This window comes from Streptomyces spiralis (assembly GCF_014654675.1).
Lineage (GTDB): Bacteria > Actinomycetota > Actinomycetes > Streptomycetales > Streptomycetaceae > Streptomyces > Streptomyces spiralis.
Genome location: NZ_BNBC01000052.1, coordinates 1 through 57,671, shown reverse-complemented (window position 1 = coordinate 57,671; position 57,671 = coordinate 1). Strand labels below are relative to the sequence as shown.

Genomic DNA, 57,671 nt, shown 5'->3' with positions numbered 1-57,671 from the left:
CCCAGAACGGGGCCGCAGCGCTCTTCCGGCGCCGCCGCAGGGCCCTGCCCGCGGGCGAGCAGTCTCCGGGGCAGCAGGACCAGCAGACGCCGGAGCAGCCGGCGGGGGCGGCCGGGACCGTCGGCGCCGACGGGCGGGCGGAGGCGGCGCCGCACGGGCGCCGGGACGTCCGGTTCGGCGGCGAGAAGGTGCTGATCGTCGACGACGACATCCGCAACGTCTTCGCGCTGACCAGCGTCCTGGAGCAGCACGGCCTGTCCGTGCTCTACGCCGAGAACGGCCGCGAGGGCATCGAGGTGCTGGAGCAGCACGACGATGTGGCCGTCGTCCTGATGGACATCATGATGCCCGAGATGGACGGATACGCGACCACCACGGCGATCCGGCGCATGCCGCAGTTCGCCGGGCTGCCGATCATCGCGCTGACCGCGAAGGCGATGAAGGGCGACCGGGAGAAGGCCATCGAGTCGGGCGCCTCCGACTACGTGACCAAGCCGGTCGACCCCGATCACCTGCTGGGCGTGATGGAGCAGTGGATGCGGGAGGAATGAGTCGGAACCACGGGGAAAGCACGTGGACCCGGTGACGGGTGCCTTCGGGGTGCGCGCGAAGCTGTTGACTGAGGGTGCTCGAAGCCGTGTGGAAGTGCGGGATTCCGGGAACCTTCTGCTCTCCCGACGCGTTTCTGCTACGTGCACAGTGACATCGCGGTGACAGGGTGTGGCGACAGGCGGGGTGCGGCTACGATGACCGGCACAAGGACGGGCGGCGCAAGGGAGTCGTCCCCTGGGGCGGCACCCGCCGGTGCCTCCCCGGTTCCTGCGGACAGGGGCGGCCCCAAGCCGGGGCGAGGAGGGCGGGCCATGGTGCAGAAGGCCAAGATCCTCCTGGTCGATGACCGGCCGGAGAATCTGCTGGCGCTGGAGGCCATCCTCTCTGCGCTCGATCAGACGCTGGTACGGGCATCGTCAGGGGAGGAAGCGCTCAAAGCACTGCTCACGGACGACTTCGCGGTCATTCTGCTGGACGTCCAGATGCCGGGCATGGACGGTTTCGAGACGGCGGCGCACATCAAGCGGCGGGAGAGGACCCGGGACATCCCGATCATCTTCCTCACCGCGATCAACCACGGCCCGCACCACACCTTCCGTGGCTACGCGGCGGGTGCGGTGGACTACATCTCCAAGCCGTTCGACCCGTGGGTGCTGCGCGCGAAGGTCTCGGTCTTCGTCGACCTGTACATGAAGAACTGCCAGCTGAAGGAGCAGGCGGCGCTTCTCCGTCTCCAGCTGGAGGGCGGCGCCAAGGGCGGGGCCGGCGAGGGCAAGGAGTCGGCCGGCCTCCTCGCGGAGCTGTCCGCGCGCCTGGCGGCCGTGGAGGAACAGGCGGAGGCCCTCTCCAAGCAGCTGGACGACGAGTCCGCCGACGCGGCGGCCGTCGCCACGGCGGCCCACCTGGAGCGCAAGCTCACGGGCCTGCGGCGCGCGCTGGACGCGCTGGAGCCGGGGGCGGGGAACCCGTCGTCGGTCACGTCGCAGGGGTGAGGTTCCCCTTCGAGGGCGGGCGGCTTTCCGAGCTTTGAGCCGGGCCGCGGTTCGGGCCGGGCCGGGCGGCGCGGGCTTGGGCGCAGGTTGAGCGCGAGCCGCAGGCCGGGACCGGGTGCGGGGGGCACGCCCGGGCGGGCCTTGAGTGTGGGCTGGAGCCCGGAGTGCTCGGGGTGCGGCCGGAGCGTGCGCAGGCCGCAACCGGGCGCGAGTCCGCAGGCCCGGCGCCGGGCGGGCCTGGGTTTGCGGCCGAGGCCCCGGGCCAGGGTTCGGTGCCTGGGTTTGCGGCCGAGGCCCCGGGCCAGGGTTCGGTGCCTGGGTTTGCGGCCGAGGCCGCGGGCCCGGGTGCGGTGCCGGGGTTGCCGGTCGGCCTCAGGGGAGTGGGCGCATCCTGGGTGGGGCCTTTGCGTGCAGGGTTTGCGCCGCGATGTGCGGCGTGTTGGGGCGGTGCGCGGCACAAATCCTCCCGTCACCGGCTTCGGTGACGGGGCGTCAGGCCGTCGAGTCCGTGGGGACGACACGAACGGGTGAAGCAGTGGGCACACGTGTCCGCTGTCGTCTCCGACGGTAACCTCACACCTATGGCCTCACGTCCCTCCGCAGCCAAGAAGCAGCCCGCCAAGAAGGCGGCCGCTCCCGCAAAGGCTCCGGCGAAGAAGGCCGCTGCGAAAAAGGCACCCGCCAAGAAGGCCCCGGCCAAGGCACCCGCCAAAAAGGCGGCGGCCAAGAAGGCCGTGCCCAAGCCCGCGCCGAACCCCACCGGGGGCGTGTACCGGCTCGTGCGCGCCCTCTGGCTCGGGCTGGCGCACGCCGTCGGCGCCGTGCTCCGGGGTGTGGGGCGGGGCGCCAAGAACCTCGATCCCGCGCACCGCAAGGACGGCACCGCGCTGCTGCTGCTCGCCGCCGCACTGATCGTCGCCGCCGGTACCTGGGCCGATCTGCGCGGACCCGTCGGTGACCTGGTCGAGATCCTGGTCACCGGTGCCTTCGGCCGGCTCGACCTTCTCGTGCCGATCCTGCTCGGGATCATCGCCGTACGCTTCATCCGGCACCCGGAGAAGCCCGACGCCAACGGCCGTATCGTCATCGGGCTGTCCGCGCTCGTCCTCGGCGTGCTCGGCCAGGTCCACATCGCCTGCGGCTCGCCCGCCCGCAGCGACGGCATGCAGGCCATAAGAGACGCCGGCGGTCTCATCGGCTGGGGCGCGGCGACGCCCCTGACGTACTCGATGGGCGAGGTGCTCGCCGTACCGCTGCTGGTGCTGCTCACGGTGTTCGGGCTGCTCGTCGTCACCGCCACCCCGGTCAACGCCATCCCGCAGCGGCTGCGGCTGCTCGGCGTCAAGCTCGGCCTCCTGCCCGACCCGGAGGACGACGAACCAGGCGAGTACACCGAGGACGACGTCCGCTACGACGAGCAGTGGCGCGAAGCGCTGCCCGCGCGCCCCCGTCGGCGCCAGAGCGCCCCCCAGGCCTACGACCCCGAGGCCGCCGAGCAGGAGGCACTCTCCAAGCGCCGCGGCCGGCCCCGGCGCTCCGCCGTGCCGCAGCCCGACATGGAACGGCAGATGGACGCCGTGGACGTCGCCGCCGCTGCCGCCGCCGCGCTCGACGGCGCCGTACTGCACGGCATGCCGCCGTCACCGCTCGTCGCGGACCTGACCCAGGGCGTCACCGTCGGTGACCGGGCCGAGACGCCGACCCCGACCCCGGTGCCGGCGGCCCGTCCGGAACCGGACGCTGGTCCGGCCACCGGGCCCGAGGAGGACTCGCCGGCCGCGCGTCCCGAGGCGGACACACCGGCCGGCCGGCCCGCGCGGGCGGAACAGGAGAAGCAGGAGAAGCCGGGCGCGGGTGTCCCCGATCTCACCAAGACGCCGCCCGCCGAGACCCGTGAGCTGCCGCCGCGCGCCGAACAGCTCCAGCTGTCCGGTGACATCACCTACTCCCTGCCCGCCCTGGACCTGCTGGAGCGGGGCGGCCCGGGCAAGGCGCGCAGCGCCGCCAACGACGCCATCGTCGCCTCGCTCACCAACGTCTTCACCGAGTTCAAGGTCGACGCCCGCGTCACCGGCTTCACGCGCGGACCGACGGTCACCCGCTACGAGGTCGAGCTCGGTCCCGCCGTGAAGGTCGAGCGGATCACCGCGCTGACCAAGAACATCGCGTACGCCGTCGCCAGCCCGGACGTGCGGATCATCAGCCCGATCCCCGGCAAGTCCGCGGTCGGCATCGAGATCCCGAACACCGACCGGGAGATGGTCAACCTCGGTGACGTGCTCCGTCTGGCGGAGGCGGCCGAGGACGACCATCCGATGCTGGTCGCGCTCGGCAAGGACGTCGAGGGCGGCTATGTGATGGCCAACATCGCGAAGATGCCGCACGTGCTGGTCGCCGGCGCCACCGGTTCCGGCAAGTCGTCCTGCATCAACTGCCTGATCACCTCGATCATGATGCGGGCGACTCCGGAGGACGTGCGGATGGTCCTCGTCGACCCCAAGCGCGTCGAGCTGACCGCGTACGAGGGCATCCCGCACCTGATCACGCCGATCATCACCAACCCCAAGCGGGCCGCCGAGGCGCTGCAGTGGGTCGTGCGGGAGATGGACCTGCGCTACGACGACCTGGCGGCCTACGGGTTCCGGCACATCGACGACTTCAACGCGGCCGTGCGCAACGGCAAGGTGCGGTCGCCCGAGGGCAGCGAGCGCGAGCTGCAGCCGTACCCGTATCTGCTGGTGATCGTCGACGAGCTCGCCGACCTGATGATGGTCGCCCCGCGTGACGTCGAGGACGCGATCGTGCGCATCACGCAGCTGGCGCGCGCGGCCGGCATCCACCTGGTGCTCGCCACCCAGCGGCCCTCCGTCGACGTCGTCACCGGTCTGATCAAGGCGAACGTGCCCTCCCGGCTCGCGTTCGCCACCTCCTCGCTCGCCGACAGCCGCGTCATCCTCGACCAGCCGGGCGCCGAGAAGCTGATCGGCAAGGGCGACGGACTGTTCCTGCCGATGGGCGCGAGCAAGCCGACCCGTATGCAGGGCGCCTTCGTCACCGAGGACGAGGTCGCGGCCGTCGTCCGGCACTGCAAGGACCAGATGACGCCGGTCTTCCGGGACGACGTCACCGTCGGCACCAAGCAGAAGAGGGAGATCGACGAGGACATCGGCGACGACCTCGACCTGCTGTGCCAGGCGGCCGAACTGGTCGTCTCCACGCAGTTCGGGTCGACGTCCATGCTCCAGCGCAAGCTGCGCGTCGGCTTCGCCAAGGCCGGGCGGCTGATGGATCTCATGGAGTCCCGGAACATCGTCGGTCCCAGCGAGGGCTCCAAGGCGCGTGACGTACTCGTGAAGCCCGACGACCTGGACGGTGTGCTGGCCGTGATTCGGGGCGAGACCGAGGGGTAACAGCACAGGGACGTCCGTCCGGTGGAGACGGCCTCCGGCCGAGGGGCGGGTGGAAGGGCGGCCGCACCGTGATCCACCCGTTAGACAGCGGTGAGCAACCGTTTCCCTTGGACGTACGTCAAGTTGAGCGAGAGGACCGGTGCGGGTCCCACCATGGGTTCCGCACCTGTCCCACCATCGGATTGTCCGGCCATTCCGATGGCGTACAAAGTCCTACCGCCGGGTCGCTCCACCCTTTGGCACCCCCCTAGACTGAACGTCCAGCACAGGCGGCTACACGCTCGAAAGGCGCCCCCGTGTCCATCGGCAACTCCCCTGAAGACGAGCGTCCGTTCGAAGACGTTTCCGAGGAAGCCCGCCCCTCCATCGGCCGTGTCCTGAAGGACGCGCGGCTCGCCGCCGGGCTGACCGTCGACGAGGTCAGCGCCGCCACCCGCGTCCGCATCGCGATCCTGCACGCCATCGAGGCCGACGACTTCGCCCCCTGCGGCGGCGACGTCTACGCCCGTGGGCACATCCGGACCCTGGCCCGTGCCGTCCACCTCGATCCGGCCCCGCTGCTCGCGCAGTACGACGCCGAGCACGGCGGTCGCCCCGCCCCGACCCCGGCCGCTCCGCTGTTCGAGGCGGAACGTATCCGCCCAGAGCGGCGCGGCCCCAACTGGACCGCGGCCATGGTCGCCGCCATCGTTGTCGTCGTCGGTTTCGTCGGCTTCACCGCCTTCAAGGGCGGTGGCGGCGACAGCAGCGCCAAGTCGCAGGTCGCCGAGGGATCCACCCCCAGCACCAGCAAGCCCGCCTCGCCGAAGCCGAAGAGCAGCAAGCCGACCGACCAGAAGCCGGCCCCGTCCGACAGCGCCATCGCGGCCGCGCCCCAGGACAAGGTGACCGTCCAGGTCAGCGCGCCGAACGGGCGCAGCTGGATCTCCGCCAAGGACCACAACGGCCGCATGCTCTTCGACGGGCTCCTCAACAAGGGCGAGTCCAAGACCTTCCAGGACAGCACCAAGATCAACCTCATCCTGGGCGACGCCGGCGCCATCCAGCTCTATGTGAACGGCAAGAAGATCGAGGACCAGTTCCAGCCGGGCGCCGTGGAACGCCTCACGTACACCAAGGGCGACCCGCAGGTCGGATAGCCCCCTCACCTGGGAGGGAAGCGGACGCACGGCGAAGGGGTTGGCCAAGATCGGCCAACCCCTTCGACGTGGGCTGTCGGTGGGACGAAGTAGTCTTGAGCCCATGCCTGAACGCCGTACCGTCGCACTCGTCACTCTCGGCTGCGCCCGTAACGAGGTGGACTCGGAGGAGCTCGCAGGCCGTTTGGAGGCGGACGGCTGGCAGCTCGTGGAGGACGCCGCGGATGCGGACGTCGCCGTGGTCAACACCTGTGGCTTCGTGGAAGCCGCCAAGAAGGACTCCGTCGATGCCCTCCTGGAGGCCAACGACCTCAAGGACCACGGCAGAACGCAGGCCGTCGTAGCGGTCGGCTGCATGGCCGAGCGGTACGGCAAGGAGCTCGCCGAGGCCCTCCCCGAGGCCGACGGCGTGCTCGGCTTCGACGACTACGTGAACATCTCCGACCGCCTGCAGACGATCCTGAACGGCGGCATCCACGCCTCGCACACCCCGCGCGACCGCCGCAAGCTGCTGCCGATCAGCCCGGCGGAGCGGCAGGAGGCGGGGGTCGCGGTCGCGCTGCCGGGGCACGCTCCCGCGGATCTTCCCGAGGGCCTCGCGCCCGCCTCCGGCCCGCGCGCGCCCCTGCGCCGCCGTCTGGACGGCTCCCCGGTCGCCTCGGTCAAGCTCGCCTCCGGCTGCGACCGGCGCTGCTCCTTCTGCGCCATCCCGTCCTTCCGCGGCTCCTTCATCTCCCGCCGCCCGAGCGACGTGCTGAACGAGACGCGGTGGCTGGCCGAGCAGGGCGTCAAGGAGATCATGCTGGTCTCCGAGAACAACACCTCCTACGGCAAGGACCTTGGCGACATCCGCCTGCTGGAGTCCCTGCTGCCCGAGCTGGCCGAGGTCGACGGCATCGAGCGGGTGCGGGTCAGCTACCTCCAGCCGGCCGAGATGCGCCCCGGGCTCATCGACGTCCTGACCTCCACCCCGAAGGTCGCCCCCTACTTCGACCTGTCCTTCCAGCACTCCGCGCCCGGCGTGCTGCGCGCCATGCGCCGATTCGGCGACACCGACCGCTTCCTGGAGCTGCTCGACACCATCCGCTCCAAGGCGCCCGAGGCCGGTGTGCGCTCCAACTTCATCGTCGGCTTCCCCGGCGAGTCCGAGTCCGATCTGGCCGAGCTGGAGCGGTTCCTCAACGGTGCGAGGCTGGACGCCATCGGCGTCTTCGGCTACTCCGACGAGGAGGGCACGGAGGCGGCGACCTACGACGACAAGCTGGACGAGGAGATCGTCGCCGAGCGACTGGCACGTGTCTCCCGGCTGGCGGAGGAGCTCGTCTCGCAGCGGGCCGAGGAGCGCATCGGCGAGACGGTGCGGGTACTCGTGGAGTCCGTGGACCCCGAGGAGGGGGTGTACGGACGTGCGGCGCACCAGGCACCGGAGACGGACGGGCAGGTGCTGCTCACCAGCGGCGAGGGCCTGAGCGCCGGCAGTGTGGTCGAGGCCAAGGTGGTCGGCACCGAGGGTGTCGACCTGGTGGCCGAGCCGCTGGCGGGCGCGTTCACGTGCGATGAGGAGGCGGGCAGATGACGGGAGTCCCGGCATCCGCGGCGGGCGGCTCCTCCGGCGCGCGAGGGGCGGCGTCGGGCCGTACCGGTGCGGACGGGGCCCCCGGCGCTGCCGGCACCTCCGGTCACGGGCCCGGCGCGGCCGACCGCGAGGCCCAGGAGCCGGCCGGTGGCAAACCCCCGCGTGGCGGGAAGATCGCGGCGGCCGCCGTGAACCAGGCAAGCGTGTGGAACGTCGCCAACCTGCTGACCATGCTGCGGCTGCTGCTGGTGCCGGCCTTCGTGTTCCTGATGCTGGCGAACGGCGGGTACGACCCGGCATGGCGCTCCTTCGCCTGGGCGGCCTTCGCCATCGCCATGATCACCGACCTGTTCGACGGGCACCTGGCGCGGACGTACAACCTGGTCACCGACTTCGGGAAGATCGCCGACCCCATCGCCGACAAGGCGATCATGGGGGCGGCGCTGATCTGTCTCTCCGCGCTCGGCGACCTGCCCTGGTGGGTGACCGCCGTGATCCTCGGCCGGGAAATCGGGATCACCCTGCTGCGTTTCCTCGTCATCCGCTACGGCGTCATCCCCGCGAGCCGCGGCGGCAAGCTGAAGACGCTCACGCAGGGCGTGGCCGTCGGGATGTACGTGCTGGCGCTGACGGGCTGGCTGGCCACCCTGAGGTTCTGGGTGATGGCCGTGGCCGTCGTGCTGACCGTGGTGACCGGACTGGACTATGTGAGACAGGCCATTGTGCTGCGCAGGCGGGGAATCGCCGAGCGCCGGGCCGCGTTGGAGGAGTCGGAAGCGTGAGTTCGCCGGCCGCCGAAGTCGTGGGACTACTCACGGTGAGGGGCGAGACGATCGCCGTCGCCGAGTCGCTGACCGGCGGCCTGGTCGCGGCGGAGATCACGTCGGTCCCGGGGGCCTCCAAGGTCTTCCGGGGTTCGGTCACCGCGTACGCCACGGAGCTCAAGCACGAGCTGCTGGGCGTCGACGCCACTCTGCTGGCGCAACGAGGCGCGGTGGATCCGCAGGTCGCGGCCCAGATGGCGGCCGGTGTCCGCAAGGCCCTGGGAGCCGACTGGGGCATCGCGACCACCGGGGTCGCCGGCCCCGACCCCCAGGACGGACAGCCCGTCGGAACGGTCTTCGTGGCCGTGGACGGGCCAGGCGAAACGGAGAACGGTACCGCCCCGGGCGAGAAAACGGCCGCGCTGCGGTTGAACGGCGGCCGGGCGGAAATTCGTATGGAGAGTGTACGGAGCGTACTCGCACTGCTTCTGAAGCGGATTGCCGGCGAACAGACCGGGAATGAGCGGGCACAGGATACGGAACGGAACGGGGGGTTCTGATGTTTGCAGCCCTGAGTGAACACGACATCGCTCCCCGCACGGCCGCGGCGCGAGGCGGTACGGTGGGGCGTGAAGGATGCGGCTACGCGGTCCGAGGAGGGAGCCACCGATGATTCTGCTCCGTCGCCTGCTGGGTGACGTGCTGCGTCGGCAGCGCCAACGCCAGGGCCGTACTCTGCGCGAAGTCTCCTCGTCCGCCCGAGTCTCGCTCGGCTATCTCTCCGAGGTGGAGCGGGGGCAGAAGGAGGCTTCCTCCGAGCTGCTCTCCGCCATCTGCGACGCGCTGGACGTACGGATGTCCGAGCTCATGCGGGAAGTGAGCGACGAGCTCGCCCTCGCCGAGCTGGCCCAGTCTGCTGCGGCCACCGAGCCGGTGCCCACGCCGGTTCGCCCGATGCTGGGTTCCGTGTCGGTGACCGGTGTGCCACCGGAACGGGTGACCATCAAGGCGCCCGCGGAAGCGGTGGACGTGGTCGCCGCGTGATCGTTCACGCGTGCCCGAGCTGACTGACACACGAGCTGACACACACGTCGCGAGGCCCCGGCCGGGGCTGCTCCGGGGAATCCGGGGAGCCCAGGCCGGGGCCTTCGTGCGTGCTGCCGTTCGTTTGTGCCTTGCCCTGTGCGGGGCGATGGTTGAGGCCGGGTGGTGCTCGGCTCGACCGGCGCCGGAACGTGACGGGACCGCCGTCGAGCTGTCCTCCCGGACGCCGGATGGAGGTGGGTGCGTGGGTGCGATGGCGGGGCCGGCAGTGCGCTGGGCGGGGGCTCTGGTCGCTCTGGGGCTCGGCGCCGTGTGGTGGTGGGCGGTGCTGCGGCTGGTCCTGTCGGGCGACGCGGGGGTGCTGGAGGGCGCGGTCGCGGCAGGTGGGTGGGGGCTGAGCCTGCTGCCCGTGCACTGTGTCCCCAAGGACTCCGTCTCCAAGGGCCCCGTCCTCAAGACCTTGGTCGCCGAGGACTCTGTCCCCGACGACGAGGCGAGGGACCACTGACCCCGGGTGTCACCTGGCCGTGCGGCGGTAACGCTCGCGCCATCTCTGCGGGGAACCCGGCGCCGGAGCGGGACCGCCCTGGCAGCGCGGACACCAGTACGTGGGGCGCTCCTGGGAGCCGTCGCCCTGGTCGGCCACGCGCACGGAGGTGCCGCAGCGCAGGCAAGGGCGGGGCGCCCGGCCGTACACGAAAAGGTCCTGACCCCGCAGGCCCGTGGTCCGGCGGACCGGGCGGTCGCGGTTGGCCTCCAGGAGGCTCTTCGCGAGCGGGAGCAGCTTCGCGGCGAGCTCCGTGGGCAGGGCGCCCACGGGCAGCCATGGGGTCACGCCGAGCAGGAAACAGAGCTCGCTCTTGTAGACGTTGCCGATGCCGGCGAGATTGCGCTGGTCGAGCAGGGCCTCGCCGAGCGGGCGTGCGGGGTCGGCCAGGAGGTTGGCCAGCGCCAGGTCGCCGTCCCAGTCGGGGCCGAGGAGATCCGGGCCGAGGTGGCCGACGGTGCGGTCCTCCTCGGCGGTGCGCATCAGGTCGAGGACCTGGAGGCGGTAGCCGACGGCGGTGCGGTCGATGGTGGCGAGTACGGCGCGGATCTGGTGGCCGGGGCCGCCCTTCCACCGTTCGCCGTCGCCGTAGACCTTCCAGGCGCCCTCCATCAGCAGGTGCGAGTGCAGCGTCAGGCCGCCCTCGACGCGGGTGAGCAGGTGCTTGCCGCGCGAGACCGTGTCGAGGACCGCCCGGCCGGAAAGGTCGACCGCCGCGTACTTCGGCACCCGGAAGTCGCTTCGGGTCAGCACCTTGCCCGCGAGGGCGTCGTGCAGTCGCCTCGCGGTCTGCCAGACCGTGTCACCTTCGGGCATGGGTCCAGCCTGACATGTTCCCGCGCACGACCGCTTCGGTCATGTTCTCGTGCACGTCGGCTTCGGCCATGGTCGGCTGCCCATCCGCTCCGGTCATGCGCGCAGGCGCAGCCCACGCGGGGTCGCGATGAAGCCCGCTCCCTCCAGGAGGCTGCCGATGGGCGCGGTCAGGGCCGAGGTGCCGTTGACGCGCTCCACCGTGACCGTGCCCAGGGAGCCCGCGCGGGCGGCCGCGGCCAGCGCCTCGGCGGCCGCGCCCAGGCGCGGGTCGTCGCCGGCCGCGGCCTCCGGGTCGGCGGGCCAGGCCAGCAGGGTCTTGCCGCCGCGCTCCATGTACAGGGCCAGCTCGCCGTCCACGAGCACCACCAGGGAGCCGGCCTTGCGCCCCGGCTTGTGCCCGGCGCCGGTCGGCGGCTCCGGCCAGGGCAGGGCGGCGCCGTAGGCGTTCGCGGGGTCGGCGGCGGCCAGGACGACCGCCCGGGAGTCCGCGGAGCCGCCACGGCCACGCCGGGCGCCGAGACCGGAGCCGCCGTACGGGAGGGCCTGGCCGCCGCCCCGTGGCCCGCCGTAGCCCGGTGACGGGAGGTCCCTGGGGGAGACGTACTCGTCCGGAGAGGAGCGGCCGGTGGCCCGCCAGTCGACGTCACCGCCGAAGCCGGCGGCGCCGGGACCGGTGGCGTCGAAGCCGCCGGACGGTTCGAAGGGGTGGACCGAGTCGAGGCCGCCGGGCGGTCCGAAGGCGCTCGGCGGCTGGAAGCCGTCAGGGGAGCCGAAGCCGTCCGGGCCCGCGCCGCCCGCGAAAGCCGGACCGGGCAGGCCCTCGCCCCGCTCCCGTGCGTTGGCCACCGCGCGGAGCCGGTCGACCGCGCCGTCCATGGCGAACTGCGCCGCGCCCAGGCCCTCCACCACATAGCCCCGCCGGGCCTGGCCGCTCTCCTCGAAGACGGACAGGACCCGGTACACGGCCGAGAAGCCGCCCTCGACGCCCTCCGCGGACACCGCTCCCCGGGTGACCACACCGTGCCGGTCGAGGAGGGTGCGGGCGAGCGCGTGGGCGCGCACGGTGGTGTCGGTGTCGCGGGCGGACAACAGGGACCAGCGTCCGGCGACGGTCGGCGGGCCGCCGCGCGAGGCGGGACGGGCGGCGGCCGTCAACGAGCCGTAGCGCCCGCGCGGGACGGCGCGCTTGGCACGGTGGGCCGTGGAGCCCGCGGTGCGGCCCGAGCCCAGCAGGGAACGCATCGGCGCCAGCGTGTCGTTGGTGAGCCGACCCGACCAGGCCAGGTCCCAGAGAGCGTCGGCCAGTTGGGGATCCGTGGCCTCCGGATGGGTGGTCGCGCGGACCTGGTCGGCGATCTGACGGAAGAACAGGCCGTAGCCGCCGGAGAGGGCGTCCAGGACCGACTGGTGCAGGGCCGTCAGCTCCAGCGGGTGCGGGGGCGGCAGAAGGAGCGGGGCCGCGTCCGCGAGATACAGCGAGACCCAGCCGTCCTTGCCGGGCAGCGCTCCCGCGCCCGCCCACACCACCTCGCCGGCCGCGGTGAGTTCGTCGAGCATCGAGGGGGTGTAGTTCGCCACCCGTGAGGACAGGACCAGCTTCTCCAGCGCCGAGGCCGGCACGGAGGCGCCCTGCAACTGCTCGACGGCGCGCACCAGTCCGTCGATGCCTCGCAGACCGTGCCCCCTGCCGATGTGCTGCCACTGGGGCAGGAACTGGGCGAGCGCGGCCGGCGGCACCGGCTCCAGCTCGTGCCGCAGCGCGGCCAGCGAACGGCGGCGCAGCCGGCGCAGCACCGCCGCGTCGCACCACTCCTGGCCGATGCCCGCCGGGTGGAACTCGCCCTGGACGACGCGGCCGCTCGCGGCCAGCCGTTGCAGCGCGCCCTCCGTGACCGCCACGCCCAGGCCGAAACGGGCCGCCGCCGTGGCCGAGGTGAACGGGCCGTGGGTGCGGGCGTAACGCGCGAGGAGGTCGCCCAGCGGGTCCTTGACCGGCTCGGTGAACGCCTCCGGCACCCCCACCGGCAGCGCGGTGCCGAGCGCGTCGCGCAGCCGGCCCGCGTCCTCGACCGCGGCCCAGTGGTCGGCGCCGGCGATCCGGACCCGGATGGCCCGGCGGGCACCGGCCAGCTCCTGCGCCCAGCCCGGCTCCGCGCCCCGCTCGGCCAGCTCCTCGTCGGTGAGCGGGCCGAGCAGCCGCAGGACGTCCGCGACGCCCTCGACGTCCTTGACCCGGCGGTCCTCGGCCAGCCACTGCAGCTCCCGCTCCAGCTCGACCAGCACCTCGGCGTCCAGCAGTTCGCGCAGCTCCGCCTGGCCCAGCAGCTCGGCCAGCAGCCGCGAGTCCAGGGACAGGGCGGCGGCGCGGCGCTCGGCGAGCGGCGAGTCGCCCTCGTACAGGAACTGGGCGACGTACCCGAAGAGCAGCGAGCGGGCGAACGGGGAGGGTTCGGGCGTGGTGACCTCGACCAGGCGGACCTTGCGGGACTCGACGTCCCCCATCAGCTCCACCAGGCCCGGGACGTCGAAGACGTCCTGGAGGCACTCGCGGACCGCTTCCAGGACGATCGGGAACGAACCGAACTCGCTCGCCACCTGGAGCAGTTGGGCGGCGCGCTGGCGCTGCTGCCACAGCGGGGTGCGCCTGCCGGGGTTGCGGCGCGGCAGCAGCAGCGCGCGGGCGGCGCACTCGCGGAAGCGGGAGGCGAACAGGGCCGAGCCGCCGACCTGGTCGGTGACGATCTGGTCGACCTCGCCCTTGTCGAAGGCGACGTCCGCCGCGCCCACGGGCGCCTGCTCGGCGTCGTACTCCAGGCCGGCCTTCATGGGCTCCTGGTCGAGGAGGTCCAAGCCCATCAGGTCGGCGTCGGGCAGGCGCAGCACGATGCCGTCGTCGGCGTGCATGACCTGTGCGTCCATGCCGTAGCGCTCGGACAGGCGGGCGCCGAGGGCCAGCGCCCACGGGGCGTGCACCTGGGCGCCGAACGGCGAGTGCACCACCACCCGCCAGTCGCCCAGCTCGTCACGGAAGCGCTCCACGACGATCGTGCGGTCGTCGGGGACATGACCGCACGCCTCGCGCTGCTCCTTCAAGTACGCGAGGACGTTGTCGGCGGCCCAGGCGTCGAGGCCGGCCGCGAGCAGCCTGAGCCGGGCGTCCTCGTCCGGCAGGGAGCCGACCTCGCGCAGGAACGCGCCCACCGCGCGGCCCAGTTCCAGCGGGCGCCCCAGCTGGTCGCCCTTCCAGAACGGCAGCCGGCCGGGCACGCCCGGCGCGGGGGAGACCAGGACCCGGTCGCGGGTGATGTCCTCGATACGCCACGAGCTGGTGCCGAGCGTGAAGACGTCGCCGACGCGGGACTCGTAGACCATCTCCTCGTCCAGCTCGCCCACCCGGCCGCCGCCCTTCTTGGGGTCGGAGCCGGCGAGGAACACCCCGAACAGTCCTCGGTCGGGGATCGTGCCCCCGGAGGTGACGGCGAGGCGCTGCGCGCCGGGACGGCCGGTGACCGTGCCCGCCACCCGGTCCCACACCACGCGCGGGCGCAGCTCCGCGAACGCGTCGGACGGATAGCGGCCGGCGAGCATGTCGAGGACGGCGGTGAACGCCGACTCCGGCAGCGAGGCGAACGGCGCGGCCCGGCGGACCAGGGCCAGCAGGTCGTCGACCTGCCAGCTGTCCAGCGCCGTCATGGCGACGAGCTGCTGGGCGAGGACGTCCAGTGGGTTGGCGGGCACCCGGAGGGACTCGATGGCACCGGAGCGCATTCGTTCGGTGACCACCGCGGCCTGGACCAGGTCGCCGCGGTACTTCGGGAAGACCACGCCGGTGGAGACCGCACCGACCTGGTGTCCCGCGCGGCCGACGCGCTGCAGACCGGAGGCCACGGACGGCGGGGACTCCACCTGAACGACGAGGTCCACGGCGCCCATGTCGATGCCCAGCTCCAGGCTGGAGGTGGCCACCACGGCGGGGAGACGGCCCGCCTTGAGGTCCTCCTCGACGAGCGCGCGCTGCTCCTTGGAGACCGAGCCGTGGTGGGCGCGGGCGATGACCGCGGGTGCGCCGTGCGCCGCGCCGGAGCCGCCCATCAGCTCGGCCGGGGAGTGATGCTCGTCCAGGGACTGGCCGGTCGTGCGCTCGTAGGCGATCTCGTTGAGCCGGTTGCACAGGCGTTCGGCGAGCCGGCGGGAGTTGGCGAACACGATCGTCGAACGGTGCGCCTGGACCAGGTCCGCGATCCGCTCCTCGACATGCGGCCAGATCGAGGGCCGCTCCGCGCCGTCGCCTCCGTCGGCGGCCGGGGAGCCGCCGAGCTCACCCATGTCCTCGATCGGGACGACGACCGACAGGTCGAACTCCTTGCCGGACTCCGGCTGGACGATCTCCACCTTGCGGCGCGGGGACAGATAGCGGGCGATCTCGTCGACCGGGCGGACGGTCGCGGACAGCCCGATGCGGCGGGCCGGCTTCGGCAGCAGCTCGTCGAGCCGCTCCAGGGACAGCGCGAGGTGGGCGCCGCGCTTGGTGCCGGCGACCGCGTGCACCTCGTCCAGGATCACCGTCTCGACACCGGTCAGCGCGTCGCGCGTGGCCGAGGTCAGCATCAGGAACAGCGACTCGGGCGTGGTGATCAGGATGTCCGGCGGGCGGGTGGACAGCGCGCGGCGCTCGGCGGCCGGGGTGTCGCCGGAGCGGATGCCGACCTTCACCTCCGGCTCGGGCAGGCCCAGGCGGACGGACTCCTGCCGGATGCCGGTGAGCGGGCTGCGCAGGTTGCGCTCCACGTCGACGGCGAGGGCCTTCAGCGGGGACACGTACAGCACCCGGCAGCGCTTCTTCGGGTCGGCCGGAGGCGGGGTGGAGGCCAGCTGGTCCAGGGCGGCGAGGAAGGCGGCCAGGGTCTTGCCGGAGCCGGTCGGGGCGACCACCAGCACGTCCGAGCCCGCGCCGATGGCCTGCCACGCGCCCGCCTGGGCCGCGGTGGGCGCGGAGAAAGCCCCCGTGAACCAGCCGCGGGTCGCGGGGGAGAAGCCGTCGAGGGCCCGGTGTGCATCGCTGACCATGCGTCCATCGTGCACCCAGCGACTGACAATACGCGCTGACCTGGGCCTTTACCTTCGGCGGGGGCGGGCCGTCCCGCGTGCCCGGCCGGCGGGCCGGGCCTCCGGCACCGGCGTCCGTGCAAGATCCACCCCGGGTCTCGCGGAGAATGGGCGTATGGCGGCGGGATCGGGCGAGGAGCGGGCACGGCACTGGCAGTACGAGGAGCTGCCCGGTGTCGATCTGCTGCGGGCCCGGTATGTCCGCAAGGAGTTCGTGCGGCACACCCACGAGCACTTCGTGATCGCCGCCATCGCCGAGGGCGTGGAGGTCTTCCACCACCGCGGTGCCGACCAGTACGCGGGGCCCGGGGCCCTCGCCCTGGTCAATCCCGACACCCCGCACACGGGACGGGCGGGGGTTCCCGAAGGGTGGCGGTACGGGGCGGTGTACCCGGCACCCGAACTGGTGGCCGAGATCGCCGCGGACACCACGGGGATCCGTGGGACACCGGGGTTCGTGAGCCCGGTACTCGAGGACCCGTACGCCGTCGGACTCGTCCACCAGGTGCTGCGCGCCGCCGACGAGGGCAACGCGCTGGCCGCCGACACCCTGCTGCGGGTCGCCGTGACACGGCTGCTGCGGCTGAACGGCGGGATGCTCCCGCAGCGGCAGGTGCGCACGGCGGGCGCCCGGATCGCGGCACGCGCGCGTGCCGTGCTGGAGGAGCGCATGGCCGAGCCGCCGACCCTGGAAAGGCTCGCGGCCGACCTCGGGACGAGCCCGTTCGCCCTGCTGCGGGCCTTCCGGCAGGTCTACGGGATGCCGCCGCACACCTGGCTGACCGACGCCCGGGTGCGGCGGGCCAGGCGGCTGCTGGACGCGGGCACCGCACCGGCTCAGGCCGCCGCGGACGTGGGGTTCACCGACCAGTCGCACCTCAGCCGCCACTTCTCCCGGATCGTGGGCGTGCCCCCGGGCGCCTACCAGCGCGAGCGCAAGAACGTACAAGACGCGCGGCCCCGGCTGCTCCTACCGTCCGGGACGTGGCAGAAGAGACAGCTCTCGCAGACATACGCGCCGGCGGCGCGGGAGAGGACGACGGCGGAAAACCGGACGCCGACGTCGTCCGGGACGCCCTCGGGGTCGGAGTCGCCGTAGGACTGTCCGGGTTCGCCTTCGGGGTGACCTCGGCGGGCAGCGGACTGACGCTGCTCCAGACCTGCGCGCTCAGCCTGCTGGTGTTCACCGGCGCCTCGCAGTTCGCCCTCGTCGGGGCCCTCGCGGCCGGGGGCAACCCCTTCACGGCGGCCGCCGGCGCCTTCTTCCTGGGAGTGCGCAACGCGTTCTACGGACTGCGCCTGTCCCAGCTGCTGGCCCTCCCGCGCGGGCTGCGGCCGCTGGCCGCGCAGTGGGTCATCGACGAGACCACCGCGGTGACCCTCGCCCAGCCCACGCGCCGCAGCGCGCGCATCGGCTTCACCGTCACCGGGGCCACCCTGTACGTCCTGTGGAACCTCACCACGCTGCTCGGCGCGCTGGGCGCCAAGGCCATCGGGGACACCGACGCCTGGGGCCTGGACGCGGCCGGTCCCGCCGTGTTCCTCGCGCTGCTCGCCCCCATGCTGAAGACCGCCACCGAGCGGGCCGTCGCCGGTCTCGCCGTGCTCCTCGGACTCGGTCTGCTTCCCGTGCTCCCCGCCGGGGTGCCGGTCCTGGCGGCCGCGCTCGCCGCGCCGGCCGTGCTGTACCTGGAGGGCCGCCGCAGGGGCGGTGCCCGTGCCGACGCACGAGAGGACGACGAGCGTTGAACACCTGGATCGCGGTCGCCGCGACCGCCGTCGGCTGCTACGCCGTCAAGCTGGCCGGGCTGCTCGTTCCGGCGGGCGCCCTGGAACGGCCGCTGGTGAAGCGGCTCGCCGCGCTGCTTCCCGTCGCGCTGCTCGCCGCCCTCACCGCCCAGCAGACGTTCGCCGACGGGCGCGCGCTCGTCCTGGACGCGCGGGCCGCCGGGCTCGCGGCCGCCGCCGTGGCACTGGTCCTGCGAGCACCCTTCCTGCTCGTCGTCGCGGCGGCCGTGCTGGTGACGGCCGGGGTGCGGGCCATGGGCGGGTGAGAGGCGGGCCCACTGCCGGGCGTGCCGTCCCCGGCGTGCCCGCCGTCAGCCGATGGGGCGGCTGTACGCCTGAGCGCGCGCAGCGCCTGGCCGGCTCGGGGTCACTCCCAGGGGCGGGATACTGGGGGGCATGCGGTTGACGGTCTTCTGGGAGCGGATGGCGGAGCACTTCGGTGCCGGATACGCCGACACCTTCGCGCGTGACCACGTGATGTCGGAGCTCGGCGGGCGCACGGTGCACGAGGCGCTGGCGGCCGGCTGGGAGGCCAAGGACGTATGGCGCGTGGTCTGTCAGGTCATGAACGTTCCGCGGGAGCGGCACTGACCGCGTCCCTCGGTCGCGGGAGTGTGCCGGACTGTCGGTGGCGTGCGGGAGACTTGCACCGTGGCACCCACTGACGAGTCCGGGCAGACGGCCCAGCACGCACCCCCGACCGGTACGACGCCGCCTTCCCGGCCCCAGGCCGGTGGCGCCGCCGGGCCGGGCGCCCGCATGCCGCGCTGGCTGCCGCGCGCGATGGTGCTCGCGCTGGCGCTGATCGCCGCGTTCCAGCTCGGCAGCTGGGCCTTCCACCAGGTCACAGGCCTGCTGATCAACATCCTCATCGCGTTCTTCCTGGCCCTGGCCATCGAGCCCGCGGTGAGCCGCATGGCCTCCCGCGGCATGCGCCGGGGCCTCGCGACCTTCCTGGTCTTCCTCGGCCTGGCGATCGCCACGGCGGGCTTCGTCACCCTGCTCGGCTCGATGCTCGCCGGGCAGATCATCAAGATGGTCGAGGGCTTCCCGGACTATCTCGACTCCGTCATCAACTGGGTCAACGCCACGTTCCACACCGACCTCAGACGGGTGGACATCCAGGAGGGCCTGCTCCACTCCGACTGGCTGCGCAAGTACGCGCAGAACAGCGCGGCGGGCGTGCTCGACGTGTCCGCGCAGGTGCTCGGCGGCCTGTTCCGGCTGCTGACGGTCGCGCTGTTCTCGTTCTACTTCGCCGCCGACGGGCCACGGCTGCGCCGCGCCATATGCTCCGTGCTGCCGCCCGCCCGCCAGGCCGAGGTGCTGCGCGCCTGGGAGATCGCCGTCGACAAGACCGGTGGCTATCTGTACTCGCGCGGTCTGATGGCGCTCATCTCCGGCATCGCCCACTACATCCTGCTGGAGGCCCTGGGCGTGCCGTACGCGCCCGTGCTCGGCGTGTGGGTGGGGCTGGTCTCGCAGTTCATCCCCACCATCGGCACCTATCTCGCGGGCGCCCTGCCGATGCTGATCGCCTTCACGGTCAACCCGTGGTACGCGGTGTGGGTGCTGGGTTTCGTGGTGATCTACCAGCAGTTCGAGAACTACGTGCTGCAGCCCAAGCTGACCTCGAAGACCGTCGACATCCACCCCGCGGTCGCCTTCGGTTCGGTGATCGCGGGCACCGCGCTGCTCGGCGCCGTCGGCGCGCTGATCGCGATTCCCGCGGTCGCCACGCTGCAGGCGTTCCTGGGGGCGTACGTGAAGCGGTACGCCGTCACGGACGACCCCCGGGTCCACGGCCACCGCGGCCGGGTCACGGCACCGGGCCTGCTCACGCGCGCGAGACGGCTGTGGAGCCGGCCGGCGGAGGCGGGGGAAGCCGGGACGGCGGACTCCGCAGCTCCGGACGTGTCCGGGACGGCGGACGCGTCGCGGGGGCCGGTGGTGGCCGGGGAGAGCCCCGCCGGGGAGTGACCGGGGCCGGTGGACTTGGTGTCGGGGGGGCTTCATGTGGTTCGCGAGTTCGGTGGAGTTCAGTAGGTGAGGGCTGCCCAGATCCCGGCGCCGACGACGGCGGCGGCGTAGGCGGCGACCGCGGCGGTGACGATCCGCCGGCGGGCCGGCTCGCCGAAGGACGTACGGGACAGCAGCCAGGCCAGTGCGGGCAGGACCAGCACCGCGTGCAGGCTCACCCCGTGCAGCGGCTTGAGCGGGGCCGTCGAGTGGTACGCCGCCTGCTGGTGACCGGTCCGGGTCAGCACCACACCCCGAGCGATCATGGCTGCGCCCGAGGCGAGGGCGATCAGGAGGATCGCGAACCCCGAGCGCAGCGCGAGCGGCATCCCGGCGGGACCCGTCGGCCGATGCCGGAAGGACACGACCGCGAACGTGGTCAGAAGCACCACGAGGACCCCGCCGCCCACCGCGAGCGCCATCGACACCGCCGTGTCGAAGGGCGTCTCCATGTTCAGGTGCGAGGGCACCCGGCGCCATGCCTGGAGCGTGATGCCCCCCACTTCGACGACGCAGTCGGCGGCGAAGACGACGAGCAGTGCCGTGCGCAGCCGCTCCCCGACACGCAGATACGACGTGACCCAGGTGAGCGCGATCAGCGTCAGGCCGAAGGACAGCCCGAACGTGACGGGCTTGCGCCAGGAGACGGGCCCGTCCCAGGGGCCGCCGTCGACCGCGAACACCATCAGGTGCGCCAGGCCGGACAGAACGAGGAGCAGACCGGTGGCGTGGCACAGCCGCTCGGCGGGGCGCAGCGCGCGGGCGTGTGCGGACAGGGCGGACGGGCGCGGTGGGAACGTGGAGACTGCCATGGCGCAAGCCTCGCGAAGGCGCCGTGGACCGTCGTCGTCCGGTCGAAGGCATCCGGTCTACCGCGCCCGGAGTAGGCGGGGCGAGCGGCGGGCGGCCGGGGCGCGCCGAGGGTGCGGGCGAGCTTGACACGAAAATCGAACATCCATTCTTATGGATACTCCGGCGCAGCTCGACGGAGGGGATTTCGCCCCGTTATGGGGTAGAAGGTTCCCTGGTTATCCACAGGCCGGACGTGCGTCGAGGCGCATTGTCAGTGGCAGGCGTTAGCGTCTTTGACGTGAAGCGATCGACTCAAGCAAACCGGGTGGAACCCATGGCAGGAACCGACCGCGAGAAGGCTCTCGATGCCGCGCTCGCACAGATTGAACGGCAATTCGGCAAGGGCGCGGTCATGCGCATGGGCGAGCGGTCGAAGGAGCCCATCGAGGTCATCCCGACCGGGTCGACCGCGCTCGACGTGGCCCTCGGCGTCGGCGGCCTGCCGCGCGGCCGTGTCGTGGAGATCTACGGCCCGGAGTCCTCCGGCAAGACGACCCTGACCCTGCACGCCGTGGCGAACGCGCAGAAGGCCGGCGGTCAGGTGGCCTTCGTGGACGCCGAGCACGCCCTCGACCCCGAGTACGCGCGCAAGCTCGGTGTCGACATCGACAACCTGATCCTCTCCCAGCCGGACAACGGCGAGCAGGCGCTGGAGATCGTGGACATGCTGGTCCGCTCCGGTGCCCTGGACCTCATCGTCATCGACTCGGTGGCCGCGCTCGTCCCGCGCGCGGAGATCGAGGGCGAGATGGGCGACTCGCACGTGGGTCTGCAGGCCCGCCTGATGAGCCAGGCCCTGCGTAAGATCACCAGCGCGCTCAACCAGTCGAAGACCACCGCGATCTTCATCAACCAGCTGCGCGAGAAGATCGGTGTGATGTTCGGCTCCCCGGAGACCACGACCGGTGGCCGGGCGCTGAAGTTCTACGCCTCCGTGCGCATCGACATCCGCCGTATCGAGACCCTGAAGGACGGCACCGAGGCGGTCGGCAACCGCACCCGCTGCAAGGTCGTCAAGAACAAGGTCGCTCCGCCCTTCAAGCAGGCCGAGTTCGACATCCTCTACGGCCAGGGCATCAGCCGCGAGGGCGGCCTGATCGACATGGGCGTGGAGCACGGCTTCGTCCGCAAGGCCGGTGCCTGGTACACCTACGAGGGCGACCAGCTCGGCCAGGGCAAGGAGAACGCGCGCAACTTCCTCAAGGACAACCCCGACCTGGCCAACGAGATCGAGAAGAAGATCAAGGAGAAGCTGGGCGTCGGAGTGCGGCCGGAGGAACCGACCGCCGAGCCGGGCGCGGACGCGGCGGTCTCCGCCGCCCCTGGCGACGCGGCCAAGACGGTGCCCGCCCCCGCGGCCGCCAAGGCCACCAAGGCCAAGGCCGCCGCGGCCAAGAGCTGACCCGTGACACGACGAACCGACTGGGCCGAGTACGAGTACGGACACACCGCTTCCGGTGCCCCACGGGGGAGGGGCACCGGGAACCGGCCCGGTACGGGCGCCGACGGTTTCGGTGCGGACGGGGACGACGACGCGTACCGGCCGCACGGCGCCACGACGGGCTCTCGTGCGGGTGGTGGCTCACGCCAGGACGGCTCGCGTGACGGCGGGCCGCGCGGCGGGCGCGGACGTCGCCGGCGGGGCTTCGGCGAGGCGACGGCCGTGGCGGACGGGGACACCTCTTCCTTGTCGAGGGCCGAGGAGCAGGGGGAGTCTCCGGGGGACCCGGTGGAGCGGGCGCGAGCGATCTGTCTGCGCCTGCTCACCGGGACCCCGCGCACCCGTAAGCAGCTCGCGGACGCCCTGCGCAAGCGGGAGATCCCGGACGAGGCGGCGGAGCAGGTGCTGTCCCGGTTCGAGGAGGTCGGGCTGATCGACGACAGCGCGTTCGCGGACGCGTGGGTGGAGTCCCGGCACCACGGGCGCGGACTGGCCCGCCGGGCGCTCGCCCAGGAACTGCGCACCAAGGGCGTCGACGCCACGCTGATCGACGAGGCCGTCGGCCGGCTCGACAGCGAGCAGGAGGAGGCCACCGCCCGCGAGCTCGTCGCCCGCAAGCTGCGCTCCACCCGGGGTCTGGACCGCGACAAGCGGCTGCGCCGCCTGGCCGGCATGCTCGCCCGCAAGGGCTACTCCCAGGGACTGGCCCTGCGGGTGGTCCGAGAGGCGCTGGAGGACGAGGGCGAGGACACGGAGTTCCTCGCCGACGAGGAGTACTGAGACAGCGGCTACGGCTCCCACGCCGTCACCGGCAGCCCGGCCGCCCGCCAGGACTGGAAACCGCCGACCAGGTCGGTCGCCCGGCGCAGGCCCAGCTGGTGCAGGGACGCGGCCGCCAGACTCGATGCGTAGCCCTCGTTGCAGACGACCACGAAGCGCAGATGGTGGCCGGTGGCCTCGGGGAGGCGGTGGCTGCCCTGGGGATCGAGCCGCCACTCGAGTTCGTTGCGCTCGACGACGAGGGCGCCCGGGATCAGTCCGTCCCGCTCGCGCAGCGCGGCGTAGCGGATGTCCACCAGCAGGGCCTCGCCGGCCCGGGCCGCCGCATACGCCTCCCGCGGTTCGACGCGCTCATAGCCCCGGCGCACCCGCTCGAGCAACTCGTCGATCCCGACCGGCCGTTCACCCGCGCCGCTCACTGCCGCTCCTCCGGTTCCGCTCACTGCCAGTCCTCCGGGCGTTCGATCTGCTCCAGGCGCAGCGTCTGGCCGGAGCGGCTGTAGCGGCGGATCCGCGGCAGCGGTGGGTAGTAGGCGTGCACGGAGATCGCGTGCCGTTCGGTGGACCCGTTGAGCACCTCGTGGACGTGGTGGCGGCCGAAGGAGCGGCCCCTGCCTGCCGGGAGCCGTCGCTCGCGGTCCACGTCGTCGGTGAGTTCCAGGGTCTTCCAGCCGTCGGTGGGCAGCCGGGCGGCGAGGGAGTTCTCCGTCAGCTCACCGGCGGCGGTGACGAACGCACCGACCGAGTCGGCGTGGTCGTGCCAGCCGGTGCCGGTGCCGGGCGGCCAGCCGATCAGCCAGGCCTCGCTGCCCGCCGGCCCCTCCAGCCGCACCCAGGTGCGGCCCTCGGGGTCGAGCGGCAGGGAGGCGATCAGCTCGGCGTCGGCGGCCACTCGCCGCGCGAAGTCGAGGAGCTCCGCCTGGGTGGGCTGCCGAGAAGCGGAAGCAGCCGAAGCAGTCGTGGACGTCGTGGCGGTGGCGGCGGAAGCGGGTGCGGATGTGGATGCGGAGGAGAAGACAGACACGTACACCGTCCTGAAGAGCGTTCGCGGAAGGCGCGCGACGGCACGGAGGCTCACAGGAGCGCGGAAGGCACATGAGCGGCGCGCGCGGGAAGGGGGATGCGAGTTCAGCAGAACGGGTGACAGACGCAGCCCGCATAGCGGACGAGGTCCATATGGACCCTCCGCCACAGGCGCACATCGGTGTCGGTCACGATCCGGAGTACACCACGGCACACCGAAACCGGTCAACTCACCGTAATCCATGTGGACAGCACGGTGACGGTGAGTACGGTCAGCGTGCGCCCCAACGCCGGCGGGGCACCTGGGCGTCAGCGTGCGCCGGAACGTCAGCGCGCGCCCGCCTCCGCCCGCGTCTCCGTGTGTGCCGGTCCGCCGAGCGCGGCTTCCGCCGCCGTGTACAGATCGGCGGGGCGCACTCCGCCGAGCGCGGTGACCAGGTGCCCGTCGGGGCGCACCAGGAGCACGGTGTGGGGGGCCGCGCCCGGGTAGCTCTCGGCGACCAGCAGCTCGGCGCGATGCGGCAGGGCCGTCACCGCCGCCGCGAGCCGGGGCATGATCCCGGCGCCCACCCAGTGCCGGCGCTCCCACACCCCCGTGCCCGGCGCCACCAGCACCACCAGCAGCGCCCCGCGGCCCAGCCGCTCACGCAGCTGTACGAACGAGCCGTCCTCCGCCGTCACCACCACATCGGCGACCGACGCACCGACCGGCGTGTCCACCGGCACCTCGGCCTCGCAGCCCGGGGGCGCCAGTGGCGAGTCGGCGTACGCCCCCGGCGCACCCAGTGCCCCGCGCCCGAGGTGGCCGTCCATCAGCAGCGCGTCGTGCCCGCGCGCGGCCCCGGGGACGTACGAGCGCAGTCCGCCGCCCCCGCGCAGCACCGGGAGCACCTGGTCCGCTGCGCGCAGCCGGGCGGCGACGACCGCCCGCCGCTCCGCCTGGTAGCTGTCCAGCAGTGTCTCGTGGGGGCCGTGGTGCCAGGCGGTGGCCAGCTTCCAGGCCAGGTTGTCGGCGTCCCGCAGCCCCTCGTCCAGCCCGTGGGTGCCGAACGCGCCCAGCAGGTGCGCCGCGTCCCCGGCGACGAAGACGCGGCCGACGCGCCAGCGACGGGCCAGCCGGTGGTGGACCGTGTGGACTCCGGTGTCCAGGAGTTCGTACGACGGCGCGGACTCGCCGGTCCAGCCGGTCAGGGTCTCCCGGATCCGGGAGACCAGCAGTTCGGGCGTGACCAGGTCCTTGCCGGGCGGCAGCAGCCAGTCCAGCCGCCACACGCCGTCCCGGAGCGGGCGGGCGGTGATCTCCCCGGCGAAGGGGCCGGTCGTCCGCCACGGCGGCATCCGGTGGAGGAACGCTTCCTCGGGCCGGGGGAGTTCCGTGCGCAGCGCGGCGACGGCGTGCCGCTCGACGGCCGTACGGCCGGGGAAGCGGATGTCCTGGAGTTTGCGGACGGTCGAGCGCGGCCCGTCGCAGCCGACCAGGTAACTCCCGCGCCACCAGGTGCCGGCCGGGCCACGGGTGTGCGCGGTGACGCCCGCCGCTTCCTGCTCTATGGTGTCGAGCCGGCTGTCGGTCGCCAGTTCGACCAGCGGCTCGCGGGCGACGGCGGCGCGCAGAGCGCCGGTCAGGACGTGCTGGGCGATGTGCAGCGGTGCCGGCAGCCCCACGCCGTCCGCACTCGCCGCACCAGCGGAACCCGCCCCATCGGCCGTCCCGATGTCGCCGAAGGCGACCTCGCCCGTCACCTGCTTGCGCCGCAGCAGCCGCCATCCGGCCCAGCGCAGCCCGGCCGGGCCGAGCGGCACACCGGCCAGCCGCTCCACCAGCGCGGCGGTGTCCTCGCGCAGCACGACGGTGCGCGCGGCGCGCGGCGCGTCCCTGCCCGGTGTCTCGTCGAGAACGACGGACGGCACCTCCTGGCGCGCCAGCGCCAGGGCGAGCGTGAGCCCGACGGGCCCCGCGCCGACGACGATCACCGGGTCCACGGCGCGGCGCCCCCTGCCCGCAGCGGTGTCCTGACGGACAGACGTGAACAAACAGTAGGAGCAGGGTGCACGATCACAGAACGTATGCAACCCATTGCCGCTGCTTGCGTCAAGTGACGGGGGCAGTGGTGATCACTCCACTGCCCCCCTTGTCACAGCTGCCCGGTGACCGTCCGTCAGGCGGCGGTTCCCGCCGACTCGGTGCCCCCCACCGCCGCCGGCGCGAGCACCGCCCCGGTCGACTTCTTCGCCCGCCGCAGCCGCCGCTCCAGCCAGCTCGCGAAGCTGGTGAGGCTGAAGTTGAGCGCCACGTAGATCACCGCCACGATCGTGAAGCTCGCGATGGTGTTCGCACCGTAGTACGAACTCATCGGGGAGACCGCGGCCAGCAGCTCCGGGAAGGTGAGGATCGCGCCGCCGAGCGCGGTGTCCTTCACGATCACCACCAGCTGGCTGACGATCGCCGGCAGCATCGCGGTCACCGCCTGCGGCAGCAGGATCGACGTCATGGTCTGGGTCTTGCGCAGGCCGATGGCCTGGGCGGCCTCCGACTGGCCCTTGGGAAGGGCCAGGATGCCGGCCCGGACGATCTCCGCCAGCACCGAGGCGTTGTAGAGCACCAGGCCGGTGACCACGGCGTACAGCGGGCGGTCGTCGGAGTTGACGTTGGTGTACTGGGCGAACAGGGCGTTGCCGAAGATCATCAGGATCAGCACCGGGATGGCGCGGAAGAACTCCACGACCACCGCGGCCGGAACGCGGATCCAGGCGTGGTCGGACAGCCGTGCGATCCCGAAGACGGCGCCCAGCGGCAGCGCGATGATCATCGACATGGCGGCCGCGATCAGCGTGTTCTTCAGGCCGGGCAGGATGTACGTGGTCCATGCCTCGGAACCGGAGAAGAACGGCTTCCACTTCTCCCAGTCCAGCTGCCCCTTGTCGCTCAGGTTCTGGTACACCCACCAGACGAGCCCCGCGACGGCGAGCAGGAACACGATCGTGTAGACGACGTTGCGCCGTTTGGCCCTCGGCCCCTGCGCGTCGTACAGCACCGAGCTGCTCATCGCTTCACCGCCACCTTCTTGCCCACCCAGCCGAGGATCAGGCCGGTCGGCAGCGTGAGACACACGAAGCCGAACGCGAAGACCGCGGAGATCAGCAGGAGTTGTGCCTCGTTCTCGATCATCTTCTTCATCAGCAGGGCTGCCTCGGCCACGCCGATGGCGGCGGCCACCGTGGTGTTCTTGGTGAGCGCGATCAGGACGTTGGTCAGCGGGCCGACCACGGAGCGGAACGCCTGCGGCAGCACCACCAGGGTCAGGACCTGGGTGAAGTTCAGCCCGAGCGCGCGGGCCGCCTCCGCCTGGCCGACCGGCACCGTGTTGATGCCGGAGCGGATCGCCTCGCAGACGAACGCCGATGTGTAGGCGATCAGACCGAGCACGGCGAGCCGGAAGTTGATGGTGTCGAAGTCCTGCGCGCCGAGCTGGACGTTGAGCGTCTGGTTCAGGCCCAGCGAGGTGAACAGGATGATCACCGTCAGCGGGATGTTCCGCACGACGTTGACGTAGGCGGTACCGAAGCCGCGCATGAGGGGCACCGGGCCGACGCGCATGGCGGCCAGCAGGGTGCCCCAGACCAGGGAGCCGACGGCCGAGAGCAGCGTGAGCTGCACGGTCACCCAGAAGGCTCCCAGCAGGTCATAGCCAGAAAGAAAGTCGAACACGATCTCCCGCGCTTCCGCGTGTGAAGGGGCCGGACCCCGGGTGCGCCGCTCCCCCGTGGACGGCGCACCCGGGGCGCTGACTCAGCTCTTGATGTCGCCGATCTTCGGCGCGGGCTCGTTCTGGTAGTTCGCCGGGCCGAGGTTGGCCTTCACGGCCTTGTCCCAGGAACCGTCGGCGACCATGTCCTCCAGGGCCTTGTTGATCTTGGCCTTGAGGTCGCTGCCCTTCTTGACGCCGATGCCGTAGTTCTCGTTGGTCATCTTGAAGCCGCCCAGCTTGAACTTGCCCTTGAACTGGGCCTGGGAGGCGTAACCGGCGAGGATCGAGTCGTCGGTGGTCAGCGCGTCGATCGCCTTGTTCTGCAGACCGGTCAGACACGCCGAGTACGTCGGGTACTGCTGGAGGTTGGCCTTGGGCGCCAGCTTGTCCTTGACGTTCTGAGCCGAGGTCGAGCCGGTCACCGAGCACAGCTTCTTGCTGTTGAGGTCGGCCGGCGACTTGATCCCGCTTTCGTCGGCGCGGATCAGGACGTCCTGGTGGGCCAGCAGGTACGGGCCGGCGAAGTCGACCTTCTTCTCGCGCTCCGGGGTGATCGAGTAGGTGGCGGCGATGAAGTCCACGTCACCGCGCTGCAGCATCGTCTCGCGGTCGGCGCTCTTGGACTCCTTCCACTCGATCTGGTCCTCGTTGTAGCCCAGCTTCTTGGCGACGTACTTGGCCACGTCCACGTCGAAGCCGGAGTAGCCCTGCGGCGTCTTCTGGCCGAGACCCGGCTGGTCGAACTTGATGCCGATGGCGATCTTCTTGTCGCCGCCGCTGCCCGACGACCCGCCGTCCTTCTTGTCCGAACCGCACGCCGTCGCCGAGACGGCGAGGGCGAGCACGACGGCCGAGGCGGCGGTGACCTTGCGGAGCTTCATGGTGGATGTCCTTTGCTCAAAGAGGAGTCGAGGCCCGTTTCGGGGCGGTGACGGCTGCGCCGGGGACCGGGCGACCGGGGGCGACCTGGGCCGTCAGGCGGCCAGGGCCACCGCGGCAACCCGGGGAGACCCGCGTGACCGGGGCGTACGCCGGCCGACGCGGGTTGCCCGAGGCCGTCAGTGGTGCAGGATCTTCGACAGGAAGTCCTTGGCGCGGTCGCTGCGCGGGTTGCTGAAGAACTGGTCGGGCGCGGCCTGTTCGACGATCCGGCCGTCGGCCATGAAGACCACCCGGTTCGCGGCCGAGCGGGCGAAGCCCATCTCATGGGTGACGACGATCATCGTCATGCCGTCCCGGGCGAGCTGCTGCATGACCTCCAGCACCTCGTTGATCATCTCCGGGTCCAGCGCGGAGGTCGGCTCGTCGAAGAGCATGACCTTCGGGTCCATGGCGAGCGCCCGCGCGATGGCCACGCGCTGCTGCTGGCCGCCGGAGAGCTGCGCGGGGTACTTGTCGGCCTGCGCGCCCACGCCGACCCGGTCGAGCAGCGCGCGAGCCCGCTCCTCGGCCTTCTTCTTGTCCGTGCGGCGGACCTTGATCTGCCCCAGGGTCACGTTCTCGAGCACGGTCTTGTGCGCGAAGAGATTGAAGGACTGGAAGACCATGCCGACGTCGGCGCGCAGCCGGGCCAGCTCCTTGCCCTCGTGGGGCAGCGGCCGGCCGTCGATCGAGATCGTGCCCGAGTCGATGGTCTCCAGGCGGTTGATGGTGCGGCACAGAGTGGACTTCCCGGACCCGGAGGGCCCGATGACCACGACGACCTCGCCGCGAGAGATCGTCAGCTCGATGTCCTGGAGCACGTGCAACGCGCCGAAGTGCTTGTTGACGCTCTTCAGGACGACCAGATCGTTGGTCGAGGCCACGTCTTCCTTGGCCACCGATACTTCGGTCATCGCTTTCAGGCTCCGTCCTCCTCGGTTTCGGTGGACAGTAGCCAGCCTCGCCACCAGCGTCATTACATCTGAGGGAGATCTGAGCATCACGATCTGGTAGCGGCCGGACACGTGTCGTAGCAAGGCCGCGTGGGGCGCGTACCGGCTGGGTAACGACAGGTGGCGCGCACCCGGAAGCCTCTTGACGCCGTCCTCGTCCATCGGCGTGACTGCCATGGTGCACGCGCGCGTGCACGGTTTCTACATGGGATGACGATACGACGGATGAACCGGGGGAGGCCGGGATGAGACTGCTCCTCGTCGAGGACGACAACCACGTCGCGGCCGCGCTGTCCGCGGTCCTGGCCCGGCACGGTTTCGACGTCACGCACGCCCGGAGCGGCGAGGAGGCCCTGCAGGCCCTCGTCCCGGGCGGCGAGGGCTTCGGCGTGGTCCTGCTCGACCTGGGCCTGCCCGACCAGGACGGCTACGAGGTCTGCGGCAAGATCCGCAAGCGCACCAGCACCCCGGTCATCATGGTCACCGCCCGCTCCGACGTCCGCTCCCGCATCCACGGGCTCAACCTCGGCGCCGACGACTACGTGGTGAAGCCCTACGACACCGGGGAGCTGCTCGCCCGGATCCACGCCGTCAGCCGGCGCACGGTCCACGAGGACGCGACCGGCGGCGGCGAGAGCACCCTGCGCCTCGGCTCCGTGCACATCGAACTGCCCACCCGGCAGGTCAGCGTGGACGGCACGGTCGTCCAGCTGACCCGCAAGGAGTTCGATCTGCTGGCCCTGCTCGCCCAGCGCCCCGGGGTGGTCTTCCGCCGGGAGCAGATCATCAGCGAGGTGTGGCGCACCAGCTGGGAGGGGACCGGACGCACCCTGGAGGTCCACGTCGCCTCCCTGCGTTCCAAACTCCGCATGCCGGCCCTGATCGAGACCGTACGCGGCGTCGGCTACCGCCTCGTCGCCCCGGCCGCGTAGCGGGGACGGGTGCGCACACGTCTGCTGCCGCTGCTCATCGTCCTGATGGCGGCGGTCCTGCTGGCCCTCGGCTTCCCGCTCGCCGTGAGCCTGGCCGCGGCCCAGCAGCAGAAGGTGGTCGTCGACCGGATCGACGACACGGCGCGCTTCGCCGCGCTCGCCCAGTTCGTCACCGACCGGCCCACCGGCTCCCGCCGCACCGTCCCCGACGAGCGCCTGGAGACTCTCAGCCGCGAACTCGCCAGCTACTACGAGGTCTACGGCATCCGGGCCGGCGTCTTCTACCGCTCCGGCACGCCCATGGCGGTCGCCCCGGGCACCTGGTCCCTGCCGCCCGAGGGCGAGGTCCGGGCGGCCTTCGGCGAGGCCCTGCTGAGCCGGCGCAGCCACGACCCGGAGCAGGTCTGGCCCTGGCAGCGGCACCGGCTCGTCGTCGCCTCGCCGGTCATCCGGGACGGCGACGTCGTCGCGGTCGTCGTCACCGACTCGCCCACCGGGCAGATGCGGTCGCGCACGCTGCACGGCTGGCTGGTCCTGGGCGCGGGCGAGATCATCGCGATGCTGGTCGCCGTCGGCGCCGCGCTGCGGCTGACCGGATGGGTGCTGCGTCCCGTACGGGTCCTGGACGCCACCACCCACGACATCGCCACCGGGCGCCTGAAGTCACGGGTGGCGGTGGCGAGCGGACCACCGGAACTGCGCAGGCTGGCCCGGTCGTTCAACGAGATGGCGGACAACGTCGAGGACGTGCTGGAGCAGCAGCGCGCCTTCGTCGCCGACGCCTCGCACCAGTTGCGCAACCCGCTCTCGGCGCTGCTGCTGCGCATCGAGCTGCTCGCCCTCGAACTGCCCGAGGGCAACGAGGAGATCGCCTCGGTCCGCACCGAGGGCCGGCGCCTGGCACAGGTCCTGGACGACCTGCTGGACCTGGCGCTGGCCGAGCACGCCGAGGCGGACCTTCAGCTCATCGACATCGGCGAGCTGACCGCGGAGCGGGTGGCGGCCTGGGCGCCGACCGCCGAGGCCCAGGGGGTGCGGCTGGTGGGGCAGTGCCCGGCCACCACGGCCTGGGCCGACCCGGTGGCGCTGTCGTCGGCGCTGGACGCGGTGATCGACAACGCGGTGAAGTTCACGCCGGAGGGCGAGAGCGTCGACGTGACCGTCTCCGGCAGCGGCGGCACCTCGACGGTCGTGGTCGCCGACCGCGGCCCCGGCCTCACCGACGAGGAACTTGCCCGCATCGGCGACCGCTTCTGGCGCAGCGGGCGCCACCAGAACATCAAGGGCTCCGGCCTCGGCCTGTCCATCTCCCGCGCGCTGCTCGCCGCGGGCGGCGGCTCGATCGCCTACGGCCACCACGAGCCCGGGGGACTGTGTGTGACGGTGACGGTGCCGAGGTCGGAACCGGGGCGGTCGTAGGGGCCGGCGGCGGGGACGGGTGCCCTTACGGCTTCACCGACCGGTAGTAGCGCCGCGCGCCCTCGTGCAGGACCAGGGGGTCGGTGTAGATCGCGGTGCGCAGGTCGACCAGCTGGGCGGAGTGGACGTGGGCGCCGATGCGGTCGCGGCTGTCGATGACGGTCCGGGTGATCCACTCGGTCAGTCTCGGATCCACGTCCTTGCGGGTCATCAGCACATTGGACACGGCGATCGTCGGCACCGTCGAACCGTTCTGGACGGACGGGTACGCCGACTCCGGCATGTTGGTGGCGCGGTAGTAGCGCGTGGCACCGCCCTGGGCATGCAGTCTGGCCACCAGGTCGTCGTCGATCGGTATGAACCGGAACTCGAACTTCGACGCGAGTTGCGTCAGACCGTCCGTCGGCAGTCCGCCCGACCAGAAGAACGCGTCGATCGCGCCCTGCCGCAGCCGGCCCGGCGCGCTGTCGATGCCGTCGCCCGCGGACCTGATGTCCTTGTGCGGGTCCATCCCGGCCGCCTTGAGCACCCGTTCGGCGATCAGCCGCACGCCCGACTCCGGCGGCCCGACGGCCACCCGCTTGCCCCGCAGGTCCGCGACCGAGTCGATCCCCGAGTCGCGTCCGACGACGAGCTGCACGTAGTCGTCGTAGAGGCGGGCGACACCGCGCAGCCGGCCGGCGCCCGGACCGTGGTTCAGTTCGTACGTCTCCACCGCGTCGGCCGCCGCGATCGTGAAGTCGGCCTTGCCGGTCGCCACCCGCGTGACGTTCTCCTGCGAGCCGTCGCTGGTCAGCAGCCGCACCTTCAGATCCGGCATGTCCTTGGCGAACGCGGCGCGCAGCCGCACGCCGTACTCCTGGTAGACCCCGCGCAGCGTCCCGGTGCTGAAGGTGATCGTCCCGCTCGGCGGCCGGTCGCCCAGCGGCAGCAGCCACCACAGCAGCAGTCCGAGGACCACGGCGGAGACGGCCGCGCCCTGCACACCGCGGCGCCTGCCGATCGAGGAGAACACCTTGGACATGCGCGCGATCCTGCCAGCAGGACGGCCCGCTGACCAGGGGCGGCCGCAGGCGGGGCGGACGGGTGGTCACAGGCGGCGGCTACAGTCGCCGTATGAGTTCTTCGCCCGCCGATCTCGTCCGTGAGTTCCACCGTGCCTTCGGGCTCGACGTCCGCAACACCCCGACGCGGGTGGCGCCGGAGCTCGGCGCGCACCGCGGGGAGCTGCTCGCGGAGGAGGCGGCCGAGGTCGCCGAGGTCTCGGCCGGCGGCCCGCTCGACCGGCTGGCGCACGAGCTGGCGGACGTGGTCTACGTGGCGTACGGCACCGCGCTGGTGCACGGCATCGACCTGGACGAGGTGATCGCCGAGATCCACCGTTCCAACATGACCAAGCTCGGCCCGGACGGCCAGGTCACCCGCCGCGCCGACGGCAAGGTGCTCAAGGGCGACCACTACGAGGCGCCCGACGTGTCGGCCGTGCTCCGCCGGCAGGGCTGGGACCCCACCGGCGTCTGACGCGCCCGCCAAGGACGCGCGCACCGCACGCCCAGCACCAGCGCCAGACCGCACAGCGTGAACGCGTCCTTGAACGCCCTGCGCGTCGACGCGTCCAGGTGGGGGAAGGCGAACTCGGGCACCTGCGGGACGAGCGCCCCCCAGAACCACGGCGACCGCGTCACCGAGCCGGCCTCCAGCGCCCCGGCGACCAGCAGCGGCACCACGACGACCAGATAGTGCTCGTAGGACGGCCGGGACACCAGGCAGGACGCCAGCATGAGCATCGCGGCCGTGTCCGCGAGCCGCGCCGGACCGGGGTCGCCGCGCCGCCAGCGCCGCCAGGCGCACACCAGGCCGGCCGCCGCCGCGGCCAGCGCCACCACCTGGGCCGGGAGCGGCGACACCCCGAGGCGCGGCAGCACCGCGGGCAGGGAGCAGTCGAACGGCCGCATCAGCGTGTCCCCGCCCTTGAGGAGGAAGGGCAGGGTGCGGGTGAAGAACCCGCTCGGATCCGGCATGACCAGCGCCGCGCCCGCGGACATGGCCAGCGGCAGTGCCACCATCCAGGCCAGGGCACGCCACTGCCGGGCCAGGAGCAGCAGCACGACGACCGGCAGGAGCAGGGGCTTCACCGCCACGGACACCCCGAGGACCACCCCGGCCGCGTCCCAGCGGCCGCGGTCCGCCAGCAGCAGTGCCGACGGCAGCGCGAGGGCGCTCACGGCGGTCCAGTTGCCGAGATTCATCAGATGGCCGACCGGCGCCCAGCACAGCACCAGCCCGAGCAGCCCGAGCACCGCGAACCGGCTCCGCGCCGGCACCCGGAACAGCCGTACCGCACACCACCAGCCCGCCGCCACCATCCCCACGCACACCACCGGCGCGGCCACCCGCAGCACCGGCGCCGGCAGCAGCGCCTGGCCGCCCGCGAACAGCACGGCGCTCGGCAGATAGAGGAAGCGCCGGTCGGCGTACGGGGCCCCGCCGTGCAGCCAGACCTGCCCGGCGTGGACGACGAACGCGTTGTCCATTCCGCCCTGGGCGGAGACCACCGCCACCCGCGCGGCCCGGGCCAGCAGGACGACGGCGAGGAGGACGACCACGGCCGGACCGGCCGGACGCAGCAGCCAGGCGCGCGGTGCGGCGGCCACGGGCACTTCCGGGGCGGCCGTCCGAAGGGCGTCGCGAGGCTGCATCACACGTACCTGTCCGAGAGGGCTGCGGGCCTGTCCGAGAGGGGCTGCGGGCCTGTCCGAGAGGGCTGCTGCGAGCGTAATGACGCCGCCGCACGGCCGCCGTGCGAGCGGCCGCCGCTCCAAGGGCCCGGGAGCGCGCCCGCCGCGCTGCCGCACGGCCGCGAAGCCGTCGCCGGTGACTGCGCCGTCCGGGGGTACTCCGGCGAGCGCCTACCCTTGTGGCATGAGCAGCATCGACCGGAGCCAAGAAGTGGGCGTCACTCGCAGCTATGAGATCCGCACCTACGGGTGCCAGATGAACGTCCACGACTCCGAGCGATTGGCCGGGCTGCTCGAGGACGCCGGATATGTACGTGCGCCCGAAGGGTCGGACGGTGACGCGGACGTCGTCGTCTTCAACACCTGCGCCGTTCGGGAGAACGCCGACAACCGGCTCTACGGCAACCTCGGCCACCTCGCGCCGAAGAAGGCGAAGCGGCCCGGGATGCAGATCGCGGTCGGTGGCTGCCTGGCGCAGAAGGACCGGGACACCATCGTGAAGAAGGCGCCCTGGGTGGACGTCGTCTTCGGCACGCACAACATCGGCAAGCTGCCGGTCCTGCTGGAGCGCGCCCGCGTCCAGGAGGAGGCGCAGGTCGAGATCGCCGAGTCGCTGGAGGCGTTCCCCTCCACGCTGCCCACGCGCCGCGAGAGCGCGTACGCGGCCTGGGTGTCCATCTCCGTGGGCTGCAACAACACCTGCACCTTCTGCATCGTCCCGGCGCTGCGCGGCAAGGAGAAGGACCGCCGTCCCGGTGACATCCTCGCCGAGGTCGAGGCCCTCGTGGGCGAGGGCGTCTCGGAGATCACGCTGCTCGGGCAGAACGTCAACGCCTACGGCTCCGACATCGGCGACCGCGAGGCGTTCAGCAAGCTGCTGCGCGCCTGCGGGAACATCGACGGCCTGGAGCGCGTCCGGTTCACCTCCCCGCACCCGCGCGACTTCACCGACGACGTGATCGCCGCGATGGCCGAGACCCCGAACGTCATGCCGCAGCTGCACATGCCGCTGCAGTCCGGCTCGGACTCGGTCCTGAAGGCGATGCGCCGCTCCTACCGCCAGGAGCGCTACCTCGGGATCATCGAGAAGGTGCGCGCCGCCATCCCGCACGCCGCCATCACCACCGACATCATCGTGGGCTTCCCCGGCGAGACCGAGGAGGACTTCGAGCAGACGCTGCACGTGGTGCGTGAGGCGCGGTTCGCTCAGGCGTTCACCTTCCAGTACTCCAAGCGGCCCGGCACCCCGGCCGCCGAGATGGAGAACCAGATCCCCAAGGAGGTCGTCCAGGCGCGCTACGAGCGGCTCGTCGCCCTCCAGGAGGAGATCTCCTGGGAGGAGAACAAGAAGCAGGTCGGCCGCACGCTCGAACTGATGGTCGCGGAGGGCGAGGGCCGCAAGGACGGCGCCACCCACCGCCTGTCCGGCCGCGCCCCCGACAACCGCCTGGTCCACTTCACCAAGCCGGAGCAGGACGTGCGCCCCGGCGACGTGGTCACGGTCGAGGTCACCTACGCCGCGCCACACCACCTGCTCGCCGAGGGACCGGTGCTCGAGGTGCGCCGCACCCGGGCGGGTGACGCCTGGGAGAAGCGCACCGCGGCCGAGGCGGCCAAGCCGGCCGGGGTCATGCTGGGCCTGCCGAAGATCGGCGTCCCGGAGCCGCTGCCGGCGGCTGCGGGCAGCGGCTGCGGCTGCGACTGACCCGCTCCTGGCGGGGCGGGGAGCGGTGCACGCGTTACCCTGCCGATCATGCTTGTCGCCGCCGCAGTCTGTCCCTGTCCGCCCCTGCTCGTGCCCGCCGTCGCCGCGGGCGCCGCGCCCGAACTGGACGCCCTGCGCGCCGCGTGCACGGACGCGCTGGGTGTGCTGGCCGCCGCCCGGCCCGACCTGCTCATGGTGGTGGGGCCCGCCGAGGAGTCCGGGCGCGGCCCGCACCCGGAAGGCACCCGGGGTTCCTTCCGCGGCTTCGGCGTGGACCTGGACGTACGGCTCGGTGGGCCCACGGACACGGAGACGCGCACGGGCCCCGCGTCGGAGCGCGAACTGCCGCCCTCGCTCGCCGTCGCGGCGTGGCTGCTGGAGCGGACCGGCTGGTCCGATGCCCCGATCGAGGGGCTGGGTGTGGGCGAGCCGCTGGCGCCCGAGCGGTGCATCGCCGCCGGACGGGACCTCGCCGCACGCGCCGACCGGGTGGCGCTGCTGGTGATGGGTGACGCCAGCGCCTGCCGGTCGCTCAAGGCACCCGGGTACCTCGACGAACGCGCCGAGCCCTTCGACGCCGAGGTCGCCCGTGCGCTCGGCGCGGCGGACGTGGCGGCGCTGACCGCCCTCGACGCCGAGCTGGCGTACGAGCTGAAGGCGGCCGGCCGGGCCCCTTGGCAGGTGCTCGCGGGCGCCGCCGAGGGCGCCGGTCTCTCCGGCACCCTGCTCCACGACTCCGCGCCCTACGGCGTGGGCTACCTCGTCGCCGCCTGGTCCTGACAGGACGCCACGCCGCCCTGTTCCGGCCCTGTTCCCGCGGACGGCGCGGGCGCTGTCCTCCGGGGCGCGTCATCGTCATGTCACCTCCCGCGCCCGGGGGCGGCCAGAGTCCCACGGCGCGGCGGGCGGCCGGGAAGACCTGCTTCCCGGCCGCCCGCCGGTGTGCCGCCGTCGTGGTGTGCGGGGCGCTGTTCAGGAGGTGGGCGGGGGTCCCTCCGGAGGCGTCTGCGGAGGCGTCTGGGCGGTCTCGCCGCCCGGCGCCGTACTCGTGTCCGTGTCCGGCCGCCGCTCCCCCCGTTGGGCGATACGGTCGACGGCCTCCTTCGCCTTGCCCGTGCCCGCGTGGATCTTCTCGCTGTACTTGCCCTTGGTCTTCTCGTCGACCACCTTCGCGGCCTTGTCCAGGCCGTGCTCGATCGAGCCCCGCTGCCGCTGGGCGAGGTCCGAGACCTTGTCCTTGGCCGGGCCGAGTTTGGCCTTCATGTTGTCCAGCAGACCCATGGTTCACCTTCCCTGGCGGGAGTTACGTGCGGGCGCCCTCGCCGGCCTCCTGCTCGGCGACCTCGTCGGTGGACTGCTGCTTGGGGATCTCCACGCCGTCCGCGGCGGCCCGGTCGGTGCCGTCGGTGCTGTCGGCGCCGGGATCGACGTCCTCCGCCTCCGTCGCCTTCACCGCGTCGGCCTCGCCACCGCCGTCCGCCCCGGCGGACCCCTTCGCCGCTGCCGTCCCGTCCACCTCGGGGCCGGCGGTCACATCCTCCGAGCCGGTCGTCGCCGCGCCGTCCGGCTCCTCCGTGACCGATGCCTCCTCCGTAGCCCTCGACTCCGTAGCCTTCGACCTCCGGAAAAGTCGCGCAAAAACGCCCATATCAACTCCATACGTTACTCGTGCGGGCGAAACCGTGTAGCCCGGTGTGTCCGTCCGCGGTGCCCGGACCACCGCCCGCCGGAATCCGGCCGCGTGAACCTCGCAACGGGCAACGACCCCGCGCGCGTGCCGTCACGTAACTCGTTCGAGGGGGCCGCGGGAGGTTTGCGAAACTGGTGCGGTGAGCAGCGCACCCCCCGCCCCCCGCGTCATCGCCGTCGTCGGCCCCACCGCGGCCGGAAAGTCCGACCTCGGCGTCTTCCTGGCCCAACGCCTCGGTGGAGAGGTCGTCAACGCCGACTCCATGCAGCTCTACCGAGGGATGGACATCGGCACCGCGAAGCTGACGCCCGAGGAGCGCGACGGCGTACCGCACCACCTCCTGGACATCTGGGACGTGACGGTCACGGCATCCGTCGCCGAGTACCAGCGGCTCGCGAGGCAGCGCATCGACGCCCTGCTCGCCGAGGGACGCTGGCCGATCCTGGTCGGCGGCTCCGGCCTCTACGTCCGCGGGGCCGTGGACAACCTGGAGTTCCCCGGTACCGACCCGGCCGTGCGGGCCCGCTTGGAGGAGGAGCTCGCGCTGCGCGGCTCCGGGGCGCTGCACGCCCGCCTGGCCGCCGCCGACCCGGGGGCCGCGCGGGCGATCCTGCCCAGCAACGGCCGCCGTATCGTCCGGGCGCTGGAAGTGATCGAGATCACCGGCCGGCCGTTCACGGCCAACCTCCCGGGACACGACTCCGTCTACGACACCGTCCAGATCGGCGTCGACGTGGCGCGGCCCGAGCTCGACGAGCGCATCGCGCGCCGGGTCGACCGCATGTGTGAGGCGGGCCTCGTGGAGGAGGTGCGTGCGCTGGAGGCACAGGGTCTGCGGGAGGGGCGTACGGCCTCCCGGGCGCTCGGCTACCAGCAGGTGCTCGCGGCGCTCGCCGGGGAGTGCACGCTGGAGGAGGCGCGCGCGGAAACCGTACGCGCCACCAAGCGCTTCGCGCGCCGTCAGGACTCCTGGTTCCGGCGCGACCCGCGCGTGCACTGGCTGAGCGGGGCCGCCGCGGACCTCCCGGAACTTCCGCACCTCGCGCTGGCGTTGGTCGAACGACCGGTTACAGCCTGATCACGTGATGGCATCGGGACGCCCAGGCCGTCATCCGGGCCTCCGGGACCGTGCCATCATCGAGCTTCGATCGACCAAGTGGAGTCCTAGTTGGGAGGGCGCGTGGCGATGGAGGCCGGCCCTCGCGACACCGCACAAGACGCACGCGGCGCACATGCCGCGCACGGCACCGAGCGCATCACCATGGAGCGCGCCGGTGCGGAACCGGACGAGGACTCGCTGACCCCCGACGGGCCCGACGACACGCAGGACGGCGTGACCGCGGACGGCCCGGAGCCCGAGGAGATGTTCGCCGGGCCCGAGGTGGAGGTCGAGCTGCGCCCGCAGCGGCGCCTGCGCATCTGGCAGCTCGCCCCCATCGTGGGACTGGCCGCCGTCGGCTCGCTGATGTTCGCCTTCCCGCTGGCCTTCGACGGCGACAGCGGCGCGATGATCGCCATGCTGGGACTGCTGATCTGCTCCTGCGCGGCGGGCTGGGGCATGATGGCCGCCCGGCGCGTGGGGTACACCTGGCCGGGCCTGCCGCCGCGCGGTGGCGGCGGGCGTCCCGACTGGCGGCTGATCGGCGCCTATGTGCTGCTCGTCGCCGTCGTCGTGGTCCTCGCCGTCTGGCGGGTCGCCCGGCTGCGCTAGGCCGGCCGCGTCGGCCCTCGGTCCACGGCTGCCGCCCTCCACGGCTCCTGCTTCCCACGGCTCCGGCCCTCCACGTCGCACGCTGCCGTGGGGCGCCCCGTCCGCTGCCGGGTGGCCACCGGGTTGTCGTACCCACCCCGTACGATCGAGGCATGAGCACCCGCATCGCCTTCCTCAAGGGTCACGGCACGGAGAACGACTTCGTGATCATCCCCGACCCGGAGAACACCGTCGAGCTGTCCCCGGCCGCGGTCGCCGCCCTGTGCGACCGGCGCGCGGGCATCGGCGGCGACGGGGTGCTGCACGTCGTCCGGTCGGCCGCGCACCCCGAGGCCCGGGAGATGGCCGCCGAGGCCGAGTGGTTCATGGACTACCGCAACGGCGACGGCTCGATCGCGGAGATGTGCGGCAACGGCGTACGGGTGTTCGCGCGATACCTCCAGCACGCCGGGCACGTGACCGAGGGCGACCTCGCGATCGCCACTCGCGGCGGCGTGAAGACGGTGCACCTCGCCAAGGACGGGGACGTGACCGTGGGCATGGGCCGGGCGCGGCTTCCCGAGGGGGAGGTCACGGTGAGCGTCGGGCGGCACAGCTGGCCCGCGCGGAACGTGAACATGGGCAATCCGCACGCGGTCGCCTTCGTCGACGATCTCGCCGACGCCGGTGACCTGTACTCCCCGCCCCCGTTCAGCCCGGCCGCCGCCTACCCGGACGGGGTGAACGTCGAGTTCGTGGTCGACCGCGGCCCCCGGCACGTCGCGATGCGTGTGCACGAGCGCGGCGCCGGCGAGACCCGCTCGTGCGGCACGGGCGCCTGTGCCGTCGCCGTGGCGGCCGCCCGGCGCGACGGCGCCGACCCGTCCGTCTCCGGTTCTCCGGTCACCTACACGGTGGACGTGCCCGGCGGAACGCTGGTGATCACCGAGCGTCCGGACGGCGAGATCGAGATGACCGGCCCCGCGGTGATCGTCGCCGAGGGCGCGATCGACGCGGAGTGGCTGGAAACAGCGGCCGGTTGAGCGCCCGCGGAGCATGTCCAGCGGTGGGTGGCGAGCCGGATACGGCACAGGATCCATGCCCGGAGAGCAGACACGGGAGCGAATCCCCGGCTGACCTCCTGTCAGGTGGCCGGAAATCGTAAACCTCTGATCTATCGCTCGAATGGGTGATCCGTTTCACGCTCTCCGAGAGGCGGTCGGCCCGGTGTGCTGGGCTCGGTAGCATCAAGCACCGGCCCGGACGGGGGATCCGACGCCAACCCCTGAGCCGAGTACGCCCTGGGGCGTCCCGTCCGCCGGTCCACGCAGCCGGAGGTGCCCATGAGTGCGGATGCCACGAATCCCGCGGCCCCGGGCCCGGTGGCGCCCGCGGCGCCCCGCAGGAGGGCCCGCCCGCGGATCGACCTGCGCCGCCTCGGCCGGGCCGCGCTGCTCGGCACCGCCGCCCGCGACCGGCTGCCCGACGCCATCGGCCACGTGGCCGAGGCGCACCGCGCCCACTTCCCCGACGCGGACCTCGAACCGCTGCGCCGCGCCTACGTCCTGGCCGAGTCCTCGCACCGCGGCCAGATGCGCAAGAGCGGCGAGCCGTACATCACGCATCCGCTAGCCGTCACCCTGATCCTCGCCGAACTCGGTGCCGAGACGACGACGTTGACGGCCTCCCTCCTGCACGACACCGTCGAGGACACCGACGTGACGCTCGACCAGGTGGGTGAGGAGTTCGGGGAGGAGGTCCGCTACCTCGTCGACGGCGTCACCAAGCTGGAGAAGGTCGACTACGGGGCCGCGGCCGAGCCCGAGACCTTCCGCAAGATGCTCGTCGCCACCGGCAACGACGTCCGCGTGATGTCGATCAAACTGGCCGACCGGCTGCACAACATGCGCACGCTCGGCGTCATGCGCCCCGAGAAACAGGCCCGCATCGCCAAGGTGACCAGGGACGTGCTCATCCCGCTCGCCGAACGGCTCGGTGTGCAGGCACTCAAGACCGAACTGGAGGACCTGGTCTTCGCGATCCTGCACCCGGAGGAGTACGAGTACACACGGGAGTTGATCGCCGAGAACGCGGCCCGCCCGGGCGACCCGCTCACCGAGGTCGCCGAACAGGTACGCGGTGTGCTGCGCGAGGCCGACATCTCCGCCGAAGCCCTCGTCAGACCACGGCACTTCGTGTCCGTGCACCGCGTCGCCCGTAAACGCGGCCGGCTGCGCGGCTGCGACTTCGGCCGGCTGCTCGTGCTGGTGAACGAGGACGCCGACTGCTACGCCGTCCTCGGCGAACTGCACACCTGTATGACGCCGGTCGTCTCGGAGTTCAAGGACTTCATCGCCGTCCCCAAGTTCAACCTCTACCAGTCGTTGCACACGGCCGTCGCCCGGGAGGACGGCCAGGTCGTCGAAGTACTCATCCGCACCCACCAGATGCACAAGGTCGCCGAGGCCGGGGTCGTCGCGCTCGGCAATCCCTACGCTCCTCCTTCGGAGGAGCAGTCGACGGGCGACGGTGAGCGCGTCGACCCCACCCGCCCCGGCTGGCTCTCCCGGCTCCTCGACTGGCAGCGGGCGGCACCCGACCCCGACACCTTCTGGTCCACGCTGCGCGAGGACCTCGCCCAGGACCGCGAGATCACCGTCTTCCGGCCCGACGGCGGCACGCTGGGCCTGCCCGAGGGCGCGACCTGCGTGGACGCGGCCTACGCGCAGTACGGCGAGGACGCCCACGCCTGCATCGGCGCCCGCGTCAACGGCCGCCTGGCGACGCTCAGCACCGTCCTGAGGGACGGCGACACCGTCCAGCTCCTCATGGGCCAGGACCCCGCATCCGAGCCGTCCAGGGAGTGGCTCGACCACGCCCACACCCCCGCCGCCCGCATCGCCATCCAGCGGTGGCTGGCGGCACATCCGGCGACGGCCGACGACGGGGCCGGGACCGCCGGGCGGGCCACGCCGGGTGCTCAGGACGCCGCGAGCGGGCTTCCGGGGGCCGTCGACGGGTCGTCCCCGGCCGCCGCGCCCACGGCGGAGGAACCCGGCAGGCCCGAGGGGGCGGACGGGCCCCTGGTGGGCGTGCGCGGCGGCCGGTCCCCGGCGGCGAGCGCCGTCATCGTCGACCAGCCCCGCGCGACCGTGCGGCTCGCCGGCTGCTGCACACCCGTGCCGCCGGACGAGATCACCGCGTTCGCCGTGCGCGGGGGAGTGGTGACCGTGCACCGCGTCGAGTGCGCCACCGTGACCCGGATGAAGGACGCGGGGCGCCCCGAGGTCGGCGTGCGCTGGGGCGAGACCGCCGCGTGCCGTGTCACGCTGCTCGCCGAATCGTTCGGCCGCCCCCGTCTGCTCGCCGACCTGACGGAGGCCATCGCCCTGGAAGGCGTCGAGATCATCTCGGCGACCGTGGCCCCGCCGACCCAGCAGCGCGTCCACCACACCTACACCCTTCAGCTCCCCGACGCCGCCCGCCTGCCCGCCCTCATGCGGGCGATGCGCAACGTCCCGGGCGTCTACGACGTCAGCCGCGCCCAGCCGCAGCACCAACCGCCGGGGACCTGAACCGGGAGGGGAGAGGTCTCGGCCGGAGATGCCACCCCTGGCCGCAACCTGGAGGGCCCCGTTCGGGTGGGCCGGGCGCGCGTCGTCGCCGTACCGCCGCCGGGCGCTGATAGCCGTGGGTGCATGCCGCGCACTCTCCGTCACCGTCCCATGCGTCGCCTGAAGGCGACCGTTCTCGCGTCCGCCGTCTCCGTCTGCCTCCTCGCCGCGAGCGCCCCGCCCACCCCGCTCGGCGTCGGCGACCGGCTCTTCCCGTATCTGGGCAACCCCGGCTACGACGTGGCGTCGTACGACCTCGCCTTCACCTACCCCGGCGACAACGGCAAGCCGCTCCAGGCCGTCACCACGATCGACGCCCGCGTGACGAGGACGCTGCGGAGCGTGAACCTCGACTTCGGGCACGGCAAGGTCGCCTCCGTGGAGGTCGACGGCCGGCCGGCCGCGTTCACCACCGCCGGTGAGGACCTCGTCGTCACCCCGAAGGCCCCGCTGCCCGAGCACAGCCTGACGCGGATCACCGTGCACCACACCAGCGACCCCGCGACGGCGCAGGGCCGGGACGGCGGCTGGGTGCGCACCGCGGACGGCCTCGCCATGGCCAACCAGGCCGACGCCGCGCACCTGGTGTTCCCGTGCAACGACCACCCCTCCGACAAGGCGCTGTTCACCATCCGGGTCACCGCCCCCGACGGGTACACGGCCGTCGCCAACGGCCTGCCGGAGGGTGTCGCCCGGGCCGGCGGCCGGGCCACCTGGACGTACCGCACCCGGCACCCCATGGCCACCGAACTGGCCCAGGTCTCCATCGGCCGCTCCACCGTGCTGCACCGCACCGGCCCGCACGGTCTGCCCGTCCGCGACGTCGTCCCCAGCAAGGACCGCAAGGCGCTCGAACCGTGGCTCGCCAAGACCCCGGACCAGATCGCCTGGATGGAGAGCAAGGTCGGGCGCTACCCCTTCGAGACATACGGCCTGCTCATGGCCTCGGCCACCACCGGTTTCGAACTCGAGACACAGACCCTCTCTCTCTTCGAGAGAGATCTGTTCACCGACCCCGCCTACCCGAAGTGGTATGTGGAGTCGGTGATGGTGCACGAGCTGTCCCACCAGTGGTTCGGCGACAGCGTCACCCCGCGCGCCTGGTCCGACCTGTGGCTCAACGAGGGGCACGCCACCTGGTACGAGGCCCTGTACGCCGAGGAGAAGGCCCACAAGTCCATGGAGACCCGGATGAAGGCCGCCTACGGGGCCTCCGACCAGTGGCGCGCGGCCGGAGGCCCGCCCGCGCGACCCAAGCCGCCGGCGGCCGGCCAGAAGACGGGGATCTTCCGCGCGAACGTCTACGACGGCGCGGCCCTCGTCCTGTACGCGCTGCGCCGGCAGATCGGCGAGGCGGCGTTCGAGCGCCTGGAGCGCGCGTGGGTGCGCGGCAACCGGGACTCCACGGCGACCACGGCCGACTTCGTACGGCTGGCCTCGGACGTCGCCGGACGTGACCTGAGCGGCTTCTTCAAGGCCTGGCTGTACGGTGCGAAGACCCCGCCGATGCCCGGCCACCCGGACTGGAAGCCCGCCCCGCGGCAGAAGAACGTGCCGCGGACGATGAAGCGGTGACGGTGGAAGGCGAAGAAAGGCGAAGAAAGGCGAAGAAAGGCGAAGAAGTGACCGTGGCAGGACACTCCGTTTGCCGCGGTCGGTGAGAAGGCCGTGCCGGCGGCGGTGCGGAAGCGGCCGCCGCGGCGGGGAAATAACACCGTGACGAGACGGGCCGTCCCGTGCGACCATCTTCGGGTCGGCACGGCACGGTGCACGGGGAATCTCCCGGGGCACTCGTGCGTTGTCAGCAGTGACGGAACTGCTGAGGACAGCCCGTCGGACTTCTCCACGGCTCCGTCGCCGCACCACGGATTCCCAACGACGTAAGGACCCAATGACCTCCTCTTCTTCCTCTTCCCAGGCCACCAAGCGCCTCGCGCACACCTACCCCGAAGGTCTTCGGGCCGATGCCCTGATGGAAGAGGACGTCGCCTGGAGCCACGAGATCGACGGAGAGCGGGACGGCGACCAGTTCGACCGCTCGGAGCGCGCGGCCCTGCGCCGTGTCGCGGGCCTCTCCACCGAGCTCGAGGACGTCACCGAGGTCGAGTACCGTCAGCTCCGCCTGGAGCGGGTCGTCCTCGTCGGCGTCTGGACCTCGGGGACCGTGCAGGACGCGGAGAACTCGCTGGCCGAGCTCGCCGCCCTCGCCGAGACCGCCGGCGCGGTCGTGCTGGACGGTGTGATCCAGCGCCGCGACAAGCCCGACGCGGCCACCTACATCGGCTCCGGCAAGGCCGACGAGCTGCGCGACATCGTCCTGGAGACGGGCGCGGACACCGTCATCTGCGACGGTGAGCTCAGCCCGGGTCAGCTGATCCACCTCGAGGACATCGTCAAGGTCAAGGTCATCGACCGTACGGCCCTGATCCTGGACATCTTCGCCCAGCACGCCAAGTCCCGGGAGGGCAAGGCGCAGGTCGCGCTCGCGCAGATGCAGTACATGCTGCCGAGGCTGCGCGGCTGGGGTCAGTCCCTGTCCCGTCAGATGGGCGGCGGCAGCGGCGGACTCGCCACGCGTGGTCCCGGTGAGACCAAGATCGAGACAGACCGGCGCCGGATCCGCGAGAAGATGGCGAAGATGCGCCGGGAGATCGCGGACATGAAGACCGGCCGCGAGATCAAGCGCCAGGAGCGACGCCGCCACAAGGTGCCCTCCGTCGCCATCGCGGGTTACACCAACGCCGGAAAGTCCTCCCTGCTCAACCGCCTCACCGGCGCGGGCGTCCTGGTCGAGAACGCGCTGTTCGCGACCCTGGACCCGACCGTGCGCCGGGCCGAGACCCCGAGCGGGCGGCTGTACACGCTGGCCGACACCGTCGGATTCGTCCGGCACCTGCCGCACCACCTGGTCGAGGCGTTCCGCTCCACCATGGAGGAGGTCGGCGACTCCGACCTGATCCTGCACGTCGTGGACGGTTCGCACCCGAACCCGGAGGAGCAGCTGGCCGCCGTGCGCGAGGTGATCAGGGACGTCGGCGCCACCGAAGTACCCGAGATCGTCGTGATCAACAAGGCGGACGCGGCCGACCCGCTGGTGCTCCAGCGGCTGCTGCGGATCGAGAAGCACTCGATCGCCGTCTCGGCCCGCACCGGCCGGGGCATCGCCGAGCTGCGCGCCCTGATCGACAACGAGCTGCCCCGGCCGTCCGTCGAGATCGAGGCGCTCGTGCCGTACACCCACGGCAAGCTGGTCGCCCGCGCCCACACCGAGGGCGAGGTGATCTCCGAGGAGCACACCGCGGAGGGCACCCTGCTCAAGGCCCGGGTGCACGACGAGCTCGCGGCGGACCTGGCGCCGTACGTGCCGGCCGCCGCGCTCTGAGCCGCCCCGGCTCCGACGTACAGCACGAGGGCCCGCTCCCTGTCGCAGGGGGCGGGCCCTCGTCATGCCGTCGGTGTCACTGGCCGCCGTACGTCCTGCTCATGTTCTGGTACAGCGCCTCGGCTCCCCGGCCCAGCTGCGGGCCCGCGAGCCAGGTGTTGTCGGACGGGCCGATCGAGGTGTTGGAGACCAGTTCGGTCTTCCCGCCCACCACGCGGAACCAGCCGCCACCGGACGAGCCACCGGTCATGGTGCAGCCGATCCGGTACATCGTCGGCAGGGACGGGCTGAGCGAGAACCGGCCCGGCCGGTCCAGGCACCGGAACATCTTCAGACCGTTGTACGGCGGCGCGGCCGGGTAGCCCCACGCGCCCATCGTGGTGACCTCGGTGGCCGACGGCGCGGAGAAGTCCACGTCCAGCGCGGCCCCGACGGTCTCCTCCAGCGACTTCGAGCCGGACTCCGGTTTCACGTGCAGCACGGCGTAGTCGTACGCGGCTCCCGCGCCGCCCGTCTCCGAGCCGCCCTGGATCCACTGGTTCGAGGTGGAGGCCCAGTCGGCCCACCAGGCGCCGTACGGGGCGACCTCGGACGCGTCGGCGTTGCTCAGCTCGGACGCGGACTTGCCGAGGTCGTTGTAGGCCGGGACGAAGACGAGGTTGCGGTACCAGCCGCCGCCCTGGCCCGCGTGCACACAGTGGCCCGCCGTCCACACCAGGTTGGACTTGCCCGGGTGGTTGACGTCCTTGACGACCGTGCCGGAGCAGACCATCGAACCCTCGGGCGAGTCGAAGAAGACCTTGCCGACCGGAGCGGCGTTCTCGTGGTACGGGGTCTTCTCGGCCTGGGCCTGGACGGGCTGCGGCGCCGGGTCGCTGACGCCCTGGTCGGCGGCGGCGTCCTTGGTGGTGACCGTCTTGTTGGCCTCCTTGGCGGACTTCATCCGCTCGGGCTTCCACAACCCCTTGATCACCGGGTTGACGAAGTCCTTGGCGGCGCTGAGCCACTTGTCCTTGTCCCAGTCCTTCCAGCCGCCCTTCTGCCACTGGTCGACATCGATCCCGTGCGCCTTGAGCCGGTTCGCGATGTCGGCGGGGACGTGGATCTTCCCGTCACCGCCACCGCTGCCGTCTCCGGCGGCCTGCGAAGCGGTGGCGCCCGGCTTGCCGCTCGCGTCGTCCTTGCCCGAGTCGTCGCAGGCGGTCGCGGTGAGCGTCAGCGTCGCGGCCAGGGCGGTGGCGGCGAGGACGGCGCGCCGGCGTCCGTGCCGGAGCGCGGACGGCGTACGTGTGGAACGCATGGTGCGTAGAACCCCCGTTGGTTCGTTCGGCTGTGGTTCTTCTGCCTGTGGTTCGTTCGGCTGTGGTTGGTTTGCCTGTCGCGCGCCGTGCCTGACGGCTGCGTGGCTCTCGATGGTGCTTGATGTCATGTGCTTGTCAGTGCGGCTCCGACGATGGTCCCCGGGCGCTGTGCGCGAGAACCTGCTGGGGAGCGACACCCCACTATGCAGGTGCGGATGAGTGCGAACGGCGGTGGGCTGGTGAAGGTTTCCGTCGGACACCCCACCGCCGTCGGTGAATCCCCCCGGCGTTCACCGGGCGCTTCTCACTGCCCGGCGAACTTCTTGCTGACCGAGTCGTACACGCCCTTGGCCACCGGACCCAGCCGCGGACCGGCCAGCCAGCCCGACGTCGCCGGGCCGATCGAGGTGTTGGACACCAGCGCGGGCTTGCCGTCCGCGCCCCTCTCGACCCATCCGCCCCCGGACGAACCACCGGTCATGGTGCAGCCGATGCGGTACATCGTCGGGTCGGAGGCCTTGACCGACAGCCGTCCCGGCTTGTCCTGGCACTGGTACAGCAGCTGGCCGTCGTACGGCGGCGCGGCCGGGTAGCCGGTCGCGGTGATGCTCTCCACCTTCGGCACGGCCGGGGCGTCGAAGTTCACCGGCAGCGCCGAACCGACGGTCTCCTCCAGCGACTTCCCGCTGCCGCCCTTCTCCGGCGTCACATGCATGACGGCGAAGTCGTACGACGCGCCCTGCCCGCCGGTCGCACCGCCCTGCTCGATCCACTGGTCGGAGGTCTGCGCCCAGTCGACCCACCACACGCCGTACGGGGCGACCTCCTCCCGGGTGGCGTTCTGCAACTGGGCCGCGCTCTTGCCCGCGTTGTTGTACGACGGCACGAAGGCGATGTTGCGGTACCAGCCGCCCTTCTTGCCGGCGTGCACACAGTGGCCGGCCGTCCACACGAGGTCGGACTTGCCCGGGTGGGCCGGATCCTCGACCACCGTCGCCGAGCAGACCATCGTGCCCTCGGGGGAGTCGAAGAAGAGCTTGCCCGCCGTCGCGGCGTTGGCGTGGTAGGGCGGCGCCACCGCCCGTGCCTTCACCGGCGCCGGGGTCGGGTCGGTGACACCCTGGTCACCGGAGATGTCGTTGTCGTCGACACCCTTGTCCGGGTCCTCGGCCCGGCGCATCCGGTCCGGGTCCCACAGGCCCTGGATGATCGGGTTGATGAAGTCGTTGGCCTCGCGCAGCCAGTCGTCCTTGTCCCAGTTCTTCCAGGCCCCGTTCTTCCACTTGTCGAGGTCGATCCCGTGCTCCTTGAGCTTGTCGCGGATGTCGTCCGGGATCTTGATCTTGCCGTCGCCGCCCGAACCGCCCGCGTCGTCGGCGCTCGCGGAGGGCTTGCCGTCCGCGTGGGCGTCGTCCCCGTTGCAACCGGTGGCGGTGAGCGCCAGCGCCGAGACCAGAGCGAGAGCGGCCAGCGCCGGGGAGCCAGTGCGCCGGGCGCTCCCCCTTCGGCGAGCGGTGACGGACGGGCGTATGGGTCGCATGCTCTGACTCCCCCTGGTATGACGGGACTTGCTGGTGCCGCCGTGCCCCCGCAGCCCCCCCGAGCCGGCCGGCCGAGGTCGTGCGCGCTCACAGCGTGCGGAACGGCACCACACACTATGCGCTCGCTGTAGGGGACTGCCGACGGAACGGCAACGGTTCCGTCACGGCAAGGATCTTGAAGCAACCCGTAACTCTCTGAGCGGTTGGCGGTTGTAACGGTGAGGGGTCTGCTGTCCACGCCGGGGCCCCCGCGAGACGGTTGTGCGACTCGCCGCCGACAGCGCCGACCGCAGTGCCGACCGGCAGGCCGCAGGCGGCAGCGGGACGACGCCTTGCGGCAGTTGGGAGGCCGGCCCCTCGGGACAGGTGGAGGCCGACACCTTGGGACAGCGGGAGGACAGGGAGCCGTGACCGTGACGGAGTCTGCGCCCGGGGGGTCTGGGCCCGGGGGGTGTGCTTCTGAGGAGTGTGCGCCGACCGGGAGTTCGCCTGCGGGGGCGCGCGCCCTGCACGAGGGGATCCTGCGGCGCCAGTCGGCGCGCGAGTCGTCCGCGCGCACCTACGCGCGCGCTCTGCCGATCGTTCCGGTCCGGGCGCGCGGGCTCACCATCGAGGGCGCGGACGGCCGCCGCTATCTGGACTGTCTCTCGGGCGCGGGCACCCTCGCCCTCGGGCACAACCATCCCGTCGTCCTCGAGGCCGTTCGCAAGGTCCTCGACTCCGGCGCACCGCTGCACGCCCTCGACCTGGCCACCCCCGTCAAGGACGCCTTCGTCGACGAACTGTTCCGCACCCTGCCCGCCGGGTTCGCCGACCACGCGCGCGTGCAGTTCTGCGGCCCGGCCGGGACGGACGCGGTGGAGGCCGCGTTCAAGCTCGTCCGGGCCGCCACCGGCCGCGCCGGGATCATGGCGTTCGCCGGCGCCTACCACGGGATGACCGCCGGAGCGCTCGCCGCCTCCGGGCACGCCCCCGACGTCCGGGTCGCCCGGCTGCCCTACCCACAGGACTACCGCTGCCCCTTCGGCGTCGGCGGCCCCCGCGGAGCCGAACTAGCGGCCCGCTGGACCGAGTCCGTACTGGACGACCCCAGATCGGGTGTGCCCCTGCCCGCCGGGATGATCCTCGAACCGGTGCAGGGCGAGGGCGGGGTCATTCCCGCGCCGGACGACTGGATGCGGCGGATGCGGCGGCTCACCGCGGAACGCTCGGTGCCGCTGATCGCCGACGAGATCCAGACCGGGGTCGGCCGTACGGGCGCGTTCTGGGGGGTCGAACACAGCGGGGTGACACCGGATGTGATGGTGCTGTCCAAGGCCATCGGCGGCAGCCTGCCGCTGGCCGTCGTGGTCTACCGCGACGACCTCGACGTCTGGGAACCGGGCGCCCACGCGGGAACCTTCCGCGGCAACCAACTCGCCATGGCCGCAGGCACCGCCACCCTCACCCATGTCCGCGAGAACCGCCTCGCCGAACGCGCCGCGACCCTGGGCTCCCGCATGCTCTCCCAACTCGGCGCACTGGCCGAGGAGTACCCGTGCATCGGCGAGGTGCGGGGACGCGGCCTGATGATCGGCCTGGAACTGGTGGACCCGACCGGCGCCGCTCCCGAAGAGGACGTCACACCGCCACTGCCCGGGGCCCGCGTGCCCAGACCCGCGGCCCCCGAGCTCGCGGCCGCGGTCCAGCGGGAATGCCTGCGACGGGGCCTCATCATCGAACTCGGCGGTCGGCATGCGAGCGTCGTACGACTCCTGCCCCCGCTGACGATCACCGACGAGCAGTCGGCCGCGGTGCTCGACCGGCTGGCGGACGCGGTCGAAGCGGCGGCCCGGACACACACCGACCGTGCCCGCCGGACCGGGCCTCCTGGGCGACAGCAACGATCCTCCGGACGCGCGGGGGGAGCGGGATAGCGCCTTCGGAGCTGCCCGAGCTGCCGAGCTGCGCGGCTGCCGAGCTGCGGTGTCGCGGGCAGGTCGGCGGGCCTGTCGGTCAGGCGCTGGTCGGCCGAGCGGGTTGGCGGGCCAGGGCAACTGGCGGACCCAGGGCCAGGGCAGCCGCTCGGCCGAGGCAGCCGTCCGCCGAGCGGGCCTGCCGGCCGGCCTTCTGGGCGCACGGACCAGGCGGAGGCCGGCCGCCGGGGCCACCCGAGCCGAACTGGAGCCCGGTCCCCATGTCCTACGGCCCTGCAACACCCGAGCCCCGAAGACCCGAACGACACCCACAAGGAACCGTCTTGAACGCAACCCCGACAACTCACGGTCACCCCTCCGCCTCTCTGGGCGCGACCGAGACGGTCCCCCGCCAACTCCACGGCGCACCGAACCTCCCGCATCCGGACCGCACGGCCGCGGACCTCCTGGATCACCCCGACCCGCACACAGCCGCCCAAGTCGCAGCCCTGGAGAGCCTCCTCCGCTGCTGGGTGCGCGAGACGGGCATCGCCGACCCCGGCGACGACAGCCTGCGTGTCCCTCTGCCGGCCAGCGGCACGGCCCTCCTCGTCCCCGTACACCACTGGTCGCCGACCGGCTGGCACCGCTTCGGCCTGCCCCGCCTGGCCGGCGCCCCGGACACCGCGGCCCCGGCCGATGCCGTCACCGTCGCCACTCTGCTGGCGCGGGAAGCGCCGATCCCAGGCGGTGTTCCCACCGGCGTCCCGCCAGCTGTTCCCGCCGGTGACGAGGCGGTCGATCTCGTCGCCCGCGTGGCCGACTCGGTCCGGCGCACCACCCTCTTTCTCACCGACCGCCGCGAACATCCCGCCGACGGTCCCGACCACTTCCTCTCCGCGGAGCAGGCCCTCGTGCTCGGACATCCGCTGCATCCGGCCCCGAAGAGCCGCGAGGGTCTGTCCGAGGCAGAAGTCCGCCCCTTCTGTCCGGAGTTGCGAGGCTCCTTCCCCTTGCACTGGATGGCGGTCGCCCCCTCCGTGCTCGCCACCGACTCGGCGTGGACCGAGAGCGGCCGGCCCGTCCCAGCCGACCGACTCATGGCCCGACTCGCCGGAGCGGGCCTGCCGCTGCCCGAGGGATACGCCGCCCTGCCCCTGCACCCCTGGCAGGTGCGCGATGTCCGGCACCGCCCGGGCGCCGCGGCGCTGCTCGACGCGGGACTGCTCCGCGACCTGGGCCCCTACGGCCCCTCCTGGCATCCCACCTCCTCCGTACGAACCGTTCACCGCACCGGCGCACCGGCCATGCTCAAGCTGTCGCTGGGCCTGCGTATCACCAACTCCCGTCGTGAGAACCTCCGTAAGGAACTGCACCGTGGCGTCGAGGTCCACCGCCTCCTGCGCGGTGGCCTGTCCCAGCGGTGGCGAGCGGCGCACCCCCACTTCGACATCGTCCGCGACCCGGCCTGGCTGGCCGTCGACGACCAGGACGGCGCCCCCGTGCCGGGGCTGGACGTGATGATCCGGCACAATCCGTTCGGCCCGGCGGACGACGTCTGCTGCGTCGCCGGCCTCGTCGCGCCCAGGCCGTATCACCAGGCCGGAGCGGGCCCGGTCGTCCGGTCCCGGCTGGCCGACATCGTCAGGTGCCTCGCCCTGCGCACCGGACGTCCGCGAGAAGCCGTCGCCGCCGAGTGGTTCCTGCGCTACCTCGAACAGGTGATCCGTCCGGTGGTGTGGCTCGACGGCGAGGCAGGGATCGCCCTGGAGGCCCATCAGCAGAACACGCTGGTGGTGCTGGACGCCGACGGCTGGCCCGCGGGCGGTCGTTACCGCGACAACCAGGGCTACTACTTCCGCGCCTCCCGGCGCGCGGAACTCGACGCCTTGCTGCCCGGCATCGGCGAGCGCAGCGACACCTTCGTCTCCGACGAGGTCACGGACGAACGCTTCGGCTACTACCTCGCCGTCAACAACGTCTTCGGTCTCATCGGTGCCTTCGGCTCCCAGAAGCTCGCCGACGAACGGCTGCTCCTGGCCGCATTCCGCCGCTTCCTCCGTGGTCTCGCCTCCGGTCCTGCCCGTACCCGCTCGACCCTGCCGGCCCGTCTGCTCGACTCGCCGGTCCTGCGCTGCAAGGCCAACCTGCTGACCCGGCTGCACGGCCTCGACGAACTCGTCGGCCCGGTCGACACCCAGTCCGTCTACGTCACCATCGCGAACCCCCTGCACTCCTGACACGAATCCCCTGCCGAGAGGAGCGCGCCATGTCTCCCGCCGACGCCGGCGCAGCCACGGACCAGGCCCCCGCCGCCACCGGTGCCCCCGTCCTCGATCCTGAACCGATCCCCATGGCCGCCGCTGCCGCGGCCGCCCCGCGCCCGAGCGGCGCCGAGCTCCGCCCTGGACCGGCCGAGGCGGGCACCGACAGCGAGGACACGCTCGACCTTCACCTGCCGGACGACTTCATCGCACTCTTCGCGGAGAGGACCGCGCCCGGATCCGCCGTGGACGACCTCCTCGGCGGCGTCGGGGACTGGGGCGCCACCGCCACCCCTGTCGGCGCCTTCCAGCTGGTCCCCGTCCAGGTCGAGCGGGACCTGCCGGTCATCGGCCGGTGGATGAACGACCCGGCCGTCGCCGAGTACTGGCAGTTGGCCGGACCGCAGAGCGTGACCGAGGCCCATCTGCGCGCGCAACTGGACGGCGACGGACGCAGTGTCCCCTGTCTCGGCCTCCTCGAGGGCACACCGATGAGCTACTGGGAGATCTACCGGGCCGATCTCGACCCGCTGGCCCGCCACTATCCCGCCCGGCCGCACGACACCGGTGTCCACCTCCTCATCGGCAGCGTCACCGACCGCGGCCGAGGACTCGGCAGCGCTCTGCTCCGAGCCGTGGCCGACCTGATCCTCGACAAACGCCTCAGCTGTTCCCGCGTCGTGGCGGAGCCCGACCTTCGCAACGCACCCTCCGTAGCCGCCTTCCTGACCGCCGGATTCCGCTTCGCGGCCGAGGTCGACCTGCCCGACAAGCGGGCCGCCCTCGTGATCCGGGACCGGTCCTTGCGAGAGCTGCTGTGACAGTCGGTCGCAGACCCGTCACAACGAGCAACGTTCGCCCGGCCGGTCCGGTTCCCGTCGCGCAGAACCGATTGAGGAAGTGCAGAACCCCTGGTCCGCGGCTCGACCGCCCGTTTGTCAGTCCCGAGCCGTAGGGTGGTCGCGCTATGACGAAGCCCTCACTCCCCGAACTCCTGCATGCCGCCGTCGCCGCCGTCGGCGGTGCGGAGCGCCCCGGCCAGGTGACCATGGCCCAAGCCGTCGCGGACGCGGTCGACGACGGCTCGCACCTGCTGGTCCAGGCCGGCACCGGTACCGGTAAGTCCCTCGGTTACCTCGTGCCCGCGCTCGCGCACGGGGAACGAGTCGTGGTGGCAACGGCCACCCTGGCGCTGCAGCGCCAGCTCGTGGAGCGTGACCTGCCGCGCACGGTCGACGCGCTGCACCCCCTGCTGCGCCGTCGCCCGGAGTTCGCCATGCTCAAGGGCCGCTCGAACTACCTGTGTCTGCACCGTCTGCACGAGGGCGTCCCGCAGGACGAGGAGGAGGGCCTGTTCGACCAGTTCGAGGCGGCCGCGCCCACCAGCAAGCTGGGTCAGGACCTGCTGCGGCTGCGCGACTGGGCGGACGAGACCGAGTCCGGTGACCGTGACGACCTCACGCCCGGTGTGTCCGACCGCGCCTGGGGGCAGGTCTCCGTCTCGTCGCGGGAGTGCCTGGGCGCCTCCAAGTGCGCCTACGGCGCCGAGTGCTTCGCCGAGATGGCCCGCGAGCGCGCCAAGCTCGCCGAGGTCGTCGTCACCAACCACGCGCTGCTCGCGATCGACGCCATCGAGGGCGCGCCGGTCCTTCCGCAGCACGAGGTGCTGATCGTCGACGAGGCCCATGAGCTGGTCTCACGGGTGACCGGCGTCGCCACCGGCGAACTCACGCCCGGACAGGTCAACCGTGCGGTGCGCCGCGCCGCGAAGCTCGTCAACGAGAAGGCCGCCGATCAGCTGCAGACCGCCGCCGAGGGTTTCGAGCGGCTGATGGAGCTGGCCCTGCCGGGCAGGCTGGAGGAGATCCCCGAGGACCTCGGCTATGCCCTGCTGGCTCTGAGGGACGCCGCACGCAACGTCATCTCGGCGCTCGGCACGACCCGCGACAAGTCGGTCCAGGACGAGGACGCGGTCCGCAAGCAGGCGCTGGCCTCCGTGGAGAACGTGCACGACGTGGCGGAGCGGATCACGAACGGTTCCGAGTGGGACGTCGTCTGGTACGAACGCCACGACCGCTTCGGCGCCTCCCTGCGCGTCGCCCCCATGTCCGTCTCGGGCCTGCTGCGCGAGAAACTCTTCGCTGACCGCTCCGTCGTCCTGACCTCGGCGACCCTCAAACTCGGCGGCGACTTCAACGGCGTCGGCGCCTCCCTCGGCCTTGCCCCGGAGGGCACGGAGGGCGACGACGTGCCGCAGTGGAAGGGCGTGGACGTCGGTTCGCCCTTCGACTACCGCAAACAGGGCATTCTGTACGTCGCGAAGCACCTGTCGCGCCCCGCGCGGGACGGCGACCGCGGGGACATGCTCGACGAGCTGACGGAACTGATCCAGGCAGCGGGCGGCCGCACACTCGGCCTGTTCTCGTCGATGCGGGCCGCCCAGCTGGCCGCCGAGGAGCTGCGTGCGCGCATCCCCGAGTTCCCGATCCTGCTCCAGGGCGAGGAGACGCTGGGCGAGCTGATCAAGAACTTCGCGGCGGACCCGAAGACGTGCCTGTTCGGCACGCTGTCCCTCTGGCAGGGCGTGGACGTCCCCGGCCCCAGCTGTCAGCTGGTCGTGATGGACAAGATCCCGTTCCCGCGCCCCGACGACCCGCTGATGAGCGCCCGCCAGAAGGCGGTGGAGGACGCCGGTGGCAACGGCTTCATGGCGGTCGCCGCCACCCATGCGGCCCTGCTGATGGCCCAGGGCGCCGGACGTCTCGTCCGCGCATCCGGGGACCGCGGGGTGGTCGCCGTACTCGATCAGCGACTGGCCACGGCGCGTTACGGCGGCTATCTGAAGGCGTCACTGCCGGACTTCTGGTACACCACCGACCGCAACCAGGTGCGTAAGTCGCTGGCGGCCATCGACGCCGCGGCCCGGCAGGCGGAGGAGGAGCAGACGGCGGCCGGGTGAGCGCACAACAGGGCCCCGGAACCGGCGCAGAGGTTCCGGGGCCCGATCAAGGGGCGGGTCGACAGGCCCGCCGCTGCGCTCCTCAGACGCGCCGCAGGACTGCCACCACCTTGCCGAGGATGGTCGCGTCGTCACCCGGGATCGGCTCGTACGCCGCGTTGTGCGGCAGCAGCCAGACATGGCCGTCCTCGCGCTTGAAGCGCTTGACGGTCGCCTCGCCCTCGATCATGGCGGCCACGATGTCGCCGTTCTCGGCGACCTGCTGGCGGCGGACCGTGACCCAGTCGCCGTCACAGATGGCGGCCTCGATCATCGAGTCGCCGACGACCTTCAGGACGAACAGCTCACCGTCGCCGACCAGCTGCCGGGGGAGAGGGAAGACGTCCTCGACCGACTCCTCGGCGAGGATCGGGCCACCGGCGGCGATCCGGCCGACCAGAGGAACGTACGACGCGGCGGGCTTGCCCACCGTGTCGGTGGGCTGCAGCGTGGCGGCCTGGTCCGAGCCGCGGACCTCGTAGGCGCGCGGGCGGTGCGGGTCACGCCGCAGAAAGCCCTTGCGCTCGAGCGCCATGAGCTGGTGGGCCACCGAGGAGGTGCTGGACAGGCCGACCGCCTGGCCGATCTCCCGCATGGACGGCGGATAGCCGCGCCGCTGCACCGAGTCCCTGATGACCTCGATCACCCGGCGCTGCCGCTCGGTGAGGCCCGAGCTGTCCGCCCGGATGCCTGGAGGGCGGCCCGGAAGGGAGCGCTTGGGTCCCTCCGGATTCGCGGCTTCGTTCATCGCATGCACCGGCTCGAGTCGGCCCTGGGAGCGGTCCTGGGCAGTGATGGTGGCACTGTCTGCGGTGGTGGTCACGTCGTCGGCCCCTCTCGATGGTCTCCCTCCGGCACAACGGTAGTTGCTTTCGAAAGGTTGCGCCAAACACACGTTCGAGTGAAAAAGTGTGGATCAAGGGACTTGATCACGTGTCTGGGTGTATGGCCGACGTGGTGACCGGCGGGCAAAAAGGCCCATTGCTGTACTCTTCACCGCCGGAGTGCAGACCTTGTGGGTCGCCGCCCC

49 protein-coding genes (1 of these 49 running past the window's edge) are annotated in these 57,671 nt (G+C 72.2%); 31 read left to right on the top strand and 18 right to left on the bottom strand.

The genetic code is table 11. The features are described 5' to 3' along the window. The 9 genes from IE318_RS45590 to IE318_RS36610 form a co-directional block, all read left to right on the top strand. Positions 1-551: part of an ATP-binding protein coding region (locus IE318_RS45590; protein ID WP_229903994.1), annotated on the top strand (this coding region is incomplete at its 5' end). 1,945 nt of the annotated region lie to the left of the window's left edge; the window shows 551 of its 2,496 annotated nt. 312 nt (positions 552-863) lie between these two features. Continuing rightward, positions 864-1,544, top strand: a complete 681-nt coding sequence (locus IE318_RS36645) for a response regulator (protein WP_030178277.1) — start codon at positions 864-866, stop codon at positions 1,542-1,544. Positions 1,545-2,125: 581 nt separating this feature from the next. After that, the gene (locus IE318_RS36640; RefSeq protein WP_189907250.1) at positions 2,126-4,954 is read left to right on the top strand and encodes a DNA translocase FtsK; all 2,829 of its coding nucleotides are present in this window, start codon (positions 2,126-2,128) and stop codon (positions 4,952-4,954) included. A 296-nt stretch (positions 4,955-5,250) separates the two neighbouring features. After that, the gene (locus IE318_RS36635) at positions 5,251-6,093 is read left to right on the top strand and encodes a helix-turn-helix domain-containing protein (RefSeq protein ID WP_030178273.1); all 843 of its coding nucleotides are present in this window, start codon (positions 5,251-5,253) and stop codon (positions 6,091-6,093) included. 103 nt (positions 6,094-6,196) lie between these two features. After that, the gene (rimO, locus tag IE318_RS36630) at positions 6,197-7,669 is read left to right on the top strand and encodes a 30S ribosomal protein S12 methylthiotransferase RimO (protein ID WP_189907249.1); all 1,473 of its coding nucleotides are present in this window, start codon (positions 6,197-6,199) and stop codon (positions 7,667-7,669) included. Then, positions 7,666-8,451, top strand: coding sequence for a CDP-diacylglycerol--glycerol-3-phosphate 3-phosphatidyltransferase (gene pgsA / locus IE318_RS36625; RefSeq protein ID WP_030178268.1), 786 nt, complete (start codon positions 7,666-7,668; stop codon positions 8,449-8,451). Before rimO ends, pgsA begins: the two co-directional genes overlap by 4 nt. Beyond that, positions 8,448-8,993 carry a CinA family protein gene (locus IE318_RS36620; protein ID WP_189907248.1) on the top strand — a complete coding sequence of 182 codons (546 nt, stop codon included), beginning with the start codon at positions 8,448-8,450 and terminating at the stop codon, positions 8,991-8,993. Before pgsA ends, IE318_RS36620 begins: the two co-directional genes overlap by 4 nt. A 109-nt stretch (positions 8,994-9,102) precedes the next feature. Further along, positions 9,103-9,477, top strand: coding sequence for a helix-turn-helix domain-containing protein (locus IE318_RS36615; RefSeq protein ID WP_030178264.1), 375 nt, complete (start codon positions 9,103-9,105; stop codon positions 9,475-9,477). Between the two features lie 253 nt (positions 9,478-9,730). Continuing rightward, the gene (locus tag IE318_RS36610; RefSeq protein ID WP_373311386.1) at positions 9,731-9,985 is read left to right on the top strand and encodes a hypothetical protein; all 255 of its coding nucleotides are present in this window, start codon (positions 9,731-9,733) and stop codon (positions 9,983-9,985) included. 9 nt (positions 9,986-9,994) lie between these two features. On the opposite strand, the gene IE318_RS36605 is transcribed toward IE318_RS36610, so the two are convergent. Together IE318_RS36605 and IE318_RS36600 are read right to left on the bottom strand one after the other, a co-directional pair. Continuing rightward, positions 9,995-10,840, bottom strand: coding sequence for an Fpg/Nei family DNA glycosylase (locus tag IE318_RS36605; protein ID WP_189907247.1), 846 nt, complete (start codon positions 10,838-10,840; stop codon positions 9,995-9,997). Positions 10,841-10,933: 93 nt separating this feature from the next. Next, positions 10,934-15,907: an ATP-dependent helicase gene (locus IE318_RS36600; protein ID WP_189907246.1), complete on the bottom strand. Its 4,974-nt coding sequence runs from the start codon at positions 15,905-15,907 to the stop codon at positions 10,934-10,936. Between the two features lie 154 nt (positions 15,908-16,061). On the opposite strand from IE318_RS36600, the gene IE318_RS36595 reads away from it, so the two are divergent. From IE318_RS36595 to IE318_RS36575, 5 genes are all read left to right on the top strand, one after another. Continuing rightward, positions 16,062-17,045 carry an AraC family transcriptional regulator gene (locus IE318_RS36595; RefSeq protein ID WP_189907245.1) on the top strand — a complete coding sequence of 328 codons (984 nt, stop codon included), beginning with the start codon at positions 16,062-16,064 and terminating at the stop codon, positions 17,043-17,045. Further along, complete coding sequence (locus IE318_RS36590; RefSeq protein ID WP_189907244.1) at positions 16,931-17,695, top strand: AzlC family ABC transporter permease; 765 nt, start codon at positions 16,931-16,933, stop codon at positions 17,693-17,695. Before IE318_RS36595 ends, IE318_RS36590 begins: the two co-directional genes overlap by 115 nt. Next, a complete protein-coding gene (locus IE318_RS36585) occupies positions 17,692-18,000 on the top strand; it encodes an AzlD domain-containing protein (RefSeq protein ID WP_189907243.1) in 309 nt (102 codons plus the stop codon). Before IE318_RS36590 ends, IE318_RS36585 begins: the two co-directional genes overlap by 4 nt. 130 nt (positions 18,001-18,130) lie before the next feature. Continuing rightward, entirely contained in the window at positions 18,131-18,325 is a 195-nt protein-coding gene (locus IE318_RS36580; RefSeq protein ID WP_189907242.1) for a DUF3046 domain-containing protein, read from the top strand. A 168-nt stretch (positions 18,326-18,493) separates the two neighbouring features. Then, positions 18,494-19,714, top strand: coding sequence for an AI-2E family transporter (locus IE318_RS36575; RefSeq protein WP_308438615.1), 1,221 nt, complete (start codon positions 18,494-18,496; stop codon positions 19,712-19,714). A gap of 59 nt (positions 19,715-19,773) precedes the next feature. Here the strand turns inward: IE318_RS36575 and IE318_RS36570 are convergent, their stop codons facing one another. Further along, positions 19,774-20,565: a hypothetical protein gene (locus IE318_RS36570; RefSeq protein ID WP_189907240.1), complete on the bottom strand. Its 792-nt coding sequence runs from the start codon at positions 20,563-20,565 to the stop codon at positions 19,774-19,776. Positions 20,566-20,879: 314 nt separating this feature from the next. Here IE318_RS36570 and recA point away from each other — a divergent pair, with 314 nt between their 5' ends. Together recA and recX are read left to right on the top strand one after the other, a co-directional pair. After that, on the top strand, positions 20,880-22,007 hold the full coding sequence (gene recA, locus IE318_RS36565) for a recombinase RecA (protein ID WP_030178234.1): 1,128 nt from the start codon (positions 20,880-20,882) through the stop codon (positions 22,005-22,007). Between the two features lie 3 nt (positions 22,008-22,010). Beyond that, the gene (gene recX / locus IE318_RS36560) at positions 22,011-22,826 is read left to right on the top strand and encodes a recombination regulator RecX (protein ID WP_189907239.1); all 816 of its coding nucleotides are present in this window, start codon (positions 22,011-22,013) and stop codon (positions 22,824-22,826) included. A gap of 8 nt (positions 22,827-22,834) precedes the next feature. Here the strand turns inward: recX and IE318_RS36555 are convergent, their stop codons facing one another. From IE318_RS36555 to IE318_RS36525, 8 genes are all read right to left on the bottom strand, one after another. Next, the gene (locus IE318_RS36555) at positions 22,835-23,245 is read right to left on the bottom strand and encodes a rhodanese-like domain-containing protein (RefSeq protein ID WP_229903993.1); all 411 of its coding nucleotides are present in this window, start codon (positions 23,243-23,245) and stop codon (positions 22,835-22,837) included. A gap of 20 nt (positions 23,246-23,265) precedes the next feature. Next, a complete protein-coding gene (locus IE318_RS36550) occupies positions 23,266-23,850 on the bottom strand; it encodes a cupin domain-containing protein (RefSeq protein WP_189907238.1) in 585 nt (194 codons plus the stop codon). 104 nt (positions 23,851-23,954) lie between these two features. Further along, a complete protein-coding gene (locus IE318_RS46720) occupies positions 23,955-24,026 on the bottom strand; it encodes a putative leader peptide (RefSeq protein WP_316743625.1) in 72 nt (23 codons plus the stop codon). Positions 24,027-24,176: 150 nt separating this feature from the next. Continuing rightward, positions 24,177-25,832 carry an FAD-dependent monooxygenase gene (locus IE318_RS36545; protein ID WP_189907237.1) on the bottom strand — a complete coding sequence of 552 codons (1,656 nt, stop codon included), beginning with the start codon at positions 25,830-25,832 and terminating at the stop codon, positions 24,177-24,179. A gap of 176 nt (positions 25,833-26,008) precedes the next feature. Continuing rightward, positions 26,009-26,896, bottom strand: coding sequence for an amino acid ABC transporter permease (locus IE318_RS36540; protein ID WP_030178223.1), 888 nt, complete (start codon positions 26,894-26,896; stop codon positions 26,009-26,011). Next, positions 26,893-27,558 (bottom strand): amino acid ABC transporter permease, encoded by a 666-nt coding sequence (locus IE318_RS36535; protein ID WP_030178221.1) that lies wholly within the window; start codon positions 27,556-27,558, stop codon positions 26,893-26,895. The genes IE318_RS36540 and IE318_RS36535 overlap by 4 nt, the downstream gene beginning before the upstream one ends. A gap of 81 nt (positions 27,559-27,639) precedes the next feature. Next, positions 27,640-28,479: a glutamate ABC transporter substrate-binding protein gene (locus tag IE318_RS36530; protein ID WP_030178220.1), complete on the bottom strand. Its 840-nt coding sequence runs from the start codon at positions 28,477-28,479 to the stop codon at positions 27,640-27,642. 177 nt (positions 28,480-28,656) lie between these two features. Continuing rightward, positions 28,657-29,433 carry an amino acid ABC transporter ATP-binding protein gene (locus tag IE318_RS36525; protein ID WP_030178218.1) on the bottom strand — a complete coding sequence of 259 codons (777 nt, stop codon included), beginning with the start codon at positions 29,431-29,433 and terminating at the stop codon, positions 28,657-28,659. Between the two features lie 284 nt (positions 29,434-29,717). On the opposite strand from IE318_RS36525, the gene IE318_RS36520 reads away from it, so the two are divergent. Both IE318_RS36520 and IE318_RS36515 read left to right on the top strand, forming a co-directional pair. After that, positions 29,718-30,404, top strand: a complete 687-nt coding sequence (locus tag IE318_RS36520) for a response regulator transcription factor (RefSeq protein WP_030178216.1) — start codon at positions 29,718-29,720, stop codon at positions 30,402-30,404. Between the two features lie 9 nt (positions 30,405-30,413). Further along, the gene (locus IE318_RS36515; RefSeq protein ID WP_030178214.1) at positions 30,414-31,823 is read left to right on the top strand and encodes a sensor histidine kinase; all 1,410 of its coding nucleotides are present in this window, start codon (positions 30,414-30,416) and stop codon (positions 31,821-31,823) included. Positions 31,824-31,848: 25 nt separating this feature from the next. On the opposite strand, the gene IE318_RS36510 is transcribed toward IE318_RS36515, so the two are convergent. Continuing rightward, positions 31,849-32,847 carry a TAXI family TRAP transporter solute-binding subunit gene (locus IE318_RS36510; RefSeq protein WP_189907236.1) on the bottom strand — a complete coding sequence of 333 codons (999 nt, stop codon included), beginning with the start codon at positions 32,845-32,847 and terminating at the stop codon, positions 31,849-31,851. Positions 32,848-32,939: 92 nt separating this feature from the next. On the opposite strand from IE318_RS36510, the gene IE318_RS36505 reads away from it, so the two are divergent. Then, complete coding sequence (locus IE318_RS36505; RefSeq protein ID WP_189907235.1) at positions 32,940-33,344, top strand: pyrophosphohydrolase domain-containing protein; 405 nt, start codon at positions 32,940-32,942, stop codon at positions 33,342-33,344. On the opposite strand, the gene IE318_RS36500 is transcribed toward IE318_RS36505, so the two are convergent. Then, positions 33,281-34,522 (bottom strand): glycosyltransferase family 87 protein, encoded by a 1,242-nt coding sequence (locus IE318_RS36500; RefSeq protein ID WP_189907234.1) that lies wholly within the window; start codon positions 34,520-34,522, stop codon positions 33,281-33,283. The genes IE318_RS36505 and IE318_RS36500 overlap by 64 nt on opposite strands. A 223-nt stretch (positions 34,523-34,745) precedes the next feature. Between IE318_RS36500 and miaB the strand changes: the two genes are divergently transcribed. Next, a complete protein-coding gene (miaB, locus tag IE318_RS36495; RefSeq protein WP_030178207.1) occupies positions 34,746-36,266 on the top strand; it encodes a tRNA (N6-isopentenyl adenosine(37)-C2)-methylthiotransferase MiaB in 1,521 nt (506 codons plus the stop codon). A 48-nt stretch (positions 36,267-36,314) separates the two neighbouring features. Then, positions 36,315-37,046 (top strand): class III extradiol dioxygenase subunit B-like domain-containing protein, encoded by a 732-nt coding sequence (locus tag IE318_RS36490; RefSeq protein ID WP_189907233.1) that lies wholly within the window; start codon positions 36,315-36,317, stop codon positions 37,044-37,046. A 192-nt stretch (positions 37,047-37,238) separates the two neighbouring features. Here the strand turns inward: IE318_RS36490 and IE318_RS36485 are convergent, their stop codons facing one another. Both IE318_RS36485 and IE318_RS36480 read right to left on the bottom strand, forming a co-directional pair. Continuing rightward, positions 37,239-37,547, bottom strand: coding sequence for an antitoxin (locus IE318_RS36485; RefSeq protein WP_189907232.1), 309 nt, complete (start codon positions 37,545-37,547; stop codon positions 37,239-37,241). Between the two features lie 22 nt (positions 37,548-37,569). Beyond that, entirely contained in the window at positions 37,570-37,800 is a 231-nt protein-coding gene (locus IE318_RS36480) for a gliding motility protein (protein ID WP_308438614.1), read from the bottom strand. Between the two features lie 295 nt (positions 37,801-38,095). On the opposite strand from IE318_RS36480, the gene miaA reads away from it, so the two are divergent. The 6 genes from miaA (at position 38,096) to hflX (ending at position 46,642) form a co-directional block, all read left to right on the top strand. Continuing rightward, complete coding sequence (miaA, locus tag IE318_RS36475) at positions 38,096-39,034, top strand: tRNA (adenosine(37)-N6)-dimethylallyltransferase MiaA (protein ID WP_189907230.1); 939 nt, start codon at positions 38,096-38,098, stop codon at positions 39,032-39,034. A gap of 108 nt (positions 39,035-39,142) precedes the next feature. After that, a complete protein-coding gene (locus IE318_RS36470; RefSeq protein WP_189907252.1) occupies positions 39,143-39,667 on the top strand; it encodes a hypothetical protein in 525 nt (174 codons plus the stop codon). A gap of 152 nt (positions 39,668-39,819) precedes the next feature. Next, on the top strand, positions 39,820-40,689 hold the full coding sequence (gene dapF, locus IE318_RS36465) for a diaminopimelate epimerase (RefSeq protein ID WP_189907229.1): 870 nt from the start codon (positions 39,820-39,822) through the stop codon (positions 40,687-40,689). A gap of 300 nt (positions 40,690-40,989) precedes the next feature. Continuing rightward, on the top strand, positions 40,990-43,221 hold the full coding sequence (locus tag IE318_RS36460) for a RelA/SpoT family protein (RefSeq protein WP_189907228.1): 2,232 nt from the start codon (positions 40,990-40,992) through the stop codon (positions 43,219-43,221). A 123-nt stretch (positions 43,222-43,344) separates the two neighbouring features. Next, a complete protein-coding gene (locus IE318_RS36455) occupies positions 43,345-44,835 on the top strand; it encodes a M1 family metallopeptidase (RefSeq protein ID WP_189907227.1) in 1,491 nt (496 codons plus the stop codon). A gap of 316 nt (positions 44,836-45,151) precedes the next feature. Next, on the top strand, positions 45,152-46,642 hold the full coding sequence (gene hflX / locus IE318_RS36450) for a GTPase HflX (RefSeq protein ID WP_189907226.1): 1,491 nt from the start codon (positions 45,152-45,154) through the stop codon (positions 46,640-46,642). A 76-nt stretch (positions 46,643-46,718) separates the two neighbouring features. On the opposite strand, the gene IE318_RS36445 is transcribed toward hflX, so the two are convergent. Together IE318_RS36445 and IE318_RS36440 are read right to left on the bottom strand one after the other, a co-directional pair. Beyond that, positions 46,719-47,942 carry a trypsin-like serine peptidase gene (locus IE318_RS36445; protein ID WP_189907225.1) on the bottom strand — a complete coding sequence of 408 codons (1,224 nt, stop codon included), beginning with the start codon at positions 47,940-47,942 and terminating at the stop codon, positions 46,719-46,721. A 305-nt stretch (positions 47,943-48,247) separates the two neighbouring features. After that, entirely contained in the window at positions 48,248-49,483 is a 1,236-nt protein-coding gene (locus tag IE318_RS36440) for a trypsin-like serine peptidase (RefSeq protein WP_189907224.1), read from the bottom strand. Positions 49,484-49,891: 408 nt separating this feature from the next. On the opposite strand from IE318_RS36440, the gene IE318_RS36435 reads away from it, so the two are divergent. The 4 genes from IE318_RS36435 to IE318_RS36420 all read left to right on the top strand — a co-directional run bounded on the left by IE318_RS36435 (position 49,892) and on the right by IE318_RS36420 (position 56,602). Continuing rightward, positions 49,892-51,400 carry a diaminobutyrate--2-oxoglutarate transaminase family protein gene (locus tag IE318_RS36435; RefSeq protein ID WP_373311384.1) on the top strand — a complete coding sequence of 503 codons (1,509 nt, stop codon included), beginning with the start codon at positions 49,892-49,894 and terminating at the stop codon, positions 51,398-51,400. A gap of 323 nt (positions 51,401-51,723) precedes the next feature. After that, entirely contained in the window at positions 51,724-53,619 is a 1,896-nt protein-coding gene (locus IE318_RS36430) for an IucA/IucC family protein (protein WP_229903992.1), read from the top strand. Positions 53,620-53,648: 29 nt separating this feature from the next. After that, positions 53,649-54,464, top strand: a complete 816-nt coding sequence (locus tag IE318_RS36425; RefSeq protein WP_189907221.1) for a GNAT family N-acetyltransferase — start codon at positions 53,649-53,651, stop codon at positions 54,462-54,464. Between the two features lie 146 nt (positions 54,465-54,610). After that, a complete protein-coding gene (locus IE318_RS36420; RefSeq protein ID WP_189907220.1) occupies positions 54,611-56,602 on the top strand; it encodes an ATP-dependent DNA helicase in 1,992 nt (663 codons plus the stop codon). A gap of 82 nt (positions 56,603-56,684) precedes the next feature. Here the strand turns inward: IE318_RS36420 and lexA are convergent, their stop codons facing one another. Beyond that, a complete protein-coding gene (gene lexA, locus IE318_RS36415; protein ID WP_189907219.1) occupies positions 56,685-57,464 on the bottom strand; it encodes a transcriptional repressor LexA in 780 nt (259 codons plus the stop codon). Positions 57,465-57,671: the final 207 nt, after the last annotated feature.

Excerpts from the sequence above, each read along its gene's own strand:
- IE318_RS36645 (WP_030178277.1), top strand. The coding sequence starts at position 864 with ATGGTGCAGAAGGCCAAGATCCTCCTGGTCGATGACCGGCCGGAGAAT.
- IE318_RS36640 (WP_189907250.1), top strand. The coding sequence starts at position 2,126 with ATGGCCTCACGTCCCTCCGCAGCCAAGAAGCAGCCCGCCAAGAAGGCG.
- rimO (WP_189907249.1), top strand. The coding sequence starts at position 6,197 with ATGCCTGAACGCCGTACCGTCGCACTCGTCACTCTCGGCTGCGCCCGT.
- pgsA (WP_030178268.1), top strand. The coding sequence starts at position 7,666 with ATGACGGGAGTCCCGGCATCCGCGGCGGGCGGCTCCTCCGGCGCGCGA.
- IE318_RS36615 (WP_030178264.1), top strand. The coding sequence starts at position 9,103 with ATGATTCTGCTCCGTCGCCTGCTGGGTGACGTGCTGCGTCGGCAGCGC.
- IE318_RS36610 (WP_373311386.1), top strand. The coding sequence starts at position 9,731 with ATGGCGGGGCCGGCAGTGCGCTGGGCGGGGGCTCTGGTCGCTCTGGGG.
- IE318_RS36605 (WP_189907247.1), bottom strand. The coding sequence starts at position 10,840 with ATGCCCGAAGGTGACACGGTCTGGCAGACCGCGAGGCGACTGCACGAC.
- IE318_RS36600 (WP_189907246.1), bottom strand. The coding sequence starts at position 15,907 with ATGGTCAGCGATGCACACCGGGCCCTCGACGGCTTCTCCCCCGCGACC.
- IE318_RS36595 (WP_189907245.1), top strand. The coding sequence starts at position 16,062 with ATGGCGGCGGGATCGGGCGAGGAGCGGGCACGGCACTGGCAGTACGAG.
- IE318_RS36580 (WP_189907242.1), top strand. The coding sequence starts at position 18,131 with ATGCGGTTGACGGTCTTCTGGGAGCGGATGGCGGAGCACTTCGGTGCC.
- IE318_RS36575 (WP_308438615.1), top strand. The coding sequence starts at position 18,494 with ATGCCGCGCTGGCTGCCGCGCGCGATGGTGCTCGCGCTGGCGCTGATC.
- IE318_RS36570 (WP_189907240.1), bottom strand. The coding sequence starts at position 20,565 with ATGGCAGTCTCCACGTTCCCACCGCGCCCGTCCGCCCTGTCCGCACAC.
- recA (WP_030178234.1), top strand. The coding sequence starts at position 20,880 with ATGGCAGGAACCGACCGCGAGAAGGCTCTCGATGCCGCGCTCGCACAG.
- IE318_RS36540 (WP_030178223.1), bottom strand. The coding sequence starts at position 26,896 with ATGAGCAGCTCGGTGCTGTACGACGCGCAGGGGCCGAGGGCCAAACGG.
- IE318_RS36530 (WP_030178220.1), bottom strand. The coding sequence starts at position 28,479 with ATGAAGCTCCGCAAGGTCACCGCCGCCTCGGCCGTCGTGCTCGCCCTC.
- IE318_RS36525 (WP_030178218.1), bottom strand. The coding sequence starts at position 29,433 with ATGACCGAAGTATCGGTGGCCAAGGAAGACGTGGCCTCGACCAACGAT.
- IE318_RS36520 (WP_030178216.1), top strand. The coding sequence starts at position 29,718 with ATGAGACTGCTCCTCGTCGAGGACGACAACCACGTCGCGGCCGCGCTG.
- IE318_RS36510 (WP_189907236.1), bottom strand. The coding sequence starts at position 32,847 with ATGTCCAAGGTGTTCTCCTCGATCGGCAGGCGCCGCGGTGTGCAGGGC.
- IE318_RS36505 (WP_189907235.1), top strand. The coding sequence starts at position 32,940 with ATGAGTTCTTCGCCCGCCGATCTCGTCCGTGAGTTCCACCGTGCCTTC.
- IE318_RS36500 (WP_189907234.1), bottom strand. The coding sequence starts at position 34,522 with ATGCAGCCTCGCGACGCCCTTCGGACGGCCGCCCCGGAAGTGCCCGTG.
- miaB (WP_030178207.1), top strand. The coding sequence starts at position 34,746 with ATGAGCAGCATCGACCGGAGCCAAGAAGTGGGCGTCACTCGCAGCTAT.
- IE318_RS36490 (WP_189907233.1), top strand. The coding sequence starts at position 36,315 with ATGCTTGTCGCCGCCGCAGTCTGTCCCTGTCCGCCCCTGCTCGTGCCC.
- IE318_RS36485 (WP_189907232.1), bottom strand. The coding sequence starts at position 37,547 with ATGGGTCTGCTGGACAACATGAAGGCCAAACTCGGCCCGGCCAAGGAC.
- IE318_RS36470 (WP_189907252.1), top strand. The coding sequence starts at position 39,143 with ATGGAGGCCGGCCCTCGCGACACCGCACAAGACGCACGCGGCGCACAT.
- dapF (WP_189907229.1), top strand. The coding sequence starts at position 39,820 with ATGAGCACCCGCATCGCCTTCCTCAAGGGTCACGGCACGGAGAACGAC.
- IE318_RS36460 (WP_189907228.1), top strand. The coding sequence starts at position 40,990 with ATGAGTGCGGATGCCACGAATCCCGCGGCCCCGGGCCCGGTGGCGCCC.
- IE318_RS36455 (WP_189907227.1), top strand. The coding sequence starts at position 43,345 with ATGCCGCGCACTCTCCGTCACCGTCCCATGCGTCGCCTGAAGGCGACC.
- hflX (WP_189907226.1), top strand. The coding sequence starts at position 45,152 with ATGACCTCCTCTTCTTCCTCTTCCCAGGCCACCAAGCGCCTCGCGCAC.
- IE318_RS36445 (WP_189907225.1), bottom strand. The coding sequence starts at position 47,942 with ATGCGTTCCACACGTACGCCGTCCGCGCTCCGGCACGGACGCCGGCGC.
- IE318_RS36440 (WP_189907224.1), bottom strand. The coding sequence starts at position 49,483 with ATGCGACCCATACGCCCGTCCGTCACCGCTCGCCGAAGGGGGAGCGCC.
- IE318_RS36425 (WP_189907221.1), top strand. The coding sequence starts at position 53,649 with ATGTCTCCCGCCGACGCCGGCGCAGCCACGGACCAGGCCCCCGCCGCC.
- IE318_RS36420 (WP_189907220.1), top strand. The coding sequence starts at position 54,611 with ATGACGAAGCCCTCACTCCCCGAACTCCTGCATGCCGCCGTCGCCGCC.